At 65.1% G+C, this 57671-nt stretch carries 44 protein-coding genes and 1 tRNA gene (1 of these 45 cut by a window edge); 23 read left to right on the top strand and 22 right to left on the bottom strand.

From position 1 onward, the window contains the following. Nucleotides 1–26: 26 nt before the first annotated feature. The 5 genes from JJJ16_RS01765 to JJJ16_RS01745 all read left to right on the top strand — a co-directional run bounded on the left by JJJ16_RS01765 (nucleotide 27) and on the right by JJJ16_RS01745 (nucleotide 4384). The gene (locus JJJ16_RS01765; protein WP_318836512.1) at nucleotides 27–398 is read left to right on the top strand and encodes a hypothetical protein; all 372 of its coding nucleotides are present in this window, start codon (nucleotides 27–29) and stop codon (nucleotides 396–398) included. 22 nt (nucleotides 399–420) lie between these two features. Continuing rightward, on the top strand, nucleotides 421–975 hold the full coding sequence (locus JJJ16_RS01760; protein ID WP_219751149.1) for a hypothetical protein: 555 nt from the start codon (nucleotides 421–423) through the stop codon (nucleotides 973–975). A gap of 311 nt (nucleotides 976–1286) precedes the next feature. Then, nucleotides 1287–2084: a (Fe-S)-binding protein gene (locus JJJ16_RS01755; RefSeq protein ID WP_219751148.1), complete on the top strand. Its 798-nt coding sequence runs from the start codon at nucleotides 1287–1289 to the stop codon at nucleotides 2082–2084. A gap of 1 nt (nucleotide 2085) precedes the next feature. Continuing rightward, nucleotides 2086–3708 carry a LutB/LldF family L-lactate oxidation iron-sulfur protein gene (locus tag JJJ16_RS01750; protein WP_219751147.1) on the top strand — a complete coding sequence of 541 codons (1623 nt, stop codon included), beginning with the start codon at nucleotides 2086–2088 and terminating at the stop codon, nucleotides 3706–3708. A 1-nt stretch (nucleotide 3709) separates the two neighbouring features. Next, complete coding sequence (locus JJJ16_RS01745; protein WP_048776391.1) at nucleotides 3710–4384, top strand: LutC/YkgG family protein; 675 nt, start codon at nucleotides 3710–3712, stop codon at nucleotides 4382–4384. Between the two features lie 97 nt (nucleotides 4385–4481). On the opposite strand, the gene JJJ16_RS01740 is transcribed toward JJJ16_RS01745, so the two are convergent. From JJJ16_RS01740 to JJJ16_RS01720, 5 genes are read right to left on the bottom strand one after another with little or no spacing between them, the layout of a single operon-like run. Beyond that, nucleotides 4482–6947: an excinuclease ABC subunit UvrA gene (locus tag JJJ16_RS01740; RefSeq protein WP_219751146.1), complete on the bottom strand. Its 2466-nt coding sequence runs from the start codon at nucleotides 6945–6947 to the stop codon at nucleotides 4482–4484. Between the two features lies 1 nt (nucleotide 6948). Beyond that, entirely contained in the window at nucleotides 6949–8178 is a 1230-nt protein-coding gene (era, locus tag JJJ16_RS01735; protein WP_219751145.1) for a GTPase Era, read from the bottom strand. 1 nt (nucleotide 8179) lies between these two features. Beyond that, nucleotides 8180–9535, bottom strand: coding sequence for a hemolysin family protein (locus JJJ16_RS01730; protein ID WP_219751144.1), 1356 nt, complete (start codon nucleotides 9533–9535; stop codon nucleotides 8180–8182). Further along, on the bottom strand, nucleotides 9532–9981 hold the full coding sequence (gene ybeY / locus JJJ16_RS01725; RefSeq protein WP_007589511.1) for an rRNA maturation RNase YbeY: 450 nt from the start codon (nucleotides 9979–9981) through the stop codon (nucleotides 9532–9534). The genes JJJ16_RS01730 and ybeY overlap by 4 nt, the downstream gene beginning before the upstream one ends. Then, nucleotides 9978–11030 carry a PhoH family protein gene (locus JJJ16_RS01720; protein WP_219751143.1) on the bottom strand — a complete coding sequence of 351 codons (1053 nt, stop codon included), beginning with the start codon at nucleotides 11028–11030 and terminating at the stop codon, nucleotides 9978–9980. The genes ybeY and JJJ16_RS01720 overlap by 4 nt, the downstream gene beginning before the upstream one ends. A gap of 138 nt (nucleotides 11031–11168) precedes the next feature. Here JJJ16_RS01720 and hrpB point away from each other — a divergent pair, with 138 nt between their 5' ends. After that, on the top strand, nucleotides 11169–13769 hold the full coding sequence (gene hrpB, locus JJJ16_RS01715) for an ATP-dependent helicase HrpB (RefSeq protein WP_219751142.1): 2601 nt from the start codon (nucleotides 11169–11171) through the stop codon (nucleotides 13767–13769). A gap of 28 nt (nucleotides 13770–13797) precedes the next feature. On the opposite strand, the gene JJJ16_RS01710 is transcribed toward hrpB, so the two are convergent. Beyond that, nucleotides 13798–14052 carry a type II toxin-antitoxin system Phd/YefM family antitoxin gene (locus JJJ16_RS01710; RefSeq protein WP_034496846.1) on the bottom strand — a complete coding sequence of 85 codons (255 nt, stop codon included), beginning with the start codon at nucleotides 14050–14052 and terminating at the stop codon, nucleotides 13798–13800. A 217-nt stretch (nucleotides 14053–14269) separates the two neighbouring features. Here JJJ16_RS01710 and JJJ16_RS01705 point away from each other — a divergent pair, with 217 nt between their 5' ends. After that, on the top strand, nucleotides 14270–15667 hold the full coding sequence (locus tag JJJ16_RS01705; protein WP_219751141.1) for a dihydrolipoyl dehydrogenase family protein: 1398 nt from the start codon (nucleotides 14270–14272) through the stop codon (nucleotides 15665–15667). A 207-nt stretch (nucleotides 15668–15874) separates the two neighbouring features. Here the strand turns inward: JJJ16_RS01705 and JJJ16_RS01700 are convergent, their stop codons facing one another. Then, nucleotides 15875–18310: a S8 family serine peptidase gene (locus JJJ16_RS01700; RefSeq protein WP_219751140.1), complete on the bottom strand. Its 2436-nt coding sequence runs from the start codon at nucleotides 18308–18310 to the stop codon at nucleotides 15875–15877. A 541-nt stretch (nucleotides 18311–18851) separates the two neighbouring features. Here JJJ16_RS01700 and JJJ16_RS01695 point away from each other — a divergent pair. After that, nucleotides 18852–19370: a hypothetical protein gene (locus JJJ16_RS01695; protein ID WP_219751139.1), complete on the top strand. Its 519-nt coding sequence runs from the start codon at nucleotides 18852–18854 to the stop codon at nucleotides 19368–19370. Here the strand turns inward: JJJ16_RS01695 and JJJ16_RS01690 are convergent. Further along, nucleotides 19361–20689 (bottom strand): ISL3 family transposase, encoded by a 1329-nt coding sequence (locus JJJ16_RS01690; RefSeq protein WP_219751047.1) that lies wholly within the window; start codon nucleotides 20687–20689, stop codon nucleotides 19361–19363. The genes JJJ16_RS01695 and JJJ16_RS01690 overlap by 10 nt on opposite strands. A gap of 159 nt (nucleotides 20690–20848) precedes the next feature. On the opposite strand from JJJ16_RS01690, the gene JJJ16_RS10280 reads away from it, so the two are divergent. After that, nucleotides 20849–21031: an FRG domain-containing protein gene (locus tag JJJ16_RS10280; protein ID WP_219751138.1), complete on the top strand. Its 183-nt coding sequence runs from the start codon at nucleotides 20849–20851 to the stop codon at nucleotides 21029–21031. On the opposite strand, the gene JJJ16_RS01680 is transcribed toward JJJ16_RS10280, so the two are convergent. Next, nucleotides 21003–22313, bottom strand: a complete 1311-nt coding sequence (locus tag JJJ16_RS01680; protein ID WP_101602518.1) for an ISL3 family transposase — start codon at nucleotides 22311–22313, stop codon at nucleotides 21003–21005. The genes JJJ16_RS10280 and JJJ16_RS01680 overlap by 29 nt on opposite strands. Nucleotides 22314–23194: 881 nt before the next feature. Next, the gene (locus JJJ16_RS01675) at nucleotides 23195–24484 is read right to left on the bottom strand and encodes a DUF5692 family protein (RefSeq protein ID WP_219751137.1); all 1290 of its coding nucleotides are present in this window, start codon (nucleotides 24482–24484) and stop codon (nucleotides 23195–23197) included. A gap of 167 nt (nucleotides 24485–24651) precedes the next feature. On the opposite strand from JJJ16_RS01675, the gene JJJ16_RS01670 reads away from it, so the two are divergent. Continuing rightward, nucleotides 24652–25689, top strand: a complete 1038-nt coding sequence (locus JJJ16_RS01670) for a hypothetical protein (protein WP_219751136.1) — start codon at nucleotides 24652–24654, stop codon at nucleotides 25687–25689. Further along, nucleotides 25689–26738, top strand: a complete 1050-nt coding sequence (locus tag JJJ16_RS01665) for a DUF5692 family protein (protein WP_219751135.1) — start codon at nucleotides 25689–25691, stop codon at nucleotides 26736–26738. Before JJJ16_RS01670 ends, JJJ16_RS01665 begins: the two co-directional genes overlap by 1 nt. A gap of 12 nt (nucleotides 26739–26750) precedes the next feature. Here JJJ16_RS01665 and JJJ16_RS01660 read toward each other — a convergent pair whose 3' ends face one another. The 5 genes from JJJ16_RS01660 to argS all read right to left on the bottom strand — a co-directional run bounded on the left by JJJ16_RS01660 (nucleotide 26751) and on the right by argS (nucleotide 37274). Further along, a complete protein-coding gene (locus JJJ16_RS01660) occupies nucleotides 26751–27020 on the bottom strand; it encodes a CopG family transcriptional regulator (RefSeq protein ID WP_219751134.1) in 270 nt (89 codons plus the stop codon). Between the two features lie 216 nt (nucleotides 27021–27236). After that, on the bottom strand, nucleotides 27237–31583 hold the full coding sequence (locus tag JJJ16_RS01655; protein ID WP_219751133.1) for a S8 family serine peptidase: 4347 nt from the start codon (nucleotides 31581–31583) through the stop codon (nucleotides 27237–27239). Between the two features lie 238 nt (nucleotides 31584–31821). Continuing rightward, on the bottom strand, nucleotides 31822–33843 hold the full coding sequence (locus JJJ16_RS01650) for a S8 family peptidase (RefSeq protein WP_219751132.1): 2022 nt from the start codon (nucleotides 33841–33843) through the stop codon (nucleotides 31822–31824). A gap of 346 nt (nucleotides 33844–34189) precedes the next feature. Next, nucleotides 34190–35590, bottom strand: coding sequence for a diaminopimelate decarboxylase (gene lysA, locus JJJ16_RS01645; protein ID WP_219751131.1), 1401 nt, complete (start codon nucleotides 35588–35590; stop codon nucleotides 34190–34192). A gap of 4 nt (nucleotides 35591–35594) precedes the next feature. After that, the gene (gene argS / locus JJJ16_RS01640) at nucleotides 35595–37274 is read right to left on the bottom strand and encodes an arginine--tRNA ligase (RefSeq protein ID WP_219751130.1); all 1680 of its coding nucleotides are present in this window, start codon (nucleotides 37272–37274) and stop codon (nucleotides 35595–35597) included. Between the two features lie 170 nt (nucleotides 37275–37444). Between argS and JJJ16_RS01635 the strand changes: the two genes are divergently transcribed. Further along, nucleotides 37445–38704, top strand: coding sequence for an Nramp family divalent metal transporter (locus tag JJJ16_RS01635; RefSeq protein WP_219751129.1), 1260 nt, complete (start codon nucleotides 37445–37447; stop codon nucleotides 38702–38704). 554 nt (nucleotides 38705–39258) lie between these two features. Here the strand turns inward: JJJ16_RS01635 and JJJ16_RS01630 are convergent. Then, the gene (locus JJJ16_RS01630) at nucleotides 39259–39714 is read right to left on the bottom strand and encodes a ribose-5-phosphate isomerase (protein ID WP_003794677.1); all 456 of its coding nucleotides are present in this window, start codon (nucleotides 39712–39714) and stop codon (nucleotides 39259–39261) included. Nucleotides 39715–39814: 100 nt separating this feature from the next. On the opposite strand from JJJ16_RS01630, the gene JJJ16_RS01625 reads away from it, so the two are divergent. The 8 genes from JJJ16_RS01625 (at nucleotide 39815) to JJJ16_RS01590 (ending at nucleotide 46069) form a co-directional block, all read left to right on the top strand. Continuing rightward, a tRNA-Arg gene (locus JJJ16_RS01625) sits at nucleotides 39815–39890 on the top strand. Nucleotides 39891–40058: 168 nt separating this feature from the next. Further along, nucleotides 40059–41477: a sodium:proton antiporter gene (locus JJJ16_RS01620; protein ID WP_219751128.1), complete on the top strand. Its 1419-nt coding sequence runs from the start codon at nucleotides 40059–40061 to the stop codon at nucleotides 41475–41477. 340 nt (nucleotides 41478–41817) lie between these two features. Next, a complete protein-coding gene (locus JJJ16_RS10165) occupies nucleotides 41818–42243 on the top strand; it encodes a hypothetical protein (protein ID WP_225904960.1) in 426 nt (141 codons plus the stop codon). A gap of 53 nt (nucleotides 42244–42296) precedes the next feature. After that, the gene (locus tag JJJ16_RS01610) at nucleotides 42297–42722 is read left to right on the top strand and encodes a hypothetical protein (protein ID WP_219751127.1); all 426 of its coding nucleotides are present in this window, start codon (nucleotides 42297–42299) and stop codon (nucleotides 42720–42722) included. A gap of 539 nt (nucleotides 42723–43261) precedes the next feature. After that, nucleotides 43262–44380, top strand: coding sequence for a glycine zipper domain-containing protein (locus JJJ16_RS01605; protein WP_318836511.1), 1119 nt, complete (start codon nucleotides 43262–43264; stop codon nucleotides 44378–44380). Between the two features lie 14 nt (nucleotides 44381–44394). After that, entirely contained in the window at nucleotides 44395–44820 is a 426-nt protein-coding gene (locus JJJ16_RS01600; RefSeq protein ID WP_225904959.1) for a hypothetical protein, read from the top strand. Then, on the top strand, nucleotides 44817–45308 hold the full coding sequence (locus JJJ16_RS01595; RefSeq protein ID WP_318836510.1) for a hypothetical protein: 492 nt from the start codon (nucleotides 44817–44819) through the stop codon (nucleotides 45306–45308). The genes JJJ16_RS01600 and JJJ16_RS01595 overlap by 4 nt, the downstream gene beginning before the upstream one ends. Next, nucleotides 45305–46069 (top strand): XRE family transcriptional regulator, encoded by a 765-nt coding sequence (locus tag JJJ16_RS01590; RefSeq protein WP_219751125.1) that lies wholly within the window; start codon nucleotides 45305–45307, stop codon nucleotides 46067–46069. Before JJJ16_RS01595 ends, JJJ16_RS01590 begins: the two co-directional genes overlap by 4 nt. A 56-nt stretch (nucleotides 46070–46125) precedes the next feature. Here the strand turns inward: JJJ16_RS01590 and JJJ16_RS01585 are convergent, their stop codons facing one another. From JJJ16_RS01585 to JJJ16_RS01560, 6 genes are all read right to left on the bottom strand, one after another. Continuing rightward, a complete protein-coding gene (locus JJJ16_RS01585) occupies nucleotides 46126–46896 on the bottom strand; it encodes an XRE family transcriptional regulator (protein ID WP_219751124.1) in 771 nt (256 codons plus the stop codon). Next, nucleotides 46893–47534, bottom strand: a complete 642-nt coding sequence (locus JJJ16_RS01580; protein ID WP_219751123.1) for a hypothetical protein — start codon at nucleotides 47532–47534, stop codon at nucleotides 46893–46895. The genes JJJ16_RS01585 and JJJ16_RS01580 overlap by 4 nt, the downstream gene beginning before the upstream one ends. A gap of 404 nt (nucleotides 47535–47938) precedes the next feature. Further along, complete coding sequence (locus JJJ16_RS01575) at nucleotides 47939–48766, bottom strand: glycerophosphodiester phosphodiesterase (RefSeq protein ID WP_219751122.1); 828 nt, start codon at nucleotides 48764–48766, stop codon at nucleotides 47939–47941. Further along, complete coding sequence (locus JJJ16_RS01570; RefSeq protein ID WP_219751121.1) at nucleotides 48763–49746, bottom strand: M23 family metallopeptidase; 984 nt, start codon at nucleotides 49744–49746, stop codon at nucleotides 48763–48765. Before JJJ16_RS01570 ends, JJJ16_RS01575 begins: the two co-directional genes overlap by 4 nt. 44 nt (nucleotides 49747–49790) lie before the next feature. Further along, nucleotides 49791–50825: a hemolysin family protein gene (locus JJJ16_RS01565; RefSeq protein ID WP_219751120.1), complete on the bottom strand. Its 1035-nt coding sequence runs from the start codon at nucleotides 50823–50825 to the stop codon at nucleotides 49791–49793. Next, nucleotides 50822–52150, bottom strand: a complete 1329-nt coding sequence (locus tag JJJ16_RS01560; protein WP_219751119.1) for a hemolysin family protein — start codon at nucleotides 52148–52150, stop codon at nucleotides 50822–50824. The genes JJJ16_RS01565 and JJJ16_RS01560 overlap by 4 nt, the downstream gene beginning before the upstream one ends. 320 nt (nucleotides 52151–52470) lie before the next feature. On the opposite strand from JJJ16_RS01560, the gene JJJ16_RS01555 reads away from it, so the two are divergent. The 3 genes in view from JJJ16_RS01555 to JJJ16_RS10160 are tightly spaced (at most 51 nt apart) and all read left to right on the top strand, a layout consistent with a single transcriptional unit that may run on beyond the window. After that, a complete protein-coding gene (locus JJJ16_RS01555) occupies nucleotides 52471–56331 on the top strand; it encodes a multifunctional oxoglutarate decarboxylase/oxoglutarate dehydrogenase thiamine pyrophosphate-binding subunit/dihydrolipoyllysine-residue succinyltransferase subunit (RefSeq protein ID WP_219751118.1) in 3861 nt (1286 codons plus the stop codon). Between the two features lie 51 nt (nucleotides 56332–56382). Then, nucleotides 56383–56985, top strand: a complete 603-nt coding sequence (locus JJJ16_RS01550) for a GDSL-type esterase/lipase family protein (RefSeq protein ID WP_034468004.1) — start codon at nucleotides 56383–56385, stop codon at nucleotides 56983–56985. A 9-nt stretch (nucleotides 56986–56994) separates the two neighbouring features. Continuing rightward, nucleotides 56995–57671, top strand: partial view of a hypothetical protein gene (locus tag JJJ16_RS10160; RefSeq protein WP_225904958.1) — the 5' portion only. It continues 331 nt past the right edge of the window; only the first 677 of its 1008 coding nucleotides appear in the window; the start codon lies at nucleotides 56995–56997; its stop codon lies off the right edge, out of view.

Genomic DNA, 57671 nt, shown 5'->3' with positions numbered 1-57671 from the left:
AAGGAGTAGAGGCCTTAAACGCACATATGCCTGAATTGGGAGCGACCGACGGGCATTTTGTATCCGCTAACTTCCCAGAGGGTTCTTCCTGGCTTCCATCACCCGACCACCACTTCTGGGTGACAGGTGTCGCCGAGGTCCCCAACACGACGATCACCATGCTCGTCGACGACAACATCGGTGGATCATCGTTACTGCCCGGTATCCACCCCGGCCTGTACGAGTACGTGCCCGAGGAATGTTCTTTCAGGACAGTTGATCCCGCCGTTGCCAACAAGGTCCTCGGCGCCGATCCGGAAGCCATCTATTCGGATTGGGGCTCGTTCGAGATCGTCGAGTTCGCGCTCTCTGCCGACTGCAATCTTATCGTCGTCACCGGCGAAGGTATCACGGGCTAGAACCCCGATGTTAAGGAACAATATGAAGCTCGCACTCAAGACCCTTGTGCCACTGCTCGCGGTCGCGGCTCTCGCCACCGCGTGCAACCCCTTCACACACGGGAATTCCCGCTCGAACGGCTTGCAGGACCCGCGCTTCGCCCCATTTACCTACACGAGCGACCGCAAGGCGAAGGTGCAGACACGCCTCGACTCGTTCAACGAGCGCTGGCCGGGAATGCAAGCAACCGACGGCAACGTGGTCGCCGCTCGCACCCATTCGGGATTCCTCCACGCCCTCGATCAGGATCCCGAATACTGGTTGACCGGAGTCGCCACCGTCCCCACCACGACAATCGACACCCTCATGGAAGGGGCGACCGAGGACGCGAGCGTTCTGCCCGGAATCGATCCACGGCTCCACAAGTACGTGCCCGAGAACTGCCATTTCTCAACGATCAACCCCGATCACGCCAACGCCGTCCTCCCACCCGAGAAAGGCAAGGGGAATCCCGATTTCAGAACCCTGCCCATCAGCGCTATAGCGGTGTCCAAGGACTGCCAGCTGCTCGTCCTCACAGCGATCGGCCACCCCTAATTCCCCGGGCTCTATCCTTCCTTCTTCACTGCGCCCCGGCCTCGTCCATTTTCGAGGCCGGGGCGACCTCTTGCGCGCACACAACCATCGCAAAACTGAAAAACGAAAACTCACCCTGAGCTAAGTCGCGCCCCGAAGGTCCTAAAACGCCCAATGAGAGGCCAATTTTCATTGATTACGCAGGGTGATTTTTCCGCACGAAAGAGCCAAATAACTGCACCCACCTACCTTGTCTGAACAAAAACGGCCGCTGGGACCTCGGACCCAGTCATAACCTGAGGTGGACAGCACCCACGAGGAAGGATCCCCCAGTGCGCATCGCTCTCTTTTCCACCTGCCTGGCAGACGTCATGTTCCCCCAGGCTGCCCAGGCCACAGTGACCCTGCTTGAACGCCTCGGCCACGAGGTCGTCTTCCCTGAAGACCAGGTCTGCTGCGGCCAGATGCACGCAAATACCGGCTATTTCGAAGACGCCGCGAAGATCACCCGCAACCACGTCAAGACCTTCGAGCCCGTGCTCGACGGCCAGTGGGACGCCATCGTCGTCCCCTCCGGCTCCTGCACCGGTGCAGCGCGCCACGAGCAGAAGGTCGTCGCCAAGCACGTGGGCGACGAGCATCTCGCAAAGCAGTCCCAGCGCATCGCTGAACACACCTACGACCTCACCGAGCTCATCACCGACGTGCTGGGCCTGGAGGACGTGGGCGCATACTTCCCGCACACCGTCACCTACCACCCGACCTGCCACTCGCTGCGCGTGGCAAAGGTCGGCGACCGCCCCTACCGTCTCCTGCGCGCCGTGGAGGGCCTGACCCTCGTCGACCTGCCCGACGCCGAGGTCTGCTGCGGTTTCGGTGGCACCTTCGCCATGAAGAACTCCGAGACCTCCACGTCGATGCTCGCGGACAAGGTCACCAACGTCATGTCCACCCGCGCCGAGGTCCTCGTCATGGGCGACTACTCGTGCCTCATGCACGTCGGCGGCGGCCTCTCCCGCCTCAACTCGGGTGTCCGCCCCATGCACATCGCCGAGATCCTGGCATCCACTAAGGACCAGCCCTTCGAAGGCAACATCTCCTTCGCACCCGAAAGCGCACAGGTGATCTGACATGTCTGAAACATTCATCGGTATGCCCGGCGTGGTCTCCGACGACGCGAATGCTGCGGCCCACACCGGCGGCTGGCGCACCACCGTCTCCATCCCCGAGGACACCCTCCGTTGGGGCCCCACGTTCCCGCAGGGCGCTCACAAGACCCTGGCGAACACCCAGATGCGCCGCAATCTGGGCCACGCCACCCGCACGATCCGCACCAAGCGCGGACAGCGCGTCGCGGAAATGCCGGACTGGGAGGATCTGCGCAGCGCAGCCGAGGCCGTTAAGTTCGAGGTCGAGTCGCGCATGCCCGAGCTCCTCGAAGAGTTCGAGCGCAACGTGACCGCGCGCGGTGGCATCGTCCACTGGGCGCGCGACAAGCACGAGGCCAACCGCATCATCGCAGACATCATCAAGTCAAAGGGTGTCGACGAGATCGTCAAGGTCAAGTCCATGGCCACCCAGGAGACGAACCTCAACGAGTACCTGAAGGAACAGGGCATTCACGCTCGCGAGACCGACCTCGCCGAGATGATCGTCCAGCTGGCCGACGACATGCCCAGCCACATCGTGGTCCCCGCGATCCACCGCAACCGTTCCGAGGTCCGGGGCATCTTCCTGGATCGCATGGAGGACGCTCCTCGCGACCTCTCTGACGACCCGACCGAGCTGACCGCCGCGGCACGCTCCCACCTGCGTAAGAAGTTCCTGCACGCCAAGGTTGCTGTCTCCGGCACCAACATGGGCGTCGCGGAAACCGGCACCGTCTCGATCTTCGAGTCCGAGGGCAATGGCCGCATGTGCCTGACCCTGCCCGACACGCTCATCACGCTGATGGGCATCGAGAAGCTGGTCCCCCGCTTCCAGGACATCGAGATCTTCTCCCAGCTCCTGCCTCGTTCCGCCACCGGCGAGCGCATGAACCCCTACACCTCCATGTGGACGGGCGTCACCCCCGGCGACGGCCCCCAGGAATTCCATCTGATCCTCATGGACAACGGCCGCACCAAGGTCCTCGCCGACCCGATCGGCCGCCAGGCCCTCGCCTGCATCCGCTGCGGCTCGTGCATGAACATCTGCCCGGTGTACCAGCACACTTCCGGCCACGCCTACGGCTCCGTCTACCCGGGCCCCATCGGCGCGATCCTGACCCCGCAGCTCACCCAGGGCCTCGACGAGCACGATCCTGTGCACACCCTGCCCTTCGCGTCCTCCCTGTGTGGAGCGTGCGGCGAGGTCTGCCCCGTCAAGATCGACATCCCGACGATCCTCATCCACATGCGTGCGCGCACGGTCGACGTCAAGCGCAACCTTGTGCCCGACGTGTGGGACCTCGCGATGGGCGTGACCACCCCGGTCATGTCGAACGCCAAGCTGTGGAAGGCCGCGAACATACCAACCAAGGCGACACGCCTCTTCGCGAAGAAGGGCGCCATCGGCGCACTGCCGTTCCCGGCCTCGCTGTGGACGCGCGCACGCGACCTGCCGGTCGCCCCCAAGGAGACCTTCCGTCAGTGGTGGAAGCGCACCCACAAGGATTCCGATGCCAACGCGCCTCGCACCGACGCCCCCGCGACGGGTATCCCGCTCGCGTCCGAGCACGGCATGACCACCAACACGACCCCGAAGGAGGCATGACATGAGCACCACCACCATGGACGCGAAGACCGCGATCCTGGCTCGCGCACGCGACGCCATCTCTCGTTCCCAGCAGGACCGTCCGGTGCGTCCGATCCCCCGCGACTACATCCGCTCCACCGAGCACGCGCCCGGTTCGCAGGCCGTCATTGACGAAATGATCGAGAAGCTCGAGGACTACTCGGCCAAGGTCGTCGTGGTCTCCAAGGAGTCCGAGGTCGCCGACGCGATCTCGACCTTCCTGGCCGACCAGAAGGCCACCTCCGTCGTGGTCCCCACCGGCCTGGACGACGCCTTCAAGGAGGCCGCCGCCCGCGACGGCCGCACGGTCCGCGAGGACAGCCGCGAGCAGGCCATCCCGACGCTGGAGCTCGACCAGATCGATGCCGTCGTCACGCGCTGCCGCGTCGCGATCTCTATCTCCGGCACCATCGTCCTCGATGGCGAGCCCGACCAGGGTCGCCGCGCGATCACGCTCGTGCCCGACACTCACGTCGTCGTCCTGCGCGCCTCCGACATCGTCCCCACGGTACCGCAGGCCGTCGAGATCCTCGGCAAGAACCCGACCCGTCCGATGACCTGGCTCGCCGGCGGCTCGGCGACCTCTGACATCGAGCTCGTCCGCGTCAACGGCGTGCACGGCCCCCGCTTCCTGCGAGTCGTCATCGTCAAGTGATCTGATCACGACGTAAGTGTGCCCGGCTGCCTCACGGCAGCCGGGCACCATGCTTATCTGGGCCAAGACCCACCTGATGTTTCCCTGCGACAGAGTCTCAGCGCAGGTAGCGGCCCGTCACCGAGGCCTCGCTGTCCACGATATCGCTCGGAGTGCCCTGCGCGACGATACGACCACCTTCGATGCCGCCGCCCGGGCCCATGTCGATAACCCAGTCGGCGCAACGGATCAGGTCCAGGTCGTGCTCGATGACGAGGACCGTCGCTCCGTGCTCTATGAGGTGCTGGAGCACGTTCAGGAGGACCTGCACATCATCCGGGTGCAGGCCGATCGTCGGCTCGTCGAAGACGAAGAGAGTGCCCTCCTGGCGCCTACCCATTTCAGAGGCCAACTTGAGTCTCTGCGCCTCGCCACCGGAGAGGGCGGGAGTGGCCTCCCCGAGAGTTAGGTAGCCCAGGCCAAGGCCCGCGAGGGTCTCCAGGATCGCTCCCGCCTTCTTCAGCCCTCGCACGGCCACCCGGGCCTCGTCAACACTCATCGCCAGAATGTCCGGCAACGAAAGCCCATCGCGGCGGATCTGCAACGCCTGCGCGCCGTAGCGGCTCCCTCGACAATCTGTGCACTCGATGTCCACGTCGGGCAAAAATTGCACATCCAGGGTGATCTGCCCGGTACCGTCGCACGTGGGGCATCGAAGCGAACCCGTGTTGTACGAGAATGCACCGGGCTTCAACCCGGCAGCCTGCGCCTCCTCGGTACGCGCAAACGCCCGGCGCAGTTCATCCAGGACACCGGAGTACGTGGCCACGGTCGAGCGCACGTTCACTCCGATCGGCGTCGCGTCGATCAGGTTCACCCGTGAGATACCGGCGGCGTCCACGTCGCGCACGTGCGCGGGCAAAGGCTCACCAGCAAGGCGCGCACGCAGCGCGGGAACCAGCGACTCAAGGACGAGTGTCGTCTTACCCGACCCACTGACGCCCGTCACAGCCGTCAACGAACCCAGCGGAATATCAACACTCAGGGGCCGCACCGTGTGGACCTGGTTAGTCTCCAGGTGAAGCGCACCGCGCCCATCGATATCCGCGCCCTGATCCGACTCCGCCGCTGCACGCTCAACCCGACGGACCCCAGCCATGTACGGGCCGATGCGGGACGCGGGGGCATGGGAGGCCTCGTTGATGGGGCCCTGGAAGATGACGCGACCGCCGTCCGCTCCCGCTCCGGGTCCGATCTCGATCAGGTGATCCGCGGCTGCGAGGACACGTGTGTCGTGGTCGACGACGACGGCGGAATTCCCGTCGGCGAGGAGTTCCCGGATGATCGCCAGGACGCCGTCGACGTTGGAGGGGTGCAGGCCGATGGTCGGCTCGTCCAGCACGTAGAGGACACCGGTCGTCCGGTTGCGTACGGCACGGGCGAGCTGCATGCGCTGGCGCTCACCGTTGGACAACGTCGAGGACGCGCGGTCGAGGGACAGGTAGGACAGGCCGAGCTGCACAAGGCGATCCATCGGCTCGGTCATCTCCTCGACGATGACGCGGGCCATGGGAGCTACCTCATCCGGAACGAGGCCGGGGACGCGCTGGACCCACTCGCGCAGCTCCGTGAGCGTGAGGCGCGAGGCCTCGCCCAGGTCAATGCCCTCGATCAGCGTGGAGCGTACACGTTCCCCCAGGCGCGTGCCGTCGCACGCGGGGCATGTGCGGGTGATGAGGTATTTTTCCACGCGGGCGAGGGCCTTCTCGTCTTTCGCCTTCGACAAGGCGTTTTCGACCGTGGCGACCGCATTGAAGTAGGTGAAGTCCAGCTCCGCGCCACCGGTCTTGGTGGGGACGACGATGTGACGTTTCTCGGCGGGCCCCTCGTAGACGATCGCCTTCTCCGCATCGCTCAGGTCCCGGAAGGGCACGTTCGTGCGCACGCCCATTTCGCGGGCGACGTCCTTCATGAGCTTCCACATGAGGGATCCCCACGGGGAAACCGCGCCCTCGTCAATAGTGAGGGATTCATCGGGCACGAGGGACGCTCGGTTGACGACGCGCTGGACGCCCGTCCCCTCGCACACCGGGCACGCACCGCCCGAGTTAAATGCCATCTCCTCCGCACCGAGGCCGTAGAAGGAGGCTGCACACTGCGGGCACTTGAGAGGCACTTCTAGGGCCACGTTGCGCGCGGGCGGGACGCGGTGCCCGTTGGGGCACAGGTAGGAGCCAACGCGTGAGAACAGCAGGCGCAGGTAGTTGAGAAGCTCCGTCGCCGTACCGAAGGTGGAGCGCACGTCGGGTACACCTGGTCGCTGGCGCAGCGCGAGCGCGGCGGGCACGTGCGCAACCTCGTCGACCGAGGCCTTGGCAGCCTGGGAGATGCGCCGACGCGTGTAGGTCGCCAGGGACTCCAGGTAACGCCGCGATCCCTCTGCATAGAGCGTGCCCAGGGCCAGGGAGGATTTGCCCGACCCAGACACGCCCGCAACTGCGACGAATTCGTTCAGGGGAACGTCAACGTCCACGTTTTTCAGGTTATGGACGCGGGCGCCACGTACGCGGATGACGCTGGGCATGTCAGAACCCGAGGCGTCCCAGCATCTTCGGGTCGGACTGCCAGTCCTTCGCGGTGCGCACATGCAGGTCAAGGTACACGCGGCGTCCCAGCAGCTCCTCGATGTGGGCGCGGGCCTGGGTGCCGATCTGCTTGAGGCGCGAGCCCTTGCGGCCGATAATGATGGCCTTCTGGGAGTCGCGCTCGACGTAGACGTTCACGTGAATGTCTAGCATGGGCGGGCGGTCGTCGCCCTCGCGACGCGGCCTCTCGATGATTTCCTCGACCTGGACGGCCAGGGAGTGCGGCAGCTCGTCGCGCACGCCCTCCAGGGCAGCCTCGCGGATGAACTCGGCGATCAGGGTGTCGCGAGACTCGTCGGTGACGTCACCCGACGGGTACAGCGGCGGCGACAGAGGCACCGTCTGCGCGAGCACCTCGCGCAGGTGGTCGATGCCCTTGCCTTCCACGGAGGAGACGGGCACGATGGCGGCCCACTCCCCCAGCTTCTCGATGGACAGCAGGTGCTTCATAACGCGGTCGCGCGGCACGGCGTCACACTTGGTCGCCACCGCGATGATCGGGCGCTTGATGCCGCGCAGCTCGCGTGCGATGAACTGGTCGCCGGGGCCGATGCGCTGGTCGGCGGGCAGGCAGAAGAGCACGACGTCGACCTCGGAGAGGGCCTCACGCACCATGTCGTTGAGTCGCTTGCCCAGCAGCGTGCGCGGGCGGTGGTATCCGGGGGTATCCACGAGCACCAGCTGGTAGTTGTCCCCGTGCACGATGCCGCGAATGTTGTGGCGCGTCGTCTCGGGGCGGCCCGAGGTGATCGCAATCTTGTGCCCGACCAGCGCGTTCGTCAGGGTCGACTTACCGACGTTGGGACGCCCGACGATCGAGACGAAGCCGGCGCGGAAGTCCTCCGGGAAGTCCGGCATCTCGATGGTCGCGGCCGCATCCTCGCGCAGGGAAGCCAGCGAGGTCATCGCCTCGAAGGCATCGAGGTTGGCGTCCTCCTCGTCCTCCAGGCCCTCGAGGTCCTCGTACTCTTCTTCGTCGTCGGAGTCGTCAGGGTCCTCGTCGTCGCCGGGCTGCGCCCCGGCCTCGTCCGCGGCCTCTTCGCCGAGGCCGGCGTCGATCTGCGCGCGAGCGTCGGCTTCCGGATCGGCGGCGTCGGGGGCGACCTCAATGCGCGCGTCGCCGAAGGCGTTGGGGCCGGCCATGAGTTCGTCATCGGAGGGGAATCGCATGTCAGTTGTCCTTGTCGTCGGCGGGGTTGAGATCGGAGGTCAGGAGCTGCGCGTCGGGGTCGAGGCGGCAGAGGATCGTGGAGACTTGGCGGCGGCGCCCACGCGCCTCTTCCGCCGTCATTATGACGCCGGCGAGGGTGCCGGTCGCACCGGGCAGCGGAACGCGCCCAATCGCCTTGGCGAGCAGGCCGCCGACGGAGTCGACGTCCTCGTCTTCGATCTCGCGGTCGAGGAGCTCGCCCAGCTCGGAGATCGGGTAGCGTGCGGGGACGCGCCAGACGCCCGGCTCGACTTCCTCGGGTTCGATGGAGTGGCGGTCGTGCTCGTCGGTCAGCTCGCCGACGACTTCCTCGAGGATGTCCTCGAGCGTGACCAGGCCCGCGACGCCGCCGTACTCGTCGATGACGATGGCCATGTGGAAACGCTCTGCCTGCATCTGGCGCAGCATGTCGTCCGCGGGCTTCATTTCGACGGCGAACTCGGCGGGGCGCATCATCTGCTCGGCGCGCATGTCGAGCTGGCCACCCGTGGCCTCCCAGCGCGAGACCAGGTCCTTGAAGTACAGGATGCCGCGAATGTCGTCCACGTCGTCGCCCACGACGGGCACGCGCGAGAAGCCGGAGCGCACGAACAGGCGCAGGGCGGAGGGGGCGGGCGTGTCGGCGTCGATGGTCACCATGTCCGTGCGCGGCACCATGACCTCGCGTACGAGCGTGTGCCCGAGGTCGAGGACGGAGCGGACCATGTCGCGGTCCTCTTCCTCGAAGCTCTCGGGTTCGCCGACCTCGTCGACGATCTCACGCAGGTCGGAGATGAGCTCGGCACGCACCTGGGCCTCGGTGGGCTCGGGGGCGGGGCGCGAGGAGCGCACGCGGGTCAGGAGGGGATCGACCAGGTGGCTGAGACGCGCAAGGCGGTCCGCGAACCTGGTGCCCGCCAGGGCGATACCCTCGGGGTTGCGCGCGCCCCACTGGGCGGGCAGGAAGGACACGAAGAGCAGCTGCAGGGCCGCGATCACCAACACCGCAATGAGGGCAACGGCCCACCACGGCAGGCGGGTGTCGACCAGGATGATCGTGCCCATGACGGCGAAGACGACCTGCCAGAATGTACGGAAGGCGCGCAGCGACAGCAGGGTGCGTTGGCGGTGATCGACGAGGCCGTAGAGGATGCGCGCGTTCCGGCGCTCTTCCTCGATGAGGTCCTCGACGCCGGCCAGAGTCAGGCGCTGGACGGCCTGCTCGACGCTCTGGGCGACAGACGCGGACACCAGGGCGACGACCGCGAGAACCAGGAGCGCCACGGAGGGCACATCCAGGATCGGCGAGGCCGGGGACACCTGCAGGGGAAGGATCATCGGGTGGCCAGGAAGGTCAGGAGGAGCTTGCGCTGGAGGGCGAACATGACCTCGCGCTCGGCGTCGGTGGCGTGATCGTAGCCCAGGAGGTGCAGCATGCCGTGCGTGGCCAGGAGGAGCATCTCCTCGGCGGCGCTGTGGCCGGACTCGGCGGCCTGGCGGGCGGCGACCTGCGGGCAGATGCAGATGTCACCGAGCATGCCGGGAGGCGTGGGGTGATCCGCCGTGCCGGGGCGCAGCTCGTCCATGGGGAAGCTCATGACGTCGGTGGGGCCAGGCAGGTCCAGCCAGCGCACGTGCAGGTCTTCCATCGGCTCGGGCTCGATGAAGATGATGTTGACTTCCGCGTCGGAGCTGACGTGCATCTGGTCAAGCACGTAGTCGGCCAGCGCGGAAAACTCGGCTTCGTTGATTTCGTAGTCGGTCTCGTTGATGACCTCGGTCATGACGTGTACTCCCTGCGTGCGGTGTTGTGGCTGCGCGCGCGTGCACGACGCGCGGCATTTCGATCGTCAAAGCGCTGGTAGGCATCAATGATCGCGCCGACCAGCTCGTGGCGCACGACGTCGGCGCTGGTCAGGTGGCAGAACTCGATGTCGTCGATGTCGCCGAGGATGTTTTCGACGACGGACAGGCCCGAAGTCTGGCTGCCGGGCAGGTCGATCTGCGAGGCGTCGCCCGTGACGACGACCTTGGAGCCGAAACCCAGGCGGGTGAGGAACATCTTCATCTGGCCGACCGTCGTGTTCTGGGCCTCGTCCAGGATGATGAAGGAGTCGTTGAGGGTGCGTCCGCGCATGTACGCCAGGGGCGCGACCTCGATCGTGCCGGCGGCCATGAGCTTGGGCAGGGCCTCGGGGTCGAGCATGTCCCCCAGGGCGTCGTAGAGGGGACGCAGGTAGGGGTCGATCTTGTCGGTGAGGGAGCCGGGCAGGAAGCCGAGGTTCTCCCCCGCCTCGACGGCCGGGCGGGTCAGGACGATGCGGCGGACCTCGCCGGAGAGGAGGCGGCGCACGGCCTGGGCCATGGCCAGGTAGGTCTTGCCGGTACCGGCGGGGCCGATGCCGAAGACGACGGTGGCGCGGTCGATGGCGTCCGTGTAGGCCTTCTGGCCGGGGGTCTTGGGACGGATCGAACGCCCGCGCGCGGAGAGGATTTCTTCCGTGGGGGCCTCGCCCGAGGTGAGGCGTCCAAGCAGACCGATGGCCTGTTCGACGGCGGTGGCGTCCAGGGCAGTGCCGCGCCGGGCCATGCCGATGAGTTCTTCGAGGAGGCCCGCGGCCACGTCAATGTCGGCCTGGGTGCCGGCCAGGGAGATTTCGCGCCCGGTGACGAGGAAACGGACGTGCGGGAAGCCGCGTTCGAGGGCGCGCAGAACCTGGTCCGCGACGCCGAGAATCACGATCGGGTCCATGTCTGCGGGGATGGTGACGCGCCCCGTGGTGTGTGCGAGGGTGGCCGCCGCGAGCGCCGGCGCTGTGTTCTCCGTAGTCATACTGCTCCCATTCTACGCTGGAGCGTCCCTCCACAGGCTTCACAGTGCCTCCTCACGCAGTGACCCCGGACGCATCGGAGCGGCGCGGCGTATGGTTCCCGGATGCATGGACGCCCTGGGAACACGCACAATGAAGCCATGCCCACCCTCGAAGAACTCGTTTCACACCCGCCACAGCTACCGGTCACGCGCGCTCTGGGCGATATCGCGGCGGCGACGCGGCCGGGCGGCTGCGCAGTGATTACGGCGCCTCCGGGCACGGGTAAGACGACGCTGCTGCCGCCCGCGGTGGCGGTGGCATTGGCGGAAGCGGGCACGAGCGCCCGGGTTCTCGTCACGCAGCCGCGCAGGGTGGCCGCACGGGCTGCCGCTCGCCGGATCGCCCGTCTACTGGGCGAGGAGGTCGGCGGGCAGGTCGGCTATTCGGTGCGCGGGGATTCGCGCGTCAGCGAGCGTACGCGCGTGGAGATGGTGACGCCGGGCGTGGCGCTGCGCCGCCTGCAGCGTGACCCGGAGCTGCCCGGGGTATCTGCCCTGATCGTGGACGAGTTCCACGAGCGCGACCTGGACACTGACCTGGCGCTGGCATTCGCGTTGGACGCCCGCTCGGCGCTGCGCGATGACCTTTTCGTCGCACTTACCTCGGCGACGCTCGAGGCCTCGCGAACGCTTGATTTCCTGCGCGCCTCGACGGGCGAGGAGCCCGCGCTCGTTGATATTCCGGGCGATATTTTTCCGCTGGAGCTGCGCTACGCTCCCCCTCCGCGCGGCGTCGAGGCAGTGGGCGCGATCGGGAACGAGCGCGTGGGTGTGCGCCGCGAGTACCTCGCGCACGTCGCGCGCACGGTCGAGGAGACGGTCGTCGCCACCGAGGGCTCGGTTCTGGTGTTCTTGCCGGGTGTGGGAGAGATCGAGACCGTCCGAGGCAACCTGCGCCTGGGCGATATTCCAGTCCTGACGCTGCACGGACAGCTGAGCGCCGCCGAGCAGGACCGCGCGCTCTCCCCCGCTTCCAGTCGCCGCGTCATCCTCTCCACGTCCATCGCGGAATCCTCGCTCACCGTTCCCGGCGTGTCCGTCGTCGTGGACGCGGGGCTCGCGCGCGAGCCGCGCTTCGACGCGGGGCGTTCCCTCTCATCTCTCGTGACCGTTCCGGCGGCCCTCGCCCGCCTCGAGCAGCGTGCGGGCCGCGCCGCGCGCACCGGCCCGGGCGTCGCCGTGCGCGTCATGGACTCGGTGGATCTGGCCCGCAGGCCCGCGCAGTCAGCGCCGGGCATCGCCACGCAGGACCTGACGGACGCCCGCCTCCAGGTCGCCGCGTGGGGTACCCCGGTGGAGGAGCTCGCCCTGCTCGACGCTCCACCCGCAGGCACGTGGGAGGCCGCCGGGCAGCGCCTGTCCTCCCTGGGCGCCATCGACGAGGCCGGGGCCGCCACCGCTCTCGGCCGCACGCTGGCGTCGCTGCCGTTGGACCCGCCCTTGGGCAGGGCCCTCCTGGCGTCGAGCGCGATCCTGGGGACGTCGAAGGCGGCGCGTTTTGTGGCCCTCCTGTCGGAGGACGTGCGTGCGCCGGGGGCTGACCTGGGTGCGCTGGAGCGTCGGCTGGGTCGCGGTGGCGCCAGTGGCGCGGCAGGCACGCACGCGCAGGCGGCGCGGGTGAAGGAGACGCAGGCGCGTTTGGAGCGTCTGGCGCAGCGTCTGCCGGATTCCGCGTCGGACGACGCGCTCGCGTCCGTTGTGGCTACACACCAGGAGGCAGGCTCGCGCACGCGGGAGGACGAGCTGGCCCTGACGTGCGCGCTGGCGTACCCGGAGTGGATCGCGCGGCGCCGACCGGGATCAGCCGCCTACATTTTGGCGGGCGGCGTGGGCGCCGAGCTGCCGCAGGGCTCTCCCCTGGAGGGGCAGGAGTGGCTGGCCGTGGCCTCGATTGACCGGGCGCCGGCCTCGCGCCACGCGCGTATTCTCGCGGCGGTGCCGCTGTCGGAGGAGGACGCCCTGGTGGCCGGCGCGGCACTGCTGGAAACCCGCACGCAGGCCTCCATCGACAAGGGAGTTCTCACAGCCACCCGCACGCGCGCCCTGGGAGCTATCCCCTTGAAGAGCGCCCCGGCCTCGTCCCTGAGCGAAGAAGAGGCGATCGCGCTGGTGGCCGAGCACCTGGCCGCACGCGGACTGGGCGATCTGGGCTGGGGGAAGGAGGCCTCGTCCCTGCGCGAGCGCATGCGGGTGCTCCACGAGGTGCTCGGCGACCCGTGGCCCGACGTGTCGGATGAGGCCCTCGCGGGCAGCGCCCACGAGTGGCTCCTCCCCTGGGCGAAGCGCCTCGCACGGGGTGGTTCCTTGAGCAACGTGTCGATGCTTGACGCGCTGCGCTCGATGCTGCCGTGGCCTGACGCTGCACGTCTCGACGAACTGGCGCCAGAAAAGATGCCGATTCCTTCCGGAGGGACTCGCCCCATCGACTGGAGCGGCGCGCACCCGGTGCTGATGCTGCGCGTCCAGCAGGCGTTCGGGTGGACGGATACTCCCCGGCTGGTGGACGGGCGCGTTCCCCTGGTGCTGCATCTGACGGATCCGGCGGGTCGCCCCGCTGCTGTTACCTCTGATCTGACGTCGTTTTGGGCGGGGCCGTATCGGGACGTGCGCGCACAACTACGCGGGCGCTATCCGAAGCACCCGTGGCCCGAGGACCCGCTAAACGCAGAGCCCACGAACCGCGCCAAGCGCCGGGGGTAGCGCACGCGCTCTCCCCCGCGCCAGGCGATCAATCCTCCAGTTTGCCGACGATCCCCCGCCCGTCGGGCAGGTTCTTAGACGGCATCTGGTAGGCGTCGAGGTCCGCCATAGCGGGACGCTCGAGGCCCAGTTCGCGCAGCTGCGCGTAGGTCGACATGCGCACGGGACCCAGCTCGGCGACAGGCTGGCCTTCCTCGGTGAGCGTAACGACTTCACCGGATGAGGCGCGCGCCAAAGCGGCACCCACATCCTCTTTAAAATCACCAATTTCTAGAGCCCTCATACCCCTAATCTAAGCACGCCGAAGGGGGTTTGAACGAACGGCACGATCACTATGTGACCCTTCGATCCCTTACACCCACCAAACGAGCGTCATACAGCCAAAACATCGTGACAATAGACACCTGTGCTGCGACCACCTGGTGGACATTTCTGGTTGATGGAATAGATCCGGTCGCACTGCGTTGAAATAGGGAACCCTGTTCTACCCAAGGAGAAACATGTCCACGAACGAAATCGAGAACGTCGACCTGCTGGTTGTCGGCGGCGGCAAGGCCGGAAAGTCCCTCGCAATGGAGCGCGCGAAGGCGGGCTGGAAGGTCGCCATGGTGGAGCGCCAGTTCGTCGGCGGCACCTGCATTAACGTCGCCTGCATCCCCACGAAGTCGCTGGTCAACTCGGCTCGTCGCCTCAGTGACGCCCGCTCGGACGAGGCGTTCGGCATCGTCGGCACCGAGGGTGCGCACGTGGACCTGGCCAAGCTCCGCGCCCACAAGGAGGGCATCGTCGGCGCCATGGTCGGCGCGCACGAGAAGATGTTCGCGGCCCCCGGCCTGGATTTCATTCGCGGCGAGGCTCGTTTCACGGGCGAGCGCACGGTCACCATCGCGCTGGAGGACGGCGGCGAGCGCACGATTCGTGGCGAGCGCGTCCTCATCAACCTCGGTTCGCGCCCGGCGCGTCCGGCGATCCCCGGCCTGTGGGAGTCGGGCGCATGGACGAACGAGGAGATCCTGCGCCTCGAGGAGCTCCCCTCCTCCCTGGCGATCATCGGCGCCAGCTACATCGGCGTGGAGTTCGCGTCGATGATGGCGACGTTCGGCGTGGACGTCACGCTCATCTCCTCGGGTGACCACGTGCTGCCTCGCGAGGACGAGGACGCCGCCCGCGTCGTCGAGGCCGGGCTTGAGGCCGCTGGCGTGCGCATTGTGCCTGGCCGCGCCGAGTCGGCCTCCCGCGAGGGCAACACGACCACCCTGACGCTCTCCGACGGCTCCACGGTGTCCGCCGAGGCGGTCCTGGTGGCCGTGGGTCGCGTGCCCAACACGGACGGCATCGGCCTGGACGAGGCCGGGGTTGAGCTCACCGATCGCGGTTTCGTCGCGGTCGATGAGCACCTGCGCACCTCCGCTGAGGGCGTGTGGGCGGCCGGCGACTGCGCGGGCACCCCCATGTTCACGCACGCGTCCTGGTCTGACTTCCGCATCATCCGCGCGCAGCTGACCGGCGCGTCCCTGGATGATCCGACGACCACCACGAAGGGCCGCACGATCCCCTACGCCGTGTTTGCCACCCCCGAGCTGGCCCGCATCGGCCTGTCCGAAGGCGAGGCGCGCGAGGCCGGCCTCGACGTGCGTATCGCGAAGGTTCCCACGGCCGCGATTCCGCGCGCCAAGACGATGCGCTACGCGGGCGAGGGCTTCTGGAAGGCCGTCGTCGACGCGAACACGCACCAGATCCTGGGCGCCACGCTGATCGGCCCGAACGTCTCCGAGGTCATCACGGCCGTGCACGTCGCCATGGCCGGAGGCCTGACGTACGAGCAGCTGCGCTTCCTGCCGATCGCGCACCCGACCATGGGTGAGGGCCTGCAGGTCCTCTTCGACTCCCTGGGGTAACCCCCATCGCGCCCCTGGGTACCGTTGGGGGCGCGCCCGGATCCCTCCCGGGACGCGTGAGGGAACAACGGGGCGGGTCCGAACGATACGTTCGGACCCGCCCCTGTTGTATTCAGTTGCGTTGGGCACCAGGTGCGCTCGGCATCAGGCGCTCAGCGCGGGGTTCGAGGCCGGAGCGTCCCAGCCCCGGCCTCGTCCCCTTTTCGCTCAGCCGAGCCAGGCGCCGGAGGGCGCGAAGTGGTAGCGCGTGCCGTCGATGGAGACCCAACCGGTCACCATCTTGCCGGAGGCATCGAGGTAGTACCAGGTGCCGCCGTCGTTGACCCAGCCAATCGCCATCGCGCCGTTGCCGGTCAGGTAGTACCACTTGCCGTTCACTGCGGTCCAGCCGGTGGCCATCGCGCCCGAGGCGTTCAGGTAGTACCAGGAGCCGTCGACGTTGGCCCAGCCGGTGGCCATCGCGCCCGAGGCGTTCAGGTAGTACCAGGAGCCGTCGACGTTGGCCCAGCCGGTGGCCATGGCGCCGGTGGCGGGATCGAGGTAGTACCAGGAGCCGTCGACCTTGGTCCAGCCCGTCGCCATGCGGCCGGACGGGGTCATCCAGTGCCATACCGCGTCGAAGGTGACCCAGCCGGTCGCCATCACGGCGTCACCGTTGAAGTAGTAGGTGGAGCCATCGATGGTGACGTACTTGCTGCGGGCGCAGTAGCCGTCGTTGTAGCAGTACTTCCAGCCATCGGTGCTGTTGGTCCAGGCGCCGCCGGCGCGCAGGGATTCATCCACGTGGAAGTGGATCGAGTCCTTGACGTCGTCATCGGCGCGGGCATCCTTGTTGCGGCCCTCGGCGGTAACCGTGACCTCCACGTGGGGGGCGTCGCCGATCAGGTCGGTCGCGTTGTAGGGGCCAGCCACAAGCGTGACCTCGTTACCCTCGAAGGCGCCCGTGCCGGTGCCGGTCACGGCTTCCTTGTCGCCGACCTTCAGGGAGGCCTTGGTGACGGGGCCGGAGACCGTGGTGCGCACGTAGACGGTGCCTGAGACAGACGCGTCGGCGAGCGGACGCCAGTCGGTGGCGCCGTCGTGGGAGTACTCGAGGCTGCCGAGGACGGGCTGCGGCTGGTCCTTGAGGACGGCGGCCAGGGCGTTGACGAGGCCGGCGCCGCGGTATTCCTTACCGTCCTCGGGCGCAGCGAGGCGGTCGTAGGTGTAGCCCGCCTGCTTCTTGAGCAGGGCGATGGTCTGGTCAGGCGTGTAGTCCGGGTGGATCTGCTTGATCAGCGCGGCCACGCCCGCAGCGTGCGGGGAGGCCATCGAGGTGCCGGACAAGTAACCGAAGGGCGGATCCTTCTTCCAGGTCGGCAGGGTCGACCAGATGCGCGAGCCGGGGGCGGCCACGTCCACGGAGTTCTTGCCGTAGTTGGAGAACTTGGAACGCTCGAGCTTCGCGATGGCCGGGTCGGTGCCGGTGGGCAGGGCGACGGCGGCCACGGAGACGACCGAGTCGTTGACCATGGCGGGCACGTCGATGCCGCCGGCCACGTTGCGCTCGACCGCGGCGCCCTCGACGTCGTTGGGCGATGCCTTATCGATCGTCGGGTTGTCGTGGTCGTCGTTGTCGTTACCCTCGGCGGCGATGTTGACGACGCCGTGGTTCTTCGCGTAGCGGATCGCGCGCGAGGCAGCCTCGAGGCCCGCAGCCTGGGAGCCCTCGGTGGGCATCCAGAAGGCGTAGGGGTCCATGTAGTAGCTGGAGTTCGTCACGTCGATGTCGTGCTCGGCAGCCCAATCGAAGGCGCAGGCCACGTACTCGGGGTAGAAGGAGCCGGCCTCGTTCGAGGTCTTGATCGCGACGATCGTGGCGCTGGGGGCGACGCCGTCCACACCGTAGGCGTTGTGCGCGGCGGCGATGGTACCGGCGACGTGCGTGCCGTGGTAGTGGTCATCCTTCCAGTCCGCAGGGGCCTGCCTGGGGATGCCGTTGATCTGGCAGCCCACGGAACGCGAGGCGTCGAGGTGCTCCTTGAGGTCCTTGTGGTCGGGGTCGATGCCGGTGTCCATGACGCCGACGGTGACCTTCTCGAGGGGGACGTCGACCTGCTGGGCGTCGAGCGCACTGATGGCGGCCAGGCCCCAGGCGTTGGCGTCGCCCTCGTCGGGGGTGAAGTCGTTGAGCTGAGAGTCGGCGGACAGGCCGGTCGAGCGGGTGCCGGCGGCGTCAGCGACGGCGTTGGCCTCGGCCGCAGTGGCCTGCGGCTGATCGGTGCGCACCTCGGAGCCGGTGACCGTCTTGTAGCGGGTGGGGCCAATCGACTGGTAAGAGATGCCGGCGTCGACGAGGCTCTTACCGAGCGTCGGCGCGAAGGAAGCCTTCACCGACTGGACGAAGAAGGTGTTGAATTCGGGGTACTGGGCCAGGACGACGCCGTTTTCCGAGGCCTTGGAGACGGCCGCGTTGAAGTCGTAGTGGGAGGCGTCGGCGGTCAAGTTGACCGCGTAGTTCATGACCTCGTCCTGGGCGCGAGCCTCGGAGGTGATCCCCGGGACGCCGGCCGCGTGGGCGGGGGCGCCGAACGCGGTGAGCGTGACGCCAACGGCGAGCGCGGCTCCTCCCGCGATGAGGGTCTTCCATGAGCGATGATGCATCATTGTTCCTCGTTTCTGTACGGATGGGGACGCGTCTCCGGGGCTTTCCGGAGGGCACGCCATTGCTCCATAGTCTCAAGGTTTGTCACTAACCTCATAGCGGGTTTCACAATTTAAGAATTCTTGACCTTTTGGTGAAGGAATGGAGAGATTGACACATGAGTGGCACCCACCCCTCTCCCCTCACCCACTCTCCACACAACCTCCATCGACTGACCGAAATCGACCCGCCAATCAATTAGACAGCTTGAAGAGCCGAAAAATACCGAGTGATTAATTTGATTGTCAGAACAAGGAGTCTCCGCTATTTATCTTGTATTTTTTGATTTGCCAGACAACTTGACAGTTTCGCATGACCCATCCAAACAGCTGTGTTACGGTCAGAGATGACAGTCACATTGGGGTGCCGGAGGGATCAGGGTCAACAGCAGCGACGCACGTCAGAACACACACCTAATGCCACGAACAACAGACGAGTGCCGACAGACGCCCGATTCACCACACATCCACCATTCCAACAAGCCAGAACCGTAGGATAACCATGAACATTGATGCATACGAGGAAAATGAAGAACATCAAGAAACGGCAGAAGAAAAAAGGATGCGCGACGAGAGATTCGTCGAAAAGTTCTTCACCGAGCGTGAGCTCATCGTCAACTTTGACGATACGAGCGAATCAGATGAGGAAAATGCTCAGGCATGGTACGAGGCAGTAGAGAAGACCATTAGGACACTACCGATATACCAACACGACAATGTTGGACAGCCACTAGAAAGCACCGGCTCCAACGTCTGGTTCTTTCGCGGCCAAAAAAACAGCAGATTCGCATTCACATCCACACTCTATCGACGACTACTAAATGCAACCAGCAACAATTCGCAAGGACAGAACGCGCAGAAACCACCACTCCTTAAACAAGATTCACCTTTTATTGAGAAGTCATGGATCGACGAAGATACCATTTTTATTGAGAAGTCATGGATCGACGAAGATAACATGGTTCAAGCTGAAATACACTTACTCAATACGGCAAGGGAAATAGGGGCTCTTCAGAGTTGAGTGTGGGCGGAGGCGTCTAGGCCTCCTGCGATGAGGAGCATTCGGAGTCTGTAGTTGGTGGGGTTGCGGTAGCCTCTGGCGGTGCGTCTGCCCAGCTCGATGATTCCGTTGATGGCTTCGGTGGGGCCGTTGCTGGCTCCGCCGGTGTCGAAGTAGGCCAAGAAGGCGTCCTTCCACTTGCGTAGGGTCCGGCCCAGGCGAGCGATTTCGGGGATGGGACACGTTGGTAGGCGCTCGATGAGATGAGCGGCCAGGCGTCGGCCTTGGGCGGGTGTGGCTTGGTGGAAGACATCTCGCACGTGCTGGGCACAGTGGTAGGCGACTTCGACACTGATATGCGCCTCATCTGCCGTGAAGGCCTCACGGAGGCGTTCTTGTTGACGTGGGGTGAGCCTATGGCGCGAGGCGCGCAAAAGATTGCGGATCTGATAGAGGGGATCGCCCTTGCGTCCGCGGTGACCGGTCGTGTCTTGCTGGACGCGACGACGCACCTCATCAAGGGCGTCGCCAGCGAGCTTGACGATATGAAAGGCGTCCAGCACGCTGGTTGCGTCTTGGAGCTGGTCATCAATGGCGTTCTTATATCCCTGGAAGGGATCCAGTGTTGCGATCTGGATACCGGAGCGAAACTGTTCGCCGCGCTCTTCTAGCCAGTTCTTGTACACGGTGCCAGACCTTCCCGGGACCAGATCCAACAAGCGGGCCGTGGGATGATCCTCCCCGCGCGTCAGGTCCACGATGCCAGTGAGCTCACGGGGGCCCCGTCGGCGTCGGTCCTGGTGGTGCCACACGTGCTCGTCAACTCCCAATACCTGCACCCCTGCGAAACGGGCAGGGTCATCAGATGCGGCTTGCAGACACGGCTTGATATGGGACCACACGGTATTCCACGTGGTTCCTAACTGGCGAGCCAATCCTGCAATGCTGGCTCCCTCGAAGCGCAACTGTCGGATCGCCCAGCGGATCGCCCGGGCGCCCAGACGCGCCCGGTGTGCACACACCCGCTCGTCATGCTCCAGGAATGTCACCGTCTGGCAGGTGGTTTCGCGGCATATCCAGCGCCGCTTAAACCACCGGATCCGCACCGGGACCCCGGCCCAGGGCGCGTCGATCACCTCCACCACCACGCGCCCGTGGCCTTGAGCGATCACCCCACACCCAGGGCATCCAGCACAGCGATCACAGGACTCTATGTCGAGCACCAGACCACACTCACGTCGAGCGACAGCAACCAGATGGAAGCCCTCCAAACCGACGAGCAGATCACACCGATCACAACGATCAAGCGACGCAGAGCAGCAGCAGGTAGGGTGAGACATTGTCGAGGTCCTTGACGACAGCGGGGGTAGAAGTCCGCTCATCATCAAGGACCTCGACCTCTACCCGCAACCCCCGACCAAGACCCGGTCACCCACACTCAACTCGGAAGAGCCGAAATAGGAATCGGACGAGGACTCACAGCACTCGAAACGCTCACATTGCTCCAACATCACGGTTCTCCAACACGCCTCATCGACGTCACCTCCGACTGGAAGATTGCTCTCTATTTCGCATGCGAGAGCGATAACGACGTAGACGGCAGAATTTTTCTTATCAAAACTAATATATTCAATTGGAAACTTTTCCGGCTCTTCATAATTGAGGGTGTAGTTGGGGTCTGAATCCTCCGGTTTCGAGGAGTGCTCGGGTGATGTAGTGGTTGAGGTTTCGGAATCCGAGTGCGGATCCGCGTAGGTGTTCGAGGCGGCCGTTGATGGCTTCGGTAGGACCGTTGCTGGTGTGGGGATGATCGAAGTAAGCCAAGATGTCTCCGGCTCTGCGTTTGAGCGTTCTGCCCAGCGTGATGAGCTCGGTCAGGCCCCTGGGTACGCGCGTGGAGGTCAGTGTGTTGATTTCGGCTTGCATTAGGGCCTTGCCGCGGATTTTGTGGGGATCGCGGTAGCTGTCGATGATGTTCTGGTAGACGCTCCAGGTGACTTCGAGTGCGACGTGGCAATCGCTGGCGAACAGATCGGCTAGCTGGTGTTGCTGGCGTGGGGTGAGCAGGCAAGATCTGGTGTGTAACATCCTGCGAGCCTTGTACAGGGGATCCGTGGCCCGCCCGCGCCGATGGTGAAGTTCTTGCTGAATGCGCCTGCGGCACTCATCGAGAGCATCACCGGCCAGGCGCACAACGTGGAAAGGATCCATGACCGCCCTCGCGTCTGGGAGCTCTTCGGCGGCGGCGCTCTTAAAGCCGGTGAATCCATCCATCGCGACGATCTCAATGCGCTCGCGCCAGGTGTCGGGCTGGGAGGCCAGCCAGGTTTTGAAAACCCGCTTGGATCGGCCCGGAATCATATCCAGGAGCCGGGAGGGACCACGACGGTCACGTATAGGAGTCAAGTCCAAGATGACGGTGACGTATTTGTCCCCGTATGGGGTGTGTCGCCACACGTGTTCATCCACGCCAATGACACGCACCCCCTCGAAACGATCAGGATCATCGATGAGCATGCGCTGGCCTTCACCTAAGATCGCGGTATTGGCAGTGTTCCACGACACGGCCAATACGTCGGCGACGCGCGCCACCGTCAGATGATGGACCACCAGGCCCACCAGCGCCCAGCGCACCGCCGCACGCGAGAGCTTCGCACGCGGGTCGGCCGCTGCACTCATGTTTTGACGCCACACGTGAGCACACTCTGGGCAGCGGTAGCGGCGCACGCTCACGTGCAACATGGTGGGGTGCCACCCGTAGGGTACGTGAGCCAAGCGCCTGACCACCGTGTCACGTACGACGCCCTCACCCCCACACTGTCGGCACCACCGATCCTCACCCACTACCTTGCAGGCCAAGACGGTCCGATCGTCTCCTACACGTTGACCCATCACTTCCAGTCCTAGGTCATCCAGGCCCGTGAAGGCGCTCAGATCAGGGCGATCAAAGGTAGCATTGGACATGTCGAGGTCTTTCAGATGGACGGTGTCGCAACCCCCATCATCGGAAGACCTCGACCTCTACCCGGCCACGACACGCCCAACCCCGCATACCACCCCCACACCCTCAATTATGAAGAGCCACTTTTCCCTAAGGAAAAGAACGAAACAAAGCGGGTCGAGCATCTCATATGGCAAGGATTAAAAGATAAGCTCTATGACCTTAACAAACCGATAGAGGATCCAGTATTTACCCTCCTCTGGAGTACTGTCACATGGCCAATTCTTTTACCATTTTCCGACCCTAGAATGATCGCCCAAAAAGGCTATTTTATAACCGGTGGAATCCCATCAGAATTAAGAAAGATAAAACTACGAACAAACAAATGTTCTCATTGCAAAAAGAATCGATGTGCGTGCCCGGCTAACAAAACATCACTAAACTTAGAAACAATATTCACAAAACACGAAAGATCATTTAGTTCACCTCTTGATGCTGACGAATTACGAATAATAACCTCATTACCTATCGATTTTAGCACTAATGCAACATTCATTAACGAACTAACGAACAGCCCGGATCGCCTAGTTAAAACAGCCGGATACTCCATTAGAGTACCAAAGCATTTCAAACGGAAGCTCAGAGAAATTCTTCGCGATGAGGGAGTGCACATTGATTCGATGTACCCACCCTTGCGAGAAACGGTACGTCTGTTCGAGCATGTCGTCGATGAGTCGTTTAAGCAGTAGGTTCTTTCCCGTATCGGTCCCGCCGGCAGAGCGTATCCACCACCACTAGGCATCCGATTTCAACGCGGACCTCACCGCCGAACTAGCGAGCACACAACCGAGGCCTCCCCGCCACAACGCGGGGAGGCCTCGTCAATGACGAACGCGAACGCTACCTACGAGCGCGAGTCAGCACCCCTCTTCGACGGGTGCCGCCTATCCTCTCCCTTCCACCACGGCATCCAGGCTCGATACCCATCAGATGGCGGGGTGGGTGAGTCGGGCTCGAAGCCCAGCTCGGCGGGAGTCTGCGGGATGCGGTCGACGAGGAAGTACTTGTCCCTGTCGTCGCAATGCTCGCGCACGATGGTGCGGAACTCGGCCAGCTCGCAGTACAGGACGCCCGTGATCGGATTCCTCTTGTACACCACGATCTTGTACAGCCAGTAGGCGAAGAGCGCGACGTTGGCCGCGAGCGCCAGGGCCGCGCACGCGATGTTCGCGCGTGGGTCCATGGTCGCGAAGTTGAAGATGTCCGAGGGAGGGACCAAGACCTCGGGCAGGAGGGTGTTCATGGAGATCCAGAAGACCAGGGTGAAGCAGCGGAACCAGATCCACTGGCCCTTCGCCCACGTGAACGCGGGGATCGTGCAGGCGAGTAGCAGGGCGAGCGTGCAGTACCACGTGTAGTCGGCCAGCGAGTTGTACAAGAACGCGTGGTTCCACAGGTCGTAGGCGATCACCCACGGCCACACCATGTCCACCCAGATGAGGCCTCGCACGGAGCGCTTGCCGGGCGAGGTCACGATGATCTTGCCCAGGCCCGTGATCGTGATGATGTTGAGCAGGCCGGCCGCAGCGGACAGGAGGTTCCAGTAGCCGCCGATCGTGCGGAAGCCCGTCTCCGGGTCGATGCCGACGTGGCGGGCGGACAGGTTGGCGGCGACCTCCTGGTACCACTGCTGGGAGTGCAGCTCGGCGGTGACTCCCCTGGCCTCGGGCAGGCCGGCGATCATGTCGATCGTGTGCGCGTCGTTGACGCCCTTCAGGCACTGCCAGTCGGCGCCGCACGCGTAGTACGAATCCGCGTTGAAGTAGATCGTCAGGTCGCGGATGTTGGCCTCCATGATGTTGACAGCCAGGCCGATCCACAGGGCCACGCCCAGCCAGATCGCGTACTTGTGCGCCTTGACCGGGTTGCGTTTCGCGTACACCAGCACCGTGCCCGTCATGGTGGCGGTCAGGATCATGATCGCGTACTTGCCGAAGGGGAACCAGCCCACCATCGGCGTCCCGTGAATCCACGCGTAGGGCATCAGGGCGATGCCGCCCACGGTCCACACGGCGAAGATCGTCCAGTTCCACCGGCGGTTAATCTCCGCGACGACGATCTGGGCGGCGAGTACCAGCAGCCAGATGAGATAGACCTTGGGAGTCCCAAGCTCCCACAGGAAAAGCGAGTCCACGGCATTCTCCTTCGAACGCACAACCGGGCTAATAGTTGTCGGCTATCATAATCCGAAACACTAACCTAGTGTGCGGGGTTCACCGTCGAATCCCCATCGTTCCGGGGCTCCCTGCAGGCCAGCGCCAGCGAGGGCACCCCTCGTCAATTCCTCAAGGAGGAGGACCCATGACACGCCTACCCCGTCGTACCCTCTGCACCGCCGGCCTCGCCGGGGGTGCCGCACTCCTGGGAGGCATGTACGCCTTCAGCCAGCTCAGCGGCAAGGCAACGCCCGAGGAGCAGGCATGGCACTACCCGGGCGACGACCTCATCGACGCCAACTACGACAACGGCTACTCCTCGACCTACGCGATCACGATCGACGCGCCCGCCTACGCGGTGTGGCGACTCTTCAAGCAGATCGGCGCGGAAAAGTCCGGGTCCTTCTCCTCGGAGTTCCTCGAGCGAGTCTTCGCGCGCCTGCCCTTCTTCAACTCCTACGAGATCCAGGAAGAGTTCCAGCAGCCCGACTCGATGGTGCCCGGCGACATCGCGGCCTTCGACTTCCACGGCATGTCGATGGAATGGGCAGACGTCGTGCCCGGCAAGTACATGGTCCAGTGGGTCGACACGAAGAACCCGCCCAAGGCGCCCGGCTCCTACGCGTTCCGCTTCCCCGGGATGACGAACTTCGCGGCCGCCTGGTGCTTCTACATGGTGCCCCTGTCGGGTGGGCGCACGCGCCTCATCAACCACTGGCGCATCGGCTACGAACCCGCCTCCCCCGCCATGAAGGCCCTGAACTGGATCAACATCGAGTTCATCGGCGGGTGCATGACCCACCTGCAAAACCTCTACGTCAAGCGCGTCCTCGAGTTCAAGAAGAAGCAGCACCTGACGGGCCGCTTCATGCGTGGCATGCTGGGCGGGCGCTTCTTCAACTCGGGCACGCCCGCGGGGCGCTACGACGGGACTCCCCTGTTCGAGGAGACCTTCACCCAGTGGTTCCGCTACGGACGGTCCGCCCCGGCCGTCGCCGAGATCCGCCCGCCCGTCACCGACGACCCGTCGTGGCCGCCGACCGGCGCGGACAGCCCGTGGGCGAGCGAGGTCGATGCCTCCTACTTCGATGGCTGGCGTGAGCCCGCCTTCTCCTGGGAGGAGCAGATCCGCCAGAAGATGGAACGCACCTACCTGCCCAATTGGGGGAAGGAGCAGCGCTGATGGGCGGCATTACTCCCCCGGACTACCCGACGCTCTTCTTCTTCGAGGTCGGCCAGTGGTGGGACTACGCGATGCTCCTCCTCGTCATCGCGCTCCTCGCCGGCGGGGCATGGCTGGCACAGCGCAACATGTGGGTGGTCCTCGCACTCTTCGTGGTCGTCCCCATCGCCCTGACCATCTTCTGGTGGCCGCACTCAACGGCGGGGACGGCCTCGGCGGGCTGGTTCCCAATCGTGAAACAGTACTCGGCGCTGGCGGGATCCCTGTGCCTCGTCGCCCTGCAGATCTTCCCCAGGCTGCGCTACAACCGCTGGTACCTGATCATCCCGCCCGCGATCCTCGCAGTGAACATCGCCGAGGCCGTTGTGCGCGACTTCCAGTGCTACGGGATTCACGGTGTGGACCCCTCGCAGGGCATGGTCACGTGGGGCGGGCCGTGGAACATCATGAACGGCATTGCGGGCATCTTGAACCTGCTCGCGATCTCCGGGTGGGTCGGGATCTTCGTATCCAAGGGCAAGGAACGCGCCCTCATCTGGGGCGACTTGACGATCGGGTGGATTATCGCCTACGACCTGTGGAACCTCGCCTACGTGTACAACTGTCTGGCGGACCGAGCGTGGTACTCGGGCGTGGCGCTGTTGGCCTCGTGCACGATCCCGGCGCTCATGAAGTTCGGGCGAGGCGCGTGGATCCAGTACCGGGCCTACACGCTCACGCTGTGGTCGGGAGTCGTGCTCACGTTCCCGCACTTCATGCACGATTCGATGTTCGCCCACCGCAGCGCCCACAACCCCTGGGCGATGCTCATCCTCTCGGCCGCCGCCCTGGTGGCCAACGTGTGGGTGTTCGCCGCGCACGTGCGCACGATCGTCTCCAAGCGGCGCAACCCGCTCACGCAGGAGGTCCACGCCGACGAGGCCACCTACGCCTCGTGGGTCCGTGACCTCGCGTCCGAGGAGGACAAGGAGCTCATCGCCGCGCGCCTGGGCACGACGCCCGAGAAGGCGGGCTTTACGTCGGCGAACGGGGGCGCGAGCTCGGTCTAAGACCAGACTCTCCTACTCGAGCGAATCAATCAAATCGCGCACGAGCTGCGATGGCGTCGTACCTCGCTCCTGAGCCACCTCAGCAAGCTTCGCGCGGCGAGAACGATCAAGACGGAGGGTGAACGGCTTAGCGCCAACACCGACGCTAATCGGGCGGCCGGCCACAGACGAACCGAGATGCTTCCCGTCGTAAGGAACGCCGGTCTCGGCCTCGTTCCCCCAACGCTCCAGATCCTCATCAGTGAACGTCGCACCGTCAGCTGACGTATACGTCGCCATCATTACCTCCTTAAACCAACCTCTGCAAGCACCGCTCGCGTTACCAGCAAAGCCACTCATTCACACACATACCAGTGTATGTACGAAATAGGTCTCCAGGGAACGGGACTCCCACGACATCTCTGCCCGCACGCGTGCGACACACGCGAGGGGCCGCGCACCCAACGGTGCGCGGCCCCTCACCATCTCAACCGGGAGGAAGCCCCGGCCTCGTGACTCCTACTCCTGGAGGCGCCCCTCGTCGTCGAACACGTAGCGCGTGCCGTCGATCCAGCGCACCCCGGTCACCATCGCCCCGGAGGAGGACAGGTAGAACCAGGAGCCACCGTCCTTCACCCACCCGGTGCTCATCGCGCCGGAGGTGGCGAAGTGGTACCAGGAGGAACCGATGCGCGCCCAGCCCGTGGCCATCGCGCCCGAATCAGCCAGGTAGTACCAGGTGGAGCCGTCGCGCATCCAGCCGGTGCGCATCGCGCCCGAGGAGCCCAGGTAGTACCAGGTGTCGCGCACCTTGGTCCAACCACTCGCCATCTCGCCGCTGATGGGATCCAGGTAGTACCAGGTTCCACGCACCTGCACCCAGCCCGCAGCCTGTCCGCCGGAGGGTCCGTAGTAGAACCAGTGGCCACCCTCGCTGACCCAGCCGGTCACCATGTAACCGCGGGCATCGAAGCGGTAGATCGCCCCATCGATACGCAGCTGCGTCGAGGTCGGGTAGGTGCCGTCCTCGTAGCGCCACCACCAGCCGAACGCGCCGGAGACCCAGCGGCCCGAGCGGGCCTCGTCGGGGCCGACCTGGTCGGGGCTGACGGTGAAGGGAACCTGGAGCGTCGCGTCGTCGTCGGCCCGCGAGTCGTTATTGCGGCCCATCGCCTCGACCGTGACCGTAGCGGCACCCGCGAAGCGTCCCGTCCCATTCGGGTGGGACACATCCACACCGTCGGCCTGCAGCGTCACCGAGTTACCCTCGAAGGCGCCGTTGCCCGCGCCGGTCGCGACCTCACGGTCCCCGACAAGGAGACGCGCGGAGGTCACCGGACCGGTCACCGTCACGCGGATGGAGACGCGTCCAGCGACGCTCTCCCCCGCTAGCGGCTGCCACGTCGTGCCATCGGTGGAGTATTCAACGCTGCCGATGACGGGCTTGGCCTGATCCTTGAGGACCGCGTCCAGGGCGTTGGGCAGGCCCGCGCCCCGGTACTCGCGGCCCTCGACGGGCTTGAGGCGATCCCAGTTCGCCGGATCCCCCGCCTGCTTCTTCGCCAGGGCGATGATCTGCTCGGCGTTCATCTCCGGGTGGACCTGGCGCAGCGTCGCAATGACGGCGGCCGCCAGGGGCGACGCCTGCGACGTGCCGTACAGGTTGCCGTAGGCCTTGCCGTACCAGCTCGTCAGAGGAGCGTAGATCTTCGCGCCGGGGGCGGCGAAGTCGACACTGTCCGCACCCCAGTTCGACCAGGACGCCGGCTCGAGCACGCCGGTTGCGGGGTCGGCCCCCTCGGGCAGCTGCAGCGCGGACACCGAGAGCGTGCCGCGCAGCTTCGGCGGCATGTAGACCGCGCCCGTCACGTCACGCTCGTGCGCACCCCAGGTGTCGCCGGGAGCCGAGTCGTCGGTCGTGGGCAGGTTGTCCAGGTCCGTCGAGAAGTTACCGGCGGCCACCACGTTGATGACGTCCTTCGAGGTCGCGTAGTCGACCGCGCGCTGCACGGCCTCCTGGCCCGCGGCCTGCTCGGGATCGTTGGGGAGCCAGTACTTCCACGGGTCCACGTAGTACGAACCGTTGGTGACTGAGATGCCGTGCTCGGCGGCCCACACGAAGCCACACACGATGTACTCGGGGTAGAAGAACCCGCCGTTGCGCGAGGCCACGTTGATCGCGGCGATGCGCAGGGTCGGGTTCACGCCGTCCACGCCCACGCCGTCGTGCTTCGCGGCGATCGAGCCGGCCACATGCGTGCCGTGGGTCGCGTCGTCCCAGCGCCAGGCGGCGGGGTCGCGGTTCGGGATACCGTTGAACGAGCAGGACACGGACTTGTCATGGTCGACCTGTCCGACCAGATCCGGCACGGTGTCATCGACGGACTGGTCCATGATGCCCACCGTAACGGGCGCGCGCATCACGTCCACGCCCTGAGCCTCAAGGGCGCGCAGGGCCTGGAGGTGCCATCCGTTGCCGGTCTGCGGGTCCGGGGTGAGGGCAGCGTCCTGGTCACCCTGCGCCGCCTGCGCTCCCTGGGAGCGGGGCGCCGCCGCGATCGCCGCATCCGCCGCGACTCGCGTCTCGTAGGAGATGGGGACCATGGCCTCGTTACCGCCGACAGGCGCCTGGCGGGTCGGGCCGATCGAGTCGTAGCTGATCCCCTCCTTCACGAGCGCCGCGCCCAGGTCGGGCGAGAAGGTAGGCGATGCCGACTGCACGAAGAATGTGCCGAAGGCCGGGTACTGCGCCAGCAACAGGCCACCGTGGAACGAGGCCTGGGCCGCCGCACGCTGGAAGGTGGCGTTATCGGTGCCCTTGGGCAGGTTGACCGCGTAGTTGGCGGGCAGCTGGTCGGTGCTGCGCGCGGGAGCGGTGATGCCGGCCTTAGCGGGGCCCGACGGCGCGGGCGTCGCGTCGGCATCGGGCGCGGGGGCCGGGGACACGGCGGCGTTCGGGTCGCGCGCGACGGTGAAGATGGCCTCACGGCCCGTATCGTCGTCGGCCTGGCGATCGAAGTTGATGCCGGTGGCACTGACCTGGACACGGGCGGTCACCGAGTCAGTGCCCTCGGGCAGCAGTGCGCTGAGGTCCACGTTTTCGATCGAGGCACCCAGGGCGTCGTCGAAGTACTTGCCCGAGCCGTCGCGGTCGACGGCGGCCAGACCGGCGACGTCCATGTGCAGGTGGCTGATCGGGGCGATCGCCTCGGTGTAGAAGGTGACGGGACCGGCCGGCAGAGTCGCACCCTGCACGTCCTTCCATTCACCCTTGCCGACCCGGTACTGCAGGGTCTGAACGGTCGGCTGGGGCTGGTCGCGGCGCATCGTGGTCAGCGCGTTGATGAAGCCGTAGCCGCGGAATTCCTTGCCGTCCTCGGGCGCTTCCAGGCGCGTGTATTCCATGGCGGCCTGCTTGCGCATGAGGTCGGTGATCTGCTTGCCCTGGAATCCCGGGTGGATCGACTTAATGAGTGCAGCGATGCCCGTGATGTGGGGCGTGGCCATCGAGGTGCCGCTGGTCTTGGCGTAGCCGGAGGAGAAGATCGACGTGGGAACGGTGGAGTAGATGTCCTGCCCCGGAGCAGTGAAGTCGACGCTCTTGCCGTAGTTGGAGAAGTCGGCGCGCTTGAGGTTCGCCCATTCGGGCTTGGTCTCGACGTTGGTGCGCGTGGCGGCGCTGACTTGGCTGACGCCCTCGACCATGGCGGGGACCTTGACGCCGTTCTTCACGGGGCGGTCCTTGATCGGGGTGTCGAGGTCGGTTGGCGAGCCGCTGTCGGTCGTCACGTTGTCGTTGTCCATGCCGTCGTTGCCCGCCGAGGCGATGACGGCCAGCCCCTTGCCCTGCGCGTAAGCGATGGCGCGGGTCGCGGCCTCGAGGCCGGCAGCCTGCTCGGGATCGCTCGGGCTCCAGTAGACCCACGGGTCCATCGAGTAGGAGTTGTTGACGATGTCAACGCCGTGGCTGGCGGCCCACATGAAGCCGCAGGTCACGTACTCGGGGTACATGAGCTGCTCGTCGTTGGAGGCCTTGATGGACACGAGGGTCGCGGTCGGCGCGATGCCGTCGATGCCGATGCCGTTGTGGTTGGCGGCGATGATACCCGCGACGTGCGTGCCGTGGAAGTAGTCGTCACGCCAGGAGCCGTACGCCTGCGAGGGGATGCCGTTGTGCCCGCAGGAGACGGAACGGGAGGTGTCGACGCGACCCACGAGGTCGGGGTGCGTGTCGTCGATGCCGGTGTCGATGACGCCGACGGTGACGGGCGCGTGCGCAATCGGCACGGCCGCCGCATCGGTGGCGCTCATCGCCTGGGCGCCCCAGTTGACGACCTCCTCGGGCTTATCGGCCTCGGTCGCACTCTGGCCGCGCAGGGAGGACGGGCCACCCGACTGTGCTCCGGACTGCGCGCCCGATTGGGCTCCTGACTGAGCCGGGCTCGCCTCGCTTGGCTGCGGGGCGGGCTGCGGGTCAGGGGCCGCCTGGCGCTCACCCTCGGGGACGGCGGCCACGCGCGTCGGGCCGACCGAGTGCACGGAAATTCCGGCCTTCGCCAGGGCTGCGGCCAGGTCCGGGGCGAACGAGGCCGACTCGCTTTGGGCAAAGAACGTCCCCAGCTCCGGGTAGGAGGCCAGCGTGACGCCCCCGACGGATGCGACCAGCGAGGTCGCGCGCGCAAGGTCCTCGGAACTGGCCTGCGGGCTGAGGTTGATGGCGTAGTTCATCAGGCCGGCGCTGGCGCGGGCGGGCGCGATGAGGCCGGTATGATCGTCGGCCCGGGTGGGTGGGGCGGTCGCCGTGGCAACACCCATGGACAGGGCGAGGGCGGCGACGAGCCCGATGCGTGCAACATTGCGGCGCATGGTTCCTCGACTTTCAGTTGTGGGTCTGGCGAGTACGACAATGTACCCATCAGAACTATCATGCTTTAGTTTGTCACTCGCCACAATTTAGCGTCGCTTAAATTGGTCAACACCCGCCTAGAGGCAAGAATTTCATGTAATCACTCCCTCGCCCGCCTATGCCCAACTCTCACGACAGCAAGGCGGGGCCGCGCACCCTCAGATGCGCGTCCCCGCCTTGACACGTGGGAACGGTCGATTACTGCATGCGACCGTCCGGGCCGAAGGTGTAGGTCACACCATCCACCTGCCGAGTGCCGGTGACCATCGCACCGGACACGTCCAGGTAGTACCAGGACCCACCGTCGTTCAGCCAGCCAATTGCCATCGCGCCGGAGGGAGTGAGGTAGTACCAGGCACCATCGACGTAAGCCCAACCGGTCACCATCGCACCCGAAGCGCTCAAGTAGTACCAGGCATCATCGACGTAAGCCCAACCGGTCACCATCGCACCCGTGGGGGGTTCCAGGTAGTACCAGGTGCCATTCACGTTGGCCCAGCCCAATACCTGGGCCCCCGAGGTCTCGTGGTAGAACCACCGGCCACCGTCAAGCACCCATCCAGTCACCATGTAGCCGCGCGCATCGAAGCGGAAGGTCTCCCCGCGGATCTGAATCGAGGTTGAGGCCGGGTAGGTTCCGTCCTCGTAGCAGTACCACCAGCCTGTGGCATCCTTGACCCACTCACCAGCCATGGCCTCGTCGAACCGTCCCAGATCATCCGTCACCGCATCGAGCGCATCGAGGAAGCCGTAGCCGCGGTACTCCCTGCCGTCGATCGGCTCATTGAGGCGTCCGTAATTAGCCTCGGCCTGCCTCTCCATCACCTTTATGACCTGGGCGCCCGTAAGCTCCGGATGCACTGACTTGATGAGGGCCGCGACACCCGACACGTGCGGGGTCGCCATGGACGTGCCATCGGCGACGGCGTAGCCGCTGCGGTAGAAGAGCGTCGTGGCCGTGGAGTAGATCTGGTCGCCCGGGGCGGCAAAATCAATCGTGTGACCGTAGTTGGAGAACTCGGCACGGCCCAGGGACAGGCCCGGCTTCACGTTGTACGCCTGACCGACCGCGCTCACCTGGGCGACGCCGTCGAGCATGGAGGGAACGCGGATACTGCCTTCCACCGCGCGATTCTTGGTCGGCGTGGGAACGTCGGTAGGCGATCCGTTGTCGATCCACGGATTGTCGATATCGACACCCTCATTACCTGCCGCCGCGATAACGGCCAGCCCCTTGTCCTGCGCGTACTTAATCGACCGCGTGGCCGCCTCGAGGCCCGCAGCCTGCTCCGGGTCGGTCGGGCTCCAGTAGACCCACGGGTCCATCGAGTAGGAGTTATTGACGATGTCCACCCCGTGGCTCGCCGCCCACATGAACGCACAGGTCACGTACTCGGGGTAAATGAGGCGGTTGTCATTGGTCGCCTGAATGGCAACGATGGTCGCTTCAGGGGCGATGCCGTCGATACCAATGTCGTTATGGTTAGCCGCGATAATGCCCGCGACGTGCGTGCCGTGGTAGAACTCATCGCGCCACCCGTAGAAATCCTGCGTGGCGACACCATTCACCGAGCACTTCACCGAACGCGACGTATCGACGCGCCCTTCCAGGTCGGGGTGCGTATCCTCGACGCCGGAGTCCACGACCGCGACGGTCACGGGGGCGCGCTTGACGTTGACGGCCTCGGCCTCGCGCGCGTGCATGGCAACGGCACCCCAGTTGAAGATCTCCTCGTTCGCTTCAGTGGGAGCGGCACTCGCGGTCTCATCGCGCATGGAGTTCAGGCCGCCCGCCGCTCCCGACTGCGGGGCGGGGGCCTCGTCCTTCTTGTCGGTGGGCAACTCGACGCGCTCGTAGTAGAGGACGGGGGCCACGCGCGTCGGGCCGATCGAGTGGATGGAGATGCCGGCCGCTCGCAGGGCGGCGGCCAGGTCGGGCGCGAACGAGGGCGTGGCGCTCTGCGCGAAGAAGGTACCAATCTCCGGGTACGAGGCCAGGGCGGCGCCACCGGCTCCGGGGACGAGGGCGAGGGCCCGCTGGAGGTCCTCGGGGTTCGTGCCCGCGAGGTTGATCGCGTAGTTCATCTCGTCGTTGTCGGCGCGGGCGGCGGAGACGAGTCCGGGCTCCTCGGCTCGGGCGGAGGGGGCGTTCACCGCGGCCACGCCCATGGACAGGGCGAGAGCGGCGACGACGCCGATGCGTGCGGCAGTGCGGCGCATGTTTCCTCGACTTTCGATTGTCACTATCAGGATTTCGGCTGCATTCACAGCTGCACCCATCATCCTAGAGTTTGTCAGTAACAACAAAACCTAGGCTTACCTAAGCTCGTTCCCTAAGACCTCTCCCCAAGATCACTCCCACCCCTCAATCTCGCACATAATTTCCCCTGGTCAGAATTTGGGTACACCCACAAACGTTGCAATTCCAAGGGCGCAATTTCAAAATTGGAAATAGCGGGACGGGAATTACGTGCGAAATTTGGGGGTGCACAAGACAGGGAGTGCGCACAAAACGGGGAGCTCCCGTAGGTGCTCCCCGTTTGCTCGGTTTTTTACAAGCCGACGTTTACTCCAGGCCGGCGTCGAGGGCCAGCAGGTGGTCGACCGTCTGCGGACGGATGAACCAGCGCGCCGCTCCATCCTCGACCGCGAGCACGCCCGGCTTCGTCAGCATGTTGTAGTTCGAGGCCATCGAGTAGCCGTACGCGCCGACAGCAGGAACGGCCAGCAGGTCGCCTCCCGTGATGTCGGCCGGCAGGTCGATGTCGCGGATGATGATGTCACCGCTCTCGCAGTGCTTGCCGACGATGCGGCAGCGCACGAGTTCAGATGCATCGGCGGGATCGCGGTTAGCGAGCGTCGCCGTGTAGGCCGCGTCGTAGAGGACCGGGCGGATGTTATCCGACATGCCGCCGTCGATCGCCACGTAGCGGCGCATTCCCCCGTCTTCCAGGGAAATATCCTTGACGACGCCGACGCGGTAGAGCATGACCATCGACGGGCCAGCGATCGAGCGGCCGGGCTCCACGGACACGTGCGGGATCGGCAGGCCATGGTGGGCACAGCGCTCGCGCACCACGGTAGCCAGCGCGCGGGCGACCTCGACCGGGGAGGTCGGGACCGGGTCCTGGCCCGTGTAGGCAATGCCCACGCCGCCGCCCAGGTCGATGGCGGGAACGTCCAAGCTCAGCTCAGCCTTCAGGAGCGCCGCGAAGTCGACGACGATGCGCGCGGCCTCGGCGAAGGCCTCGGTCCCAAAAATCTGGGAACCGATGTGGCTGTGCAGGCCCCGGAAGTCCAGGTGCGCCGCATCCTTGATCGCGGCCACGGCCTCGTACGCCTGGCCGGTGGCCAGGGACAGGCCGAACTTCTGGTCCTCGTGGGCGGTCGCGATGTACTCGTTGCCGCCTGCGTGGATGCCGGACTTCAGGCGCACCATGACGGGCGCGACGACGCCGAGGTCAGCGGCGATGCGCTCGATCTGGTGGACCTCGTCCATCGAGTCGATGAAGATGCGGTGAATGCCAGCCTCGAGGGCGAGACGGATCTCCGCGTCCGACTTGTTGTTGCCGTGCAGGCCGATGCGGTCGGGGTCCACGCCCGCGCGCAGGGCCAGGCTCAGCTCGCCGAGCGAGGCGGTGTCGATACCCAGGCCCTCGGCCGCGACGAGGCGCGCGACGTCGGCGCTCAGGAAGGCCTTGCCAGCATAGAAGGCGTCGCCGCCGTTCATGCCGTAGCCGTCCCAGAACTCCTCGGCCATCGCCGAGGCCCACACGCGGGCGCGGCCGCGCATGGCCTCGACGTCAAGCACGAAGGTGGGCGTGCCGAAGTCGGCGGCGACGCTGGTCAGGTCGACGCCTCCCACGCGCAGCACGCCGTCCTCCCGAGAAGCGCTCCACGGCCACAGGTCGGGGCGCTCATCGGGGGTCGGGCAGGTGAGGGTACCGACGCTTGCCGTCTCGCTCACCGGCTCACATCCTCTCGGGGGCGCTCACACCAAGGAGGCCGAGGCCGGTGCGCAGCACCTGGGTGACCGCGTCGTTGAGCCAGAGGCGGGCGACGTGGCCGGGCTTGACCGGGTCGTCGCCGCGAGGCGTCACGCGGCACTGGCCGTACCAGGCGTGGTAGGTCGCAGCCAGGGACTCCAGGTAGCGGGCGATGCGGTGCGGCTCGCGCAGCTCGGTCGCCTGCGCAACCTGCGCGGGGAACTGGGCGAGGGCGGCCAGCAGGGCCTCGTCGGCCTCGGAATCGAGGGCAGCCGGGTCGAAGCCTGCGTCGCGGGTGACGCCGTGCTCGGCGGCGTTACGGGCCACGTTGCAGGTGCGCACGTGCGCATACTGCACGTAGTAGACCGGGTTGTCGTTGGAGTGCTGCGAGAGCAGATCCAGGTCAATGTCGACCTGCGTGTCCATCGAGACGCGCACGAGGGCGTAGCGCGCGGCGTCCACGCCCACAGCATCGACGAGGTCGTCGAGGGTGACGATCGTGCCGGCGCGCTTGGACATGCGCACGGGCTCGCCGTCCTTGACGAGGTTGACGAGCTGGCCGATGAGGATCTGCAGGTTCTCGCCCGGCTTGTCGCCGAACGCGGCGCACATGGCCATCATGCGGCCGATGTAGCCGTGGTGGTCGGCGCCCAGCAGGTAGATGGCGGCATCGGCGCCACGCTCGCGCTTGTTGAGGTAGTAGGCGACGTCGCCCGCGAAGTACGCGGCCTGGCCGTCCGACTTGATGAGGACGCGGTCCTTGTCGTCACCGTAGGTGGTCGTGCGCAGCCACACCGCGCCACCCTCGTCAAAGATCTCGCCGCGCTCACGCAGGCGCTCGATCGCCGCGGCAACCGCGCCGGAGGTGTGCAGGGACTCCTCGTGGAAGAACACGTCGAAGTCTGCCCGGAAGGTGTGCAGACGCTCCTTGATCTCCGCGAACATCAGCTCGACGCCGCGAGCGCGGAAGACCTCAATGGCCTCTTCTTCGGGCAGGGTGATCGGGTCGGGCTCGCCGGCCGCGCGCGCGTCAGCGCGGACCTGGTCGGCAATGTCGGCGATGTACTGGCCGCCGTATCCGTCCTCGGGGACCTCGCGGCCCATGGCGCGGGCATAGAGGGAGTGCGAGAAGCGGTCGATCTGCGAGCCGTGGTCGTTGAAGTAGTACTCGCGGGTCACGGCTGCGCCGGAGGCGGCCATGAGGCGGGCAAGCGAATCGCCGACAGCGGCCCAGCGGGCGCCACCCAGGTGCACGGGGCCGGTCGGGTTCGCGGACACGTACTCGAGGTTGATCGAGCGGCCCGAGAGGGTCTCGTTGCGGCCGTATGCGGCGCCGGCCTCGACGATGGTACGAGCCAGCTCGCCCGCCGCACCCGCGCCCAGGCGGATGTTGATGAAGCCGGGGCCAGCGACCTCGACGGAGTCGATACCGTCGGCGGCGGCCAGGTCGTCGGCGAGGATCTGCGCGAACTCGCGCGGCGCCATGCCAGCCTTCTTACCGAGCTGCATCGCGACGTTGGTCGCCCAGTCGCCATGCTCGCGCACGCGCGGGCGCTCCACGGTCACGGGGTCGGGGACCAACGAGGGGTCGATCGAAATGCGACCGGCGGCAGCAGCGTCCAGCAGGGTCGCGCGGATGAGAGTAGCAAGTTCTTCAGGAGTCACCCCTTTAGACTACGGGGTTTTTGCTCCCATCCGCGAACTCTCCCCGGGTCCGTGAATGAAAACCTGGCCACACGAGGCGCGCCTGGGTGGCTTTCGTCCCGCCGTGAGGGACGCGAGGCGAGTAATGTTTCGGGTAGCCGAATATTTTTCTACCTATAGTGAGGATCCCCGTGACCACCACGGACACCGAGCAGCGCCACAAGCTCATCCCCCTCCTCGGCCCCGCCTTCGTCGCGGCCGTCGCCTACGTCGACCCCGGAAACGTCGCCGCCAACATCACGGCGGGCGCGCGCTACGGGTACCTGCTCGTGTGGGTTCTCGTGGCCTCAAACATCTTCGCGATGGTCATCCAGTACCTCTCCGCCAAGCTCGGCCTCGTCACCGGCCAGTCCCTGCCCGCCCTGCTCGGCGACCGCATGTCTAAGCCCGCCCGCATCGCCTTTTGGATCCAAGCGGAGATCGTTGCGGCCGCAACCGACCTGGCCGAAGTCATCGGCGGTGCGCTCGCCCTCCACCTCCTGTTCGAGGTCCCACTCCTGTGGGGCGGCGTCATCATCGGCGCCGTGTCCATGGCGCTTCTCGTCGTCCAAGGCGAAGGCAAACAGCGCCAGTTCGAGACGATCATCGTCGGCCTACTCATCATCATCACGCTGGGCTTCCTAGCGGGCCTCTTCGTCGCGCCTCCCAGCCCGTCGGGGATCCTCGGCGGCCTCCTCCCCCGCTTCAAGGGCACCGACTCGGTCCTCGTGGCCGCGTCCATGCTGGGCGCAACCGTCATGCCACACGCAGTCTATCTGCACTCCTCGCTGGTCAACGACCACGAGGCCGACGAGCTCGGCCCGTCCACCGGCGACGCCCACCACTCCTCCGGACACCTCACGCGCCTGCTGCGCGCCACGCGCATCGACATCTACTGGGCGCTGAGCATCGCGGGCCTGGTCAACATCGGTCTGCTGCTGCTGGCGGCCGCGGCTCTGGCCGGTCAGAGCGGCACTGACACGATCGAGGGGGCGCACGCGGCAATCTCCTCCACGCTCGGACCGGTCGTTGGCACGGTGTTTGCGGTGGGTCTACTCGCCTCGGGCCTGGCCTCCACGTCGGTGGGCGCCTACGCTGGCTCGGAGATCATGAACGGCCTCCTCCACATTCGCGTGCCCATCATGGCGCGCCGCCTCATCTCCCTGATCCCGGCGCTCATCATTCTGGGCGCGGGCGCCGAGCCCACGTGGGCCCTCGTCGTCTCGCAGGTCGCCCTGTCATTCGGCATCCCCTTCGCGATCATCCCGCTCATGCGCCTGACCGCCAACCGCGACGTCATGGGCGACTACGCGAACAATCGTCCCCTGCGCGTCACCGGTTTCCTCATCGCGGCCGTCATCGTCGCGCTGAACCTGTTCCTCGTGTACCTCACCCTCACCGGCCAGGGCTAAGGGACGAGGCCGGGGCTGGCGAGGAAACGCCGAATACCCTCGGTCATTCCAGACAGCCGACACCCCAGATGTTACAAACGTCGTCAAATCGGAGCATTTTCAACCGCTCAATATGAGGTCCCGTTACAAAGGTCGTCAAACCAAGCCCAAAACACGCGATTTCTAGCGAAATATCGGGCGGATTGACGACGTTTGTAACAATCACTCGGGGAGACGTACAAAAAGTCGCTCGGATTGACGACGTTTGTAACACGAAACAACTCAGCGACATGCACTCTCAAGCATGATAGCAGGATGCCGCCACATAGGGCAGACAAGTTGGGGGTACCGCGCGGTCTGCGGGCCCTGCCGAGGTTTCCAGCGGACGCGCCGAGCCACAGGTAAGCCAGAAGGGTGGCGAGCAGACGATAGCCCACACGGCAGCTCCAGATCAGGCGGAGCGCACAGCGCCGAGATACATCAGGCAACGAACGACAGCAAAAACTGACGAAGCAGGCACACAAAACGGGGCCGGTGGTCACCCACCGGCCCCGCCTCGCGAGTCTGCGCGTCGTTCAGGCGCGCACAGAGCGCTCGTAGTCCTTCATCAGGTCGATGCGGCGCTGGTGGCGCTCGTCGCCGCTGAAGGGGGTCTCCAGGAAGGCGTCGATGAGGGCGAGAGCCTCTTCTTCACTGTGCTGGCGGGCGCCGACGGCCACGACGTTCGCGTCGTTGTGCTCGCGGGCCAGACGTGCGGTCGCATCCGACCACACGAGGGCGGCGCGCACGCCTTCCACGCAGTTGGCGGCCATCTGCTCGCCATTACCGGAGCCGCCGATGACGATGCCGAGGCTACCCGGCTCATCGACGACCGCCTGGGCGGCTTCAATGCAGAACGGCGGGTAGTCGTCGAGCGCATCGTAGGTGTGGGCGCCATGGTCGACGACATCGTGACCGGCCTCGCGCAGGTGCGCGACGACCTTTTCCTTGAGTTCGAAACCGGCGTGATCGGTGCCGATATGAACGCGCATGGGATCCTCCTGAAGAGTTCTCAAACAAGCAACGCCCACTAGTATGGCACACATCACCGTCCCACGTGGTTGTATGAAACCCTGCTAAACTGACCGAGCTGCCCCGATAGCTCAGCGGATAGAGCGCTTGCCTCCGGTGCAAGAGGTCGCAGGTTCGAGTCCTGTTCGGGGTGCCACTCATATCCGGATCGCTCACAATGCCCGCGTCCAACCCAGCGGAAACCCGCGCGCGAACGCGCCCCGGCCTCGTCGATGAGGCCACTCCCACCTCCCGGAACGCTCCACACCCGCTCCCCTACCCCATAAAATGGTGAGCGTATCTAACGTCAATCAAGGACTGGCCGATGACCTACCCCTGGTGGAGCCTGCTCCCCTTCATCGCGATGCTTGGCTGCATCGCAGTTCTGCCTATCATCCCGAAGACCTCGCACTGGTGGGAAAAGGAATCCTCCCAGCTCTCCGTCGCGCTCGCTCTCGGCGTGCCGACGACGGTCTGGATGTTCATGAAGGCGGGCACCGGCCCGCTCATCGCCACGGGCGTGGAGTACGTGCAGTTCATCGCGCTGCTCTTCGCGCTGTTCGTGGTCTCCGGCGGCATTCACCTGGCCGGCGACATCAAGGCGACCCCGCGTAACAACACGATCTTCCTGGCTATCGGCGGGCTGCTGGCCTCGTTCATCGGGACGACGGGCGCGGCCATGCTGCTCATCCGCCCGCTCCTGGAGACAAACAAGGAACGTAAGCACCGCGTGCACACGGTCCTGTTCACGATCTTCATTGTGGCGAACTGTGGCGGCATACTGACTCCGCTCGGCGACCCGCCGCTGTTCCTTGGCTACCTGCACGGCGTGCCCTTCGCATGGACGTTCGCGCTGTGGAAGGAATGGCTGTTCGTCCTGGCGTTGCTGCTCCTGTCGTACTACTCGATCGACCGCGTACGTTACGCGTCCGAGGACACCGCCTCCATCGAGGCCGACGACCGCGAGGTCAAGCCCCTGAGCCTGCACGGCAAGATCAACCTGCTGTTCTTCGCGATCATCATCCTGTCCGTCGCTTTCGCTCCCTCCTGGGACGGCGAGGCGCTGGCCGAGGGCCACGTACACTCGTGGACCGGCTTTGTGCCGTGGCGCGAGATCATCATGTTCACGGTCGCGGGCCTGTCCTACAAGCTCTCGGACAAGAAGGTGCGCTTCGAGGAGAACGCGTTCACGTGGGCGCCGATCATGGAGGTCGCGACCCTGTTCATCGGCATCTTCTCGACGATGGCGCCGGCGCTGCGCTACCTGGAGCAGATCGCCCCGTCCCTGCCGCTGACCCGCATGACGTACTTCGTGTTCACGGGCGGCCTGTCCTCGATCCTGGATAACGCCCCGACGTACATGACGTTCTTCGAGATGGCGAAGGCTTCCGGCGGCGAGGGCACCCTGGTCGCGGGCGTGCCCGAGTACTACCTGATCCCGATTTCGCTGGGCGCCGTGTTCTGTGGCGCGATCACGTACATCGGCAACGGCCCGAACTTCATGGTCAAGTCGGTCGCCGAGTCCGACGGCGTGCCCATGCCGTCGTTCGGCCGCTACATCGGCTACGCGTTCACGCTCCTGGTGCCCGTCCTGGCCGCCATGGCGATGATCTTCGTGGGCGAGACCTGGCTGGTTCGAGGCCTGGGCATCGCCCTGGCCGCCGGCCTGGTGTTCCTGTCGCTCGTGCGCATCCGCCGCGCGGGCCTGGACGAGGCCGTGGCAGACTTCAGCGGCGACGAGTGAGCCGGCGGTCTTGACAGATGCATCGAGGGGGCGGAGCCAAGCGGCTCCGCCCCCTCGTTTCACCCACCAGCAGGGATTCTATAAGTAATTCCGCTGAGGCAAACCTCATGCGCCAAGCCCCTTCATCAGCTGTTCCGTTACCCTGATGCTAAGCCCAGGCTAGCGAGCAAGCTGCAGGCGGAGTGGGGAACGACCTGGTTACGCTCAACCTTGTCACTGGCGCCCCAGCCGACGGCGTCATCGGCGGATTGGTCGGGCACTACGCTGGAGAGATGGCTGCAGATGAAGTCAACTCAGTCATTGATAGCCATATGGACAACGAGTAAAAGGGATTCAGACGATGAAATACGATGATGTCATGCCAGTTTTGACATTTCTATTTGGCATCTTCTGCATGACAATGTGGTACCTTGAAATGTTCTCAGACAGTCGCCTTGGACGAATCTTGGGAACGATGACAAAACCAAGTCTTCTCAGTAAAAACCGGTCAGCGATCTGTGCCCCAGCATTCTCACTGTTCTTTATAGATGTCGGCGTCATGACCTTAGCCGAACAGGGAATCATACCGCGCGCCCTGGATACGCCTTGTGGCTATATTTTATTCCTCCTCATCCCAGTAATTCTCATTGGCCTTCTACCCATCAAGTTTCCCCGGTGGGTCTACGCCGATTGGCAGTACGCCAAGCGGCACGGGCTCTTAGACGCCGATGGCAACATCGATCAGGAGGCGTACGAGAACCACGCGGACAGGAAGGAATTCTGGTGAACGAATAGGTACCAATTACCTTATCCCCGATCCAGCCAATGAAGGATGAGTACATGAACGAGAACATTACACTGGCTATTATCGGAATCGGAATGGGATTCTTCGGAGCGGCAGTGTGGTACACCGAGATGTTCACTGACTCGAAGGCCGCGAACCTGTGGCGTCGAATGAATGGGAATGGAAGAATCAGTAGAAATTATGCCGCTATCGGAGCCCCCGCATTTGCATGCATTTTTCTTCTTGGTGGCACCTTAGGAATCATCAATTATTTTCAACTACCTGGGATTTGGACACGCTTTGCCGCCATTTTGATCCTGATATTTCTATCTTTCTTCCTCATTGGCCTTCTGCCGATCAAATTCCCACGCTGGGTCTATGCCGATTGGCAGTACGCCAAGCGACACGGGCTCCTAGATGAGAACGGAAACATCGATCAGGAGGCGTACGAGAACCATGCGGACAGGAAGGAATTCTGGTGAACGAACAGTCGACGATGACTATTTCCTCGGGATGGAGGTAACCTACCCCGAGGAACACGGCTCATTCGATGCTCGAACCAGCAACTCCAGTGGTCCTCATGAACCTGCCAAGGGACGGAGCCAAGCGGCTCCGCCCCCTCGTTTCGTCATGCCGCGCTTTATCGCTGCATTACTTGACGGTCACTAGAAGGGCGGGCTATCCTGATCTGTTAATGTTGACCATATCGTAAGGGGAGACAAATGGCCGATGGAGTCAGATGGGACGCGACCGCAGTGTCGCGTGCCATCACTATCTTGAACTACTCAAGCGAGAACATTGCATCCCGCAGTCTTACACCACCTAGTAACGCGGGGAGTAATGAGGCAGCCCTCGCGACACAGGTTGAGAGGATCAATCGTGTCATAGAGAAGGCTTCCTTCTGTTCTTCTACTATCGCTCGTGGTCTAAGCGCCGCATCCGAGGCTTTTGCAAACACCGATGATCAGGAAGCTGCCAGCATGAAGACAGTGGGAGAATATCTGAACGCCAGGGGGCCACGATGAGTACCGATGAAGATACACCACAACACGGAGCATGGTTTTCCATGCCTTTCCCCATTAACGTCGACAATCTCTTCGCGTTCAAGGATCAATGCGCACAAAGTTCCGGCGCATTGCGTACCGCAGACGGCGATACGATGCGTGCTTCTTCCATTGTCGGCCAGCAGGAGGCGCTCTGTGTCCAGTCGTGCCAGTACGATTTACAAGTCGCATCAGACGTGTGTGAAGGGATCTCCAACGATCTGAAAGAACTCACGAACGCTGTATCAGAACTCGCCTGGGCAATGAAGTCAGTACGCGACACGTATCAGGGAATCGCACAGGAAGCTCAAGACTGTGGTCTGCTCGTCAACGGCGACACAGTGAGCCTATACGATGAGTCGGACGACTACCTTGGCAGCAAATTTAACGAGCTGCAAGCGCAAGCCGAGGTCCAACGATTGAATTACGAACGCGCCGAGCACGTGTTTTCACTCGCCCTAGACAGCCTGAAAGTGGATACCTATGAGCAATTGATTGAGCCCGTATTCAACGCGCTCAAGGACCAGTTTGTTTTGGATGACGAGCACCCTTACGCTAACGCTCTCCCCTACACGATGGGTTTAGTTGATACTGGTGGCAATGCTGTAGCCGCAACCACGATGATGCGTTACAGGGGAGGTTATACGCCTCCCCCAGGATACTTCGCCAACGGCGACCTGCAAGCTTGGACATTCCGCCCAACAGGGACACAAGTCATAGAACCAGCTGGAACACGAACGATAGCTCCGATAGCCTCAAAGGCTGGAAAGGTAGCCGGCGTAGCGGGGGCGGTTGTCGACGGCGGTATCACCGCCTACAACACCTACCAAACCGATACCGAGCAGCACCCAGAATGGAGCGAGGGCCACAAGGTCGCGCGAGCGGGCGTCAAAGGAACTTTGACAGGGGGAGCTACGTGGGTTGGCGCCTGGGGAGGAGCCAAAGTTGGTGCTGCCATCGGCGCTGCTGTCTCAGGGCCTTTTGCCCCCGTTGGCGCTGTCGTCGGCGGCATTCTCGGCGGCGTCATCGGCGGGGTAGCCGGCCATTACATCGGCGAAATGTCGGGTGATGCAATCAATAACGCTGCACTCAATTAACAATGGACAATTTCATGAACGAGAACATTAGACTGGCTATCGGCGGAATCGGATTAGGTCTGCTCGTAGCGACAATATGGTACGCCGAGATGTTCACAGACTCGAAGGCTGCGAACCTGTGGCGACGAATGAACGGCAAGGGAAGAATCAGCAGAAATTATGCCGCAATCGGAGCACCCGCATTTGCATGCATTTTTCTTCTGAGCGGCACCTTAGGTATCATTAACTATTTCCGACCAGGTGGCATTTTGCCGCGCATCGTCGCCATTTTGACCCTCGTATTTCTATCTTTCTTCTTGATTGGCCTTCTACCCATCAAGTTTCCCCGGTGGGTCTACGCGGATTGGCAGTACGCCAAGCGCCATGGGCTCTTAGACGACGATGGCAACATTGATCAGGAGGCATACGAGAAGCACTCACGCGGTGGTGGATTCTGGTGAACGAACAGGTAACAATGACCCTTTCCTCGGGATGGAGATTCCTGACCCCGGAGGAACACGCACAGCTCGGCCCCCTCGCGGATGATCCCAGCGTTCGGCTCGTTGCTGTCGCTCAGACGAAAGATGAGGGTAATGTTCCAACCTTCGTGGTAACCGGCGGAGCACTCAGCACCGACGCGAGCGACGACGACGTCTACGCAGACACCATCAGGCAGGTGGAGGAAGCGTTGCCCGGATTCCACCTTATCGACGACTTCGCATGGCCGGTTCTCCCGGAGGGGGCTCGATGGCGAACAGGCGCCTACATTCTCGACGATGTGTCGCTGACCCTCAGTCAGCTCACATGGATAACACGCACTGCACCCGCCGGGCAGCACCCTCCGCAGCGTTTCCTGTGGACCGCGACGTGCACATGCCCCAGCATTCTATTCCCAACGATCATCGATGATTTCATCACGATGGCTCAAACCCTGAAGGTGACCCCGTGAGCGACCATCCAATCGACAGCGACTCCTCGGATCAGATCATCGTCACCGTCGAGCAGGCAGATGCCCTGCTCGAGATGATTGCCAGCGACGAGAATGCCGGGCGCATTTCAAGCGCTGCTCTCTCCAGCGGACTGGTGTCGCTCGGATTGGCCGGCGCCAACGGCTTAGCCGGCGACGCCGCACGCATCCTCGAACCAGTGCGAGCAGCTCGCAGCCAACTTGCGATCCGCGTCGTATCCCCCAGCATGCGCGGCATCGTACGCGACTGGAGGATCTGGCCCACAGCACCTCGCTCCGTCGTTATGCGTTCCGACGTGGACGGCGTGCACTTCAGTCAGGTTGATTACTGCGAAGTCCCCCATATCTTGGCCTTTGCTTCCCTGCTGCACGCCGGACCTACCATCCACGATGGGCCTCCTTATATTCCCGCGGATTTCGTCGCTGCGGTTCGTTCCCTGGATGCACAAGGCGCTCAGGATGTGCTCAACGATCTCGTGACTTATGGTCCCGCAGAGTCGCACTTTGCCCAGGACTGCGTCTCGGGGAGTTGGAGTGTCGTCACTTGCGTACGCGAGGAGATGCACGGTCACGAGTGGCGAACCGGCTTGCACTATGAGTGTTTCGTGACAGACCATCTGCACGCCCAAATCCACGCGCCGCTTGACGAGGAAGCGCTCGCCCACCTGTCAGCCGATCCGACACTGGACGCACCACCACGAGCAGCGATCTGGGCAATGCTGATGGGGCTCCTCGCGCCCTAGCATCTGCCCGCTACACACCCGCGCCCACTGTCAGCAAGCAGGCCCCACAAGCCGCACTACTTGGCGAGCAGCTCCATCATGAACCCCCACAGCGCCGTGCGCGGCGGGGCGTCCAGGGTGGGCGCGTTCCGCTCGCGCATGAGGGCGAGTGCGCGAGGATCGATGGGCGTGTGCATACGCGCATGCATGTGGTCGGTGATGAAGCACTCGACATGCCCGACATCCTTCCAGGCACCCCGAGTCCGCTCCTCCCGCACGCACAGCACGACGCTCCAGCGCTTGTGCCAGCAGTCCTGCGAGAAGTGAGAGTCGCTGGGCCCTTGAGCGGCCACATCAATCAGGGCTGACTGCGCCCTCTCCAGGTCCACATCCCGCACTGCCTGCACGAAGTCAGCGGAAATCCACGGCGGGCCGTCATGGATGGTTGGCCCGGGCTCCAGGAGGCTCTCCTCGGCCAGGATGCGCGGGACATCGCAGTCATCGACCTGGGCGAAGTGCACGCCGTCGGCCTGGGCACGCATAACGACCGAGCATGGCTGCGAGGGCCAGATCCTCGCATTCCGCACCCCAATGCTCGGCCTCGGGGAGACGACGCGGATAGCGAGGCGCGAGTCGACCGTGCGCGCGGGACCCAGGATCGCCTCAGCGTCACCGATGAGGCCGTTGGAATCGGCGAGGCCAGCGGCCATGAGTCCGCTGACGGGCATCGCGCTCGATAGAGCGTTATGCCCTTCCCTTATGCCAATGAGGTCAATAAGCGCATTCGCCTGTTCAAGGGAGACGACGAGTTCCTCCGGCGACGAGGCCATGGTCCCTTCGACGCTCACGATTCCACCTCCAGAGTCTGCGCCATCTCCATGAAGCTGGCAACAATGGTTGGGAAGTCACTACTCGCACACGTGCATATCGCGGTCCACAGGAATCGGCGGGGTTCCTCGTCCCCTTCGTTTCTATGCCAGGTGAGCCACACGAGCTGCGAGACGGTCATCGAGGTGCCGTTGAGGGTGTACACGCCCGTGACGAGGCGGGTCCGCGACGTTGGATACGGCGCGACGGTGTCGTCAATGATGCGGCATCCAGGATGCGGCTCAGCCAGGCGATGAGCGCTGTCGTCGAGGATCTCCTTCTCTCCTTTGCCGCTGAAGACCTCAGTTTCAGTGATAACGATGTTCGGCACGTACCCTTCTTCTGCCTTCCCGACGGCAATGAAGCGAATACTCTCATCCTGGCCGAGATCCCCGAGCTCTCCGCGTTCCTCCTTCGACAGCTGCCTCCAGCCGGAGGCCACACGCATCGTCACACCTGTGCCCACATGACGATCTACCCCGCCGGAATCGCGGTTCTGAGAGGATTTCTTCCCGGCCTTCTCTTCTTCTAATAGGCCGTGCCGCTTGGCGTATTGCCAATCTTCATAGAAGCAATCGGGGTACTTGAAGGGGATGATAGCCACGAGAGCAGCGATCATGAGGAGCATACATACGCCAGCAAGACTGACAATCAACCATGTAGGTGCTCCAAGTGCCTCGGCGCATTTCACGAGGGCCCCCAGTAAGAACGCCGTCGAGATTGCAGGAAACGACACCGCACTGAAGTTCTGAGCGGCCCTCCCCGTTCCAAGGATCCTTCTCAGACGAAACCCAATCCCCACCCGACGCCACAGCTCGGCGGTCGGGTTGTCACAGAACATTCTCATGTACCACGTGAAGAGACCCAACGTTCCGAGAATGAAAGCTCCCAGTACCCACATCGGCGTTTCCCTCTACTACTCGTTTTCCCAGAGCCTCATCGACGAGGCAATCAACACGTTTGTTCAGGTGGATTGGCGGGCGCGCACCCTCCGGTGCACGCCCGCCAATTCAAGCAATAACCTCAGTCCCTGGGACCCGAAACAGAACCCGGAGCCGGGGGCTGCGTCCACAGGCCGCGTTGGTCCAGGAAGTCGCGCAGGAAGACGGGGCGGTCGGTGATGATGCCGTCGACGCCGACCTCGAGGAGGCGCAGCACGTCGGCCACCGTGTTGATGGTCCACACGTGGACGGCCAGGCCCAGGGTGTGGGCGGTGGCCACGAAGCGCTCGTCGACGACGCGGATCGGGCCCTGATGCATGGGCACCTGCGCGGCGATGGCGCCCTGGCGCGGGCCAGGCACGTGCCACCAGGCGGGGTTCGTGGCGCTCTTCGCGGCACCCACGAGGCGTACGACGGCCTCGGTACCCAGCGACGTGGCGACCGCGCGGGAAGGATCCGAGGCAGCGATGTCGCGCACGGCGCGCAGGCGCGGCTCGGAGAAGGAGGCCACCAGGACGCGGTCGGCCGCTCCGTGGTCGGCGATGACGTCAAGGAGGGGGCCTTCGACGCCCGGCTCCTTCGCGTCGATGTTGAAGTACATGTCGGGGAAGGCCTCGAGGACCTGGGCGAGCAGCGGCATCTGCTCCCCGGAGTCGCGGTGGCGCAGCTTGGACAGCTCGCGCCACGTCATCTGAGCAATCACGCCAGTACCGTCGTAGCAGCGGTCCACGGTCTCGTCGTGGCAGATGACGACCTTGCCGTCGGCGGTGACGTGGGCGTCGGTCTCCACGTGGCGGATCCCGGCCTCGTAGGCGTAGGCGAAGGCACTCATCGTGTTTTCGGGGGCCTCCTCGCTGCCGCCGCGGTGGGCGAAAACGATGGGTCCCTGACGCATGGTGACGGGCATCATGAGCAAGACTCCTGTCCGAGATAAACAGCTTTGTTTGCCTGCATCCACGCGTCCGGATCCACGGGGGTATCCGAGGAGTCGTGGATTTCAAAGTGCAGGTGCGGGCCCGTCGACCAGCCGTTGTTGCCGACCGCGCCGATGACCTGCCCGGCGGTGACGGTGTCACCGACCTTCACTTTAATTTTGTTCATGTACTGGTGCAGGTAGGCGGAGTGGAAGACGGTGCCATCGGAGCGCGTGTGCTTGATCTGCACGTAGGCGCCCGATCGCGAGTTCTCCGCGACCTCCTCGACGACGCCGCCGTACACAGCGGTGATGGGGGTGTCGAGCGGGGCGGCCATGTCGATGCCCTCGTGGGCCAGGAGCTGGCCGGACACGGGCGAAATACGCATCGTGAAGGGCGAGGTGATCGTGTAGGTCCCCTGCGGCAGCGGCCAGTAGATCGTGTCGGCGACGACGCGCACGTTGCGGTTGCCGTCCGCCCCATTGCCCGACGCGCAGCCGGTGATGGACACGGGGGCCTTGGCCTTGGCACGGGAGTTCGCGGTGAGGGTGCCGTCCAGGGCGGTCGCCTGGGGCAGCGCGGAGGACAGGGCCCAGCTGGGGCCGCCCACCGACGCGCCGAAGGCTCGCGCGGGCACGGTCAGGGAGGAGTCGGATCCGACGCGTCCCGTCATGGGCACGGCGATCGTCGTGCCCGCCAGCCCCAACACGAGGAGGGCGCGCAGGACGTAGCCGACCGGGTGAACATTGCGTCGTCGCTCCCCCGTCGACGAGGCCGGGGTTTCCTCCGCGTCCTCGAGATCCGTCGCGGGATCAGGGGTGGGGGCCGAGGCCTCGTCAGTCATCGGAATCGCCGACGTCGTCGGGTTCTCCTGCTGGTCGTCCGTGTCGTGGGGGCGCGCCGCGCGCAGCTGCGAGCGCTTCGGCAGCGGGCACTCGGTGTCGCTCACGCTCTCCCCCTTGTCTGTGTTCGTCACGAAGTTTTGACCTCGATCTAATGTACCTTGCGGATCGCGGCTCGTCACGGGCGTTGGAGAACGTCTCGGACTTCGCCGACCAGCAATTCGAGGATGTCTTCGAGGAAGAGGATGCCGACGACTGCTCCCGCATCGCGCACGAGAGCGCAGTGCACGCCGGTGCGCTGCATGTGGCGCAGCGCGTCTTCGACCTGGTCGTCGGCGGACACGGCCTCGAGGCGTCGGATGCGCCACGGGGTGATCGGCTGCTCGCGATCCTCACCGGTGGCGTACAGGACGTCCTTGAGGTGCACGTAGCCGACGATGGAACCGTCGTCGCCGGCGATCGGGAAGCGCGAGTAGCCCGTGTGGGCGACCTGTTCTTCCACGTCTGCCGGTGTGGCGCCCTCGGGCAGAACGATGAGCTTGTCGAGGGGGACCATCGCGGTCCCGGCCGTCTCCTCGGAGAATTCCAGGGTGCCGCTGAGCAGGCCCAGCTCGTCGGTCAGCACGCCCTCCTCCTGCGAGGCGACGACGATCGAGGCGACCTCCTCGATCGTGTAGGAGGCAGAGATTTCCGAGCGCGGCTCGTAACCGGCCAGGCGCACGAACCAGTTCGCGAAGCGATCCATGGCCTCGATGATCGGGCGCAGGACGTGCCCCAGGCGCACGAGGACGGGGGCCAGGATCAGCAGCATGCGCACGGGGGCGGCAATCGAGATGTTTTTCGGGACCATCTCGCCGAAGACGACGTGGCAGAAGAGAACGATGACGAGGGCGACCGCGAAGCCGACGACGTGGCTGGTCGCCTCGGGCGCGCCCAGGCGCTCGAGCGGAGACTCGACGAGGTGCGCGATCGTGGGCTCCGCGACGACGCCCAGGGTCGTGGACGCGACCGTCACGCCCAGCTGGCAGATCGCCAGCATGAGGGACACGTGCTGCAGCGCGTACAGCGCAGCGGCCGCGCCGCGCGCACCCTCGTCGGCGAGAGGCTCGACCTGCGAGCGACGCGTCGAGGTGACCGCGAACTCGCCGGCAACGAAGAAAGCGTTGACGGCCAGAAGCGCCACGGTGATGGCGAGACCAACTCCCACGCTCACAGCGACGCCTCCTCAACCTCGGCCTCGGGGGCGGGCGTGATCGCCACCTGGGCAACGCGACGCCCCTGCATCTGGGTGACCTCGATGCCGATGCCGTCCACGCTCACGCGCGATCCAACGACTGGAATCTCGCCCAGCTCGTTCATGACGAGGCCGCCGATCGTGTCGTAGGGTCCGTCCTCGGGCAGGTTGATGTCCGTGCGGCGCGCGAGCTCGTCGGGGCGCAGCGTCCCGGGAACGAGGAAAGTCCCGTCGGGGCGCGGGCGAATGCCGAGGCGACGCTGGTCGTGCTCGTCGGAGACCTCACCGACAATCTCCTCGATGACGTCCTCGAGGGTGACGATGCCGGAGACGCCGCCGTACTCGTCGACGACGACGGCCATCTGCAGGCCCTCGTCACGCAACTGGACCATGAGGGGACCGATCGGTACGGTCTCGGGAACCGAGGGCGCGTCGGTCATGAGAGACGACGAGATGACGGGGACTTCGGCGCGACGATCGGCAGGCACGGCGACCGCGCGGCGCAGCGACACCAAGCCGAGGATGTCGTCGGAGTCATCGCCGATCACCGGGAACCGGGAGTGTCCGGTTTCGCGGGCGAGGTCGAGCACGTCCTGGGCGCTGTCACCCTCGCTGAGGGTGTGCAGGCGGCCGCGGTCGGTCATGACGTCGGCGGCGCTCAGGGTGGACATGCGGATCGTGTTGACGAAAAGGTCGGCCGTGGACATGTCGAAGGTGCCTTCTTCGACGGAATGCTCGACGAGGGCGGCCAGCTCGGAGGCGGAGCGCGCCGAGGAGATCTCCTCCTGGGGCTCGATGCCCATGCGGGCGAGCACCCAGTTCGCGGTACCGCCCAGCACCCAGATGACGGGGCGGGCAACAGCAGTGAAGGCCATCTGGAAGGGGACGACGCGCACAGCAGTCGCCAGGGGGTGGGCCAGGGCGAGGTTCTTGGGGACAAGTTCGCCGAAGAGCATCGAGAAGACATTGATGAACGCGGCCGCCACGAATGCGGCGATGCCGGTCGCAAGCCCCCAGGCGAGGCCGACCGATCCGAGCAGGTCCTCCAGCAGGTCGGCCAGCGCGCTCTGCGTCGTGTAGCCGAGCAGGATCGTGGTGAGCGTGATGCCTACCTGCGCGCCCGACAGCTGGGTGGACAGCGTGCGGGTGGCGCGCAGGACGGAGGCGGCTCCTCGGTCCCCTTCCTCGGCCTTCTTGTCGAGGACGGCTTGGTCAACCGCGACGAGCGAGAACTCGGCGGAGACGAAGACGAAGGTGCCGGCCGTCAGGACGATGCCGAGCAAAAGCATGAGGACGGTCGTCATCGCGTGGCCCCCTCGACGAGGCCGGGGCGGGTCGCGGGTACGCGCGCGGACAGGGGGTGAGAAAGAGCGGCGATAACGCCGGCAGTGTCGCAGTCCATGATGGTTACAGTCTAGCCGCCCAGCCCGCCTCTCCCAGCGCGCATTTCCACACACCGCGGGGCATGTGCCAACAATCATTCTTCAACGGACCAAAGACCCTTGAAGTACACGCCAAAGGTGTACCAGGTTTCGTGAAGATGATCACGCGGCGGTACGATTGTCAAGGTATGGCCGCGCGGGAAATAACCTGATCGCGCGGCGCGACACTTACGGAGGAATACGTGCCCACTCCCACCGCTTCCCAGCCCGATCCGCAGTGGTACATCGCGAAGATGCGAGACCTCTACGAGCGCGATCCACAGCTCCTGGATCCCTCCTGGCGTGCCTATTTCTCCACCGAGTCCGCTCCCCCGCAGCTGCGCGCCAAGCGTCCCGACATCCCCGAGGGCACTCCCTCAGCCCCGGAGCCGGCCCCGGCCTCGTCGGCCAATGCCGCAGTCCCCGTTGATCCCGTTGCCCCCGTCTCGGTGACCCCGCCGACCCTCGATATCGAAGACGATGCGCCCGAGGCGGGCGCCACCGAGCACGCACACGTCGTCTCCGTGACGCGTTCCGACCTGCCGCCCGCCCCGCCCGCCGCCGTCGCCGAGGCCACCAGCCCCTACACGCGCCAGCAGCACGGGCGCGCGGCCTTCACGCTCTTCCAGGGCGCCCCCTCGCACGACGAGCTCCACATCCTCAAGTCCGCGGCGCGCGCGACCGCCAAGCACATGGAGGCCTCGCTCTCCATCCCCACGGCCACCTCCCAGCGCCAGATCCCGGCCAAGCTCCTCATCGAAAACCGCGCCCTCATCAACGCGCATCTGGCGCGCACCGTCGGCGGCAAGGTCTCCTTCACGCACCTCATCGGCTACGCCCTGGTGGAGGCGCTGTGCGAGATGCCCGACCTCAACGTGCGCTACACGATCGAAGGCGGCAAGCCCGCCGTCGAGCAGCTCGCGCACATCGGCTTCGGCCTGGCCATCGACGTGGCCGACGCGCAGGGCAACCACTCCCTGAAGGTTCCCGTCATCCACGACGCCGACACCCTGACCTTCGCCGAGTTCGTCGACGCCTACCAGGACCTCGTTGCGCGCGCCCGCACGGCGACGCTGACGACCGCCGACTTCCAGGGTGCCTCCGTCACGCTGACGAACCCAGGCACGCTGGGCACCACCACCTCCGTGCCGCGCCTCATGGTCGGCCAGGGCCTCATCATCGGCGTGGGCGCCACCGACTACCCGGCAGAATTCCGCGGCGTTTCCCCCAAGCGCCTGGCCGCCCTCGGCATCGGCAAGACGATGTTCTTCTCCTCCACCTACGACCACCGCATCATCCAGGGTGCGGCGTCGGGCCGCCTGCTGGCCCTGGTGGACGCCAAGCTCTCGGGCCGTGACGGCTTCTACGAGCGTGTCTTTACCTCGATGCACGTGCCCGCGCGCCCCTACGCGTGGGAAGCGGACTACGACTACGATCCGAACCACGAAAAGGGCAAGCCCGCGCGCATCGCGGAACTCATCCACGCCTACCGTTCGCGCGGCCACCTCGCGGCCGACACCGACCCTCTGGCCTACCGCGTGCGTCGCCACCCCGACCTCGATCTGTCGTCCTACGGCCTGAGCGTGTGGGACCTGGATCGCCCCTTCCCCACCGGCGGCTTCGGCGACTCGGACCAGATGCTGCTGCGTGACATCCTCACGCGCCTGCACGACACCTACACGCGCACGGTCGGCATTGAGTACATGCACATTCAGGACCCCGAGCAGCGCGCGTGGGTCCAGAAGCGCATCGAGCGCCCGTACGAGGCCCCCTCCCCCGACGCGCAGCGCCACATCCTGGGCACCCTCATCCGCGCCGAGGCGTTCGAGGAGTTCCTCCAGACGAAGTTCATGGGCCAGAAGCGCTTCTCCCTCGAGGGCGGCGAGTCACTGATCCCGCTGCTCGACCACATCCTGGCCGACTCCGCGCGCACCGGCATCCACGAGGTCGCCATCGGCATGGCGCACCGCGGACGCCTCAACGTGCTGGCCAACATCGCGGGCAAGTCGTATGCGCAGATCTTCGACGAGTTCGAGGGCAACTACATGCCCAACTCGGTCCAGGGCTCCGGCGACGTCAAGTACCACCTGGGCACGTGGGGCGTGTACTCCCTCGACGACGGCCTGGCCACGAAGGTCTACATGGGTGCCAACCCCTCGCACCTGGAGGCCGCTGACGGCGTCCTGGAGGGCATCGTTCGTGCCAAGCAGGAGCACCTGGGCGACCCGGACCTGCCGATCATCCCGATCCTCATCCACGGCGACGCCGCCTTCATCGGCCAGGGAGTCGTCCAGGAGACCTTCAACCTCTCCCAGCTCGAGGGCTACAAGACCGGCGGCACGATCCACATCATCGTCAACAACCAGATCGGTTTCACGACGGGCCCGACGCAGGGCCGTTCCACCGGCTACGCGACCGACCTGGCCAAGGGCCTGCAGGTCCCGATCCTGCACGTCAACGCGGACGACCCCGAGGCCGTCATCCGCTGCGCGCACCTGGCCTTCGAGTACCGCAACGCCTTCCACAAGGACGTCATCATCGACATGGTGTGCTACCGCCGCCGCGGCCACAACGAGGGCGATGACCCGTCGATGACCCAGCCCGTCATGTACTCCCTCATCGACCGCATCCCCTCCACGCGCGCTGTGTACATCCGCGGCCTCGTGGGTCGCGGCCAGCTCACCGAGGACGAGGCTCGTCAGTCGATCGCCCAGTACGAGGCGGAGCTCGGGCGCATCCTTGAGGAGACCCGCGCGGGCGGTGCCTCCTCGGTGTCCGAGATCAACCCGGGGAGTCGCACGCACGACCCGGCGCTCACCGTCGGTGTGGGCGAGGCCGGGGAATCCCCCGACGAGGAATGGACCATGCCGGAGTCCCAGATGCCCGGCATCGGCATGATGATCGGCTGGACGTCTGCTGCCCCCGCCAAGCAGCTGCGCCGCATCGGCCGCGCGCACACGCGCTTCCCGGAGGGCTTCGAGCCCCACCCGAAGCTGCGTCAGCTGTGCGAGCGCCGCCTCGAGATGGCGCTGGGCAACAAGCCCATCGACTGGGGCTTCGCGGAGCTCCTGGCCTTCGGCACGCTCCTCATGGAGGGCACCGGCGTGCGCCTGTCCGGCGAGGACGTGGGCCGCGCGACCTTCGTCCAGCGTCACGCGATCCTGCACGACGCGAACGACGGCCGAGAGTTTACGCCGCTGCGTTTCCTCACCGAGAACCAGGCGCGTTTCGACGTGTGGAACTCCCCGCTGAGCGAGTACGGCGTGCTGGCCTTCGACTACGGCTACTCGCTGGAGAGTCCCGAGACGCTGACGATCTGGGAGGCTCAGTTCGGCGACTTCGCGAACGGCGCACAGACCGTCATCGACGAATTCGTGTGCTCGGCCGAGCAGAAGTGGGGACAGCGTTCCTCGCTCGTCATGCTCCTCCCCCACGGCTACGAGGGTCAGGGACCTGACCACTCGAGCGCGCGCATCGAGCGCTACCTGCAGCTGGCCGCCCAGGACAACATGTGGATCGTCCAGCCCTCGACGCCGGCGAACTACTTCCACATGCTGCGCACGCAGGCTTACAAGCGCCCACGCAAGCCGCTCATCGCGTTCACGCCCAAGCAGCTGCTGCGTCTGTCGGCCGCTTCCTCGCACCTCGACGAGTTCACCTCGGGTGCCTTCCAGCCCGTCATCGGCGACTCCTCGATCACCGATCCGTCGTCGGTGACGCGCGTCCTGCTGTGCTCGGGCCGCCTGTACTACGACCTCGTCAAGGAGCGCGAGCACCGCGACGACACGTCGACGGCGATCATCCGCTTGGAGCAGCTCTACCCGCTGCCCGAGGCCGAGGTTGCCGAGGCCCTGGCCCAGTACCCGAACGCGTCGGTGACCTGGGTGCAGGACGAGCCTCGCAACCAGGGCGCGTGGCCGCACCTGGCGCTCAACCTCTTCCCGTCGCTGGGACGCCCGGTCCGCGTGGTGTCGCGCCCCGAGTCGGCGACGACCGCCGCGGGACGTGCCTCGCTTCACAAGGAGCAAGCAGCTACGCTTATTGCGCAGGCCTTCGAAGGCTAACGAGGGCCGGCGCTCCCACCGGGGGCGCGGGAGGCACCGGAAAGGAACACCATGCGGATCTGCTTCATCGGAGACGAGCTCGTCGCGGGCGTCGGCGACCCCCGAGGCCTGGGCTGGGTCGGTCGCGTCAACGCGCACTCCACCTTCGATCTGCCCGCCACGTTCCTGACCCTCGCCGTGCCCTCTGAGACGACGAAGCAGATGGCTGCGCGCTGGGAGGCCGAGGTCCTGCCGCGCCTGGCCGAGGGCGAGCCCCACGGCCTCGTCATCGGTGTGGGCCCTGGCGACGTCGCGGCCGGCATTTCGACGGCCCGCTCGCGCCTGAACCTGGCCAACATCACCGACCGGGCGACCGCGCTGGGCATCCCCAGCTTCGTCGTGGGTCCCCCGCCGCTCGCTGGCGTGGACTCCGGGTCGCTGAAGGCCCTGTCCTCCTCGTGCTCCGAGGTGTGCGCGCGCCGAGGCATCCCCTTCGTCGACTGCTACACGCCTCTGGTCGCGCACGACCAGTGGTTCGAGGACATGGCTGCCTCTCTCGCGCGCGGCGGGGACGGCCAGACGTTGCCCGGCCAGGCCGGCTACGCCCTCATGGCGTGGATCGTCCAGCACCAGGGCTGGTACGAGTGGACGGGAGCGACCCCGGCGGACGTGTAGTATCCCGGCATGAGCAGTAACAATCCGTACGCGCCGCCGACCGGGTCGGAACCCGCGCTGCCCGAGGAGAACATGGAGGCTGCGCACCGGGTGCCACGCAACGCGCCGGTGCCCGTTGAGCCCTCCGCAGAGGGGTCGGACCCTGCGTTCCCATACGGAGTTCCCACCCCTCACACCGAGGAGGAAAAACCCAACGCGGACCTGCCCCCGCACATCTCCGAGGCGCATGCGGACAGCGAGCCGACGGCGCCTACACCCCGCGAGGCCTCCTCCTCAACCGCTGCGCAGCGGGATCGTTCATCGTCGCCCACCGCTGGACGGCCTCACGCGACGTCGACAGGCTCAGACCCACAGGACAGTCGCACACGCGAGGACAAGTCCACGAAGGCCTTCACCCTCCCGATACGCACCGATGTGTTCGCGGGTCTCGCAGTCGTGATCGCCGCGCTGTTTTTCACGAGCATCACAATGGCCCAAGCCGCCGATTTCGGCACGGGCAAACTTCAATGGCAGTTCGCCACATGCGTGTTCGGTCTCGCTGCCGCAGGTTTGTGTATTCCCTTCGTCCCCGCCGCGGTGCGCTACGCGCGCATCCTGTTCACAGAAGGCGAGAACGAGTCGGCCGAAACTCGGGCGTCCGGGTATGCCCTCATCTGCCTCGTCGGACTTGCCGCCGCAGTCATCGC

It is taken from the genome of Schaalia sp. ORNL0103 (assembly GCF_019429565.1).
GTDB lineage: Bacteria > Actinomycetota > Actinomycetes > Actinomycetales > Actinomycetaceae > Pauljensenia.
The sequence above is the reverse complement of the archived record's forward strand: the minus strand, read 5'-3'. Positions and strand labels throughout refer to the sequence as shown.

Excerpts from the sequence above, each read along its gene's own strand:
- ybeY (WP_007589511.1), bottom strand. The coding sequence starts at position 9,981 with ATGACCGAGGTCATCAACGAGACCGACTACGAAATCAACGAAGCCGAG.
- JJJ16_RS01655 (WP_219751133.1), bottom strand. The coding sequence starts at position 31,583 with ATGCGCCGCAATGTTGCACGCATCGGGCTCGTCGCCGCCCTCGCCCTG.
- JJJ16_RS01760 (WP_219751149.1), top strand. The coding sequence starts at position 421 with ATGAAGCTCGCACTCAAGACCCTTGTGCCACTGCTCGCGGTCGCGGCT.
- JJJ16_RS01580 (WP_219751123.1), bottom strand. The coding sequence starts at position 47,534 with ATGATCGCTGCTCTCGTGGCTATCATCCCCTTCAAGTACCCCGATTGC.
- JJJ16_RS01630 (WP_003794677.1), bottom strand. The coding sequence starts at position 39,714 with ATGCGCGTTCATATCGGCACCGATCACGCCGGTTTCGAACTCAAGGAA.
- JJJ16_RS01680 (WP_101602518.1), bottom strand. The coding sequence starts at position 22,313 with ATGTCCAATGCTACCTTTGATCGCCCTGATCTGAGCGCCTTCACGGGC.
- JJJ16_RS01550 (WP_034468004.1), top strand. The coding sequence starts at position 56,383 with ATGCGGATCTGCTTCATCGGAGACGAGCTCGTCGCGGGCGTCGGCGAC.
- JJJ16_RS01695 (WP_219751139.1), top strand. The coding sequence starts at position 18,852 with ATGAACATTGATGCATACGAGGAAAATGAAGAACATCAAGAAACGGCA.
- JJJ16_RS01610 (WP_219751127.1), top strand. The coding sequence starts at position 42,297 with ATGAACGAGAACATTACACTGGCTATTATCGGAATCGGAATGGGATTC.
- JJJ16_RS01750 (WP_219751147.1), top strand. The coding sequence starts at position 2,086 with ATGTCTGAAACATTCATCGGTATGCCCGGCGTGGTCTCCGACGACGCG.
- JJJ16_RS01665 (WP_219751135.1), top strand. The coding sequence starts at position 25,689 with ATGGGCGGCATTACTCCCCCGGACTACCCGACGCTCTTCTTCTTCGAG.
- JJJ16_RS01720 (WP_219751143.1), bottom strand. The coding sequence starts at position 11,030 with ATGACTACGGAGAACACAGCGCCGGCGCTCGCGGCGGCCACCCTCGCA.
- JJJ16_RS01660 (WP_219751134.1), bottom strand. The coding sequence starts at position 27,020 with ATGATGGCGACGTATACGTCAGCTGACGGTGCGACGTTCACTGATGAG.
- JJJ16_RS01765 (WP_318836512.1), top strand. The coding sequence starts at position 27 with ATGCCTGAATTGGGAGCGACCGACGGGCATTTTGTATCCGCTAACTTC.
- JJJ16_RS01650 (WP_219751132.1), bottom strand. The coding sequence starts at position 33,843 with ATGCGCCGCACTGCCGCACGCATCGGCGTCGTCGCCGCTCTCGCCCTG.
- JJJ16_RS01690 (WP_219751047.1), bottom strand. The coding sequence starts at position 20,689 with ATGTCTCACCCTACCTGCTGCTGCTCTGCGTCGCTTGATCGTTGTGAT.
- JJJ16_RS10165 (WP_225904960.1), top strand. The coding sequence starts at position 41,818 with ATGAAATACGATGATGTCATGCCAGTTTTGACATTTCTATTTGGCATC.
- JJJ16_RS01670 (WP_219751136.1), top strand. The coding sequence starts at position 24,652 with ATGACACGCCTACCCCGTCGTACCCTCTGCACCGCCGGCCTCGCCGGG.
- JJJ16_RS01740 (WP_219751146.1), bottom strand. The coding sequence starts at position 6,947 with ATGCCCAGCGTCATCCGCGTACGTGGCGCCCGCGTCCATAACCTGAAA.
- JJJ16_RS01710 (WP_034496846.1), bottom strand. The coding sequence starts at position 14,052 with ATGAGGGCTCTAGAAATTGGTGATTTTAAAGAGGATGTGGGTGCCGCT.
- JJJ16_RS01600 (WP_225904959.1), top strand. The coding sequence starts at position 44,395 with ATGAACGAGAACATTAGACTGGCTATCGGCGGAATCGGATTAGGTCTG.
- JJJ16_RS01705 (WP_219751141.1), top strand. The coding sequence starts at position 14,270 with ATGTCCACGAACGAAATCGAGAACGTCGACCTGCTGGTTGTCGGCGGC.
- era (WP_219751145.1), bottom strand. The coding sequence starts at position 8,178 with ATGCGATTCCCCTCCGATGACGAACTCATGGCCGGCCCCAACGCCTTC.
- JJJ16_RS01700 (WP_219751140.1), bottom strand. The coding sequence starts at position 18,310 with ATGCATCATCGCTCATGGAAGACCCTCATCGCGGGAGGAGCCGCGCTC.
- JJJ16_RS01730 (WP_219751144.1), bottom strand. The coding sequence starts at position 9,535 with ATGATCCTTCCCCTGCAGGTGTCCCCGGCCTCGCCGATCCTGGATGTG.
- JJJ16_RS01575 (WP_219751122.1), bottom strand. The coding sequence starts at position 48,766 with ATGATGCCCGTCACCATGCGTCAGGGACCCATCGTTTTCGCCCACCGC.
- JJJ16_RS01620 (WP_219751128.1), top strand. The coding sequence starts at position 40,059 with ATGACCTACCCCTGGTGGAGCCTGCTCCCCTTCATCGCGATGCTTGGC.
- JJJ16_RS01745 (WP_048776391.1), top strand. The coding sequence starts at position 3,710 with ATGAGCACCACCACCATGGACGCGAAGACCGCGATCCTGGCTCGCGCA.
- JJJ16_RS01560 (WP_219751119.1), bottom strand. The coding sequence starts at position 52,150 with ATGACGACCGTCCTCATGCTTTTGCTCGGCATCGTCCTGACGGCCGGC.
- hrpB (WP_219751142.1), top strand. The coding sequence starts at position 11,169 with ATGCCCACCCTCGAAGAACTCGTTTCACACCCGCCACAGCTACCGGTC.
- JJJ16_RS01605 (WP_318836511.1), top strand. The coding sequence starts at position 43,262 with ATGAGTACCGATGAAGATACACCACAACACGGAGCATGGTTTTCCATG.